Below are 45,596 nucleotides of genomic sequence, written 5' to 3' on the forward strand. Positions count from 1 at the left end.
GACCTGAGCGGCGCGCGGATGCGCAACGTCTACCTGACGGGAGCGCGGCTCCGGGGCGTCGCCATGACCGATCTCGAGCTGGACGGCCTGGTGCGCAATGTGACCGTGAACGGCGTCGACGTCACGCCGTTCGTCGAGGCGGAGCTGGATCGGCGCTATCCGGAGCGCGCGAAGCTGCGGCCGACGGACGCCGACGGTTTCCGGGAGGCGTGGGGGGTGATCGAGGCGTCCTGGGCATCGACCGTCGCGCTCGCGCGGAGTCTCCCGCCGGAGCAACTGCACGAGCGGGTCGACGACGAGTGGTCCTTCATCGAGACGTTGCGGCATCTGGTCTTCGTCGTCGACGGGTGGGCAAAACACGCTGTCCTGCATGACCCGTCGCCCTTCGACCCCCTCGGCCTGCCCCACGACGAACACGACCCGAACGACCGCGGGGTGCCGAACGACCGCGCGGCGCGCCCGACGTTGGAGCAGCTGCTCGCTCTGCGTGCGGACCGGATGGCCGAGATGCGGGCGTTGTTCGCCGGGCTCACCGACGAGCATCTCGCGAGCGGCACCGATGTGACCGGCCCGGGCTACCCGGCGCCAGGTCGGTACGAGGTCCGGCGGTGCCTGCGGGCGGTGATCCACGAGGAGTGGGAGCACCGCCTGATCGCCGAGCGTGACCTGCGTGTCCTGCAGAGCCGGCTCTGACCGGCTCACGCTGAAGTACCGGCGAGTACACAGGAAACAGTCAGGAAAAGGTCAACTTTTTGTCAGTTTCCGCCTCGGGGCCGTCGCAGCCCTTCTAGATGACGGGTGCGTCAGCCGACACTGACGGCGCCCGCCGCTACATCCCGCGGCCGGCGACATCCAGGAGGAAACGTGAAGCGAACCGTGCTCATGACGGGAGCCTTGGCCGCGACGGCCCTGGCGCTGGCCCCGGGAGTGACCTACGCGGCATCGGCGGGAGGGGCCCCGACGTCGGGCGGCACATCGCCCAGCACCGTGGTCCGTCCGGACAACAAGCCGGATCCCCTGCAGAGCAAGCAGGCCGAGCTGCGGCGTACCGCGGTCGACCAGCTGATCAAGGGCGAGGCCAAGACCACCACCGTGAACGGCAAGCGGGTGATCGTCGTCGACGACGGCAAGCCAACGGCCGCTCAGCAGAAGGCGCGCGGCAGGAACGCGAAGGCAGCGAAGCCCAAGTACGTCGAGTACGACCCGCAGCAGACCGCCAACATCTTCACGGTGCTGACCGACTTCGGCACCAAGACCGACCCCACCGCCGGCGGCGTAGCGGGACCCCAGCACAACCAGATCCCCGAGCCGGACCGCACCATCGACGGCACAGCGTCGGACGACAACTCCACGTACTGGGAGAAGGACTTCAACCAGGCGCACTACAAGAACATGATGTTCGGGACCACGGGCGAGAGCTTCTCGAACTTCTACAAGTCCCAGTCCCAGGGCCGCTACAAGGCCCAGGGCGACGTGTCCGACTGGGTGACCGTGCCCTACAACGAGGCGCGCTACGGCTCCAACACCGGCTCGGAGGCCGACCGCTACTGGTCCTACATCGGCGACACGGCCACGAGTTGGTACACCGCTCAGAAGTCGGCCGGCAAGACCGACGCGCAGATCAAGACCGAGCTGAAGAAGTACGACGTCTGGGACCGCTACGACTACGACCACGACGGCGACTTCAACGAGCCCGACGGCTACATCGACCACTTCCAGGCGATCCACGCCGGCGAGGGCGAGGAGGCCGGCGGCGGCGCGCAGGGCGCGGACGCCATCTGGTCCCACCGCTGGGCCGTGCAGACCGGCGCCGGCAAGGCCGGCCCGACCGGCAACCTCAACGGCGGCACTCAGATCGGCAACACCGGCATCTGGATCCGCGACTACACCACCGAGCCGGAGAACGGCGGCCTCGGCGTCTTCGCGCACGAGTACGGCCACGACCTGGGCCTGCCCGACCTCTACGACACCACCAACACCAGCACCAACAGCGTGTCGTTCTGGAGCCTGATGAACAGCGGTTCGTGGCTCAATCACGGCGGCAACGCGATCGGGACCACCCCGGGTTACATGGGCGCGTGGGAGAAGACCCAGCTCGGCTGGTCCGACACCCAGACCGTGCGCTACGGCAACTCCGGCAAGGTCTCGCTCGGCCCGGCCGACCAGGACAGCGCCACCAAGCCCCAGACGCTGGCGATCTCGTTGCCGGACAAGACGATCGCCACGAAGTACAACACCCCGAAGACGGGCTCGTACGAGTGGTGGTCGGGGCGTGACGACGACCTCAACAACAGCCTCACGCGGTCGGTCGACCTGACCGGGGCGACGTCCGGGAAGATCTCGGCCTCGGCCTGGTACGACATCGAGGCCGACTACGACTACCTCTACGGGCAGGTGTCCACCGACGGCGGCGCCACCTGGACCAACGTGGGCGCGCCGGTGACCGGCACCAGCACGGGGTGGAGCACGGTCTCCTACGACCTCACGCCGTACGCCGGCAAGAAGCTCACCTTCCGCTTCCTCTACCAGACCGACGGCGGCACGAACGGCGCCGGCGCGTTCCTCGACGACATCGCGACCACGGTCGGCACCACCACGACCACGGACGGCGCGGAGTCGGCGAGCTCGGTCTGGACACCGGCGGGCTTCACCCGGATGAACGGCACCGACACCCGCGTGGCGACCAACTACTACCTGGCCGAGTCTCGTCGCTACAGCGGATACGACACCACGCTCAAGCAGGGCCCGTACAACTTCGGTTTCGGACCCCGCCGCCCCGACGTGGTCGAGCACTTCCCTTACCAGGACGGCGTGCTCATCTGGTACGTCAACAACGAGTTCAAGGACAACAACACCTCCGCCCACCCCGGTGGGGGACTGGTGCTGCCCGTCGACGCGCACGCCGCCCCGATGGTGTGGCCGGACGGGGTCGCGGTGAACAACAGGATCCAGCCGTACGACGCGACGTTCGGCCTGGACCGCACCGACGCCTTCACCCTGCACAAGCAGGGTCTGGCGGCGAAGGTGCCCTCGCGGCCGGCCGTGTCGATGTTCGACGACACCAACCCCAACGCCTACTACTACGCGGCCAACCCGGCCGGGTCGGTGAAGGTCGCTGGATCGGGCACCCGGATCAAGGTGTCCTCGAAGCAGGGTGACGGCTACTCCCTGGCGGTGTCGTTCCCGACCGGATCGATGCGCAGGCAGTAACCCGCCCGACGTCGAGTGTCCGCAGTTCCGTGTGCACGTACGCACGGAACTGCGGACACTCGCGCGTGGTGGGTCAGGCCTTCTCGCAGGCGATGCCGTCGTGGTCGCGATCGGACTTGGTGTTCTTGTTGTAGACCGCCGTGTTCACGGTGAAGTTGGTCACGCGTTTGCCCGCGGTCTTGTCCACTGCGCCCTTACGGCCGACGCCGTGCTTGTAGACCTTGTTGAGCGCCGTGCAGTTGGCGTACGTCTTCGGTGCCGCAGCGGCGTGAGCAGGCGAAACGACGGCGAATCCGGCTCCGCTCAGCAATGTGGCAGCAGTGAGGAGCGCAGGGATCTTCGCGAGAGGCATGAGCGAAGTGTGCCTGACGGCGGGGGTTCGGAGTGCCCGAACGGCCGTCTGGATCGCGCTCACTCGATTCTCACGAGAATGGGACCCGCGGGTAACGTCGAGGGTTGCCTATGTGAGGGGGTCAGATGATTCAGCTGGGCGACGAACAGCAGTGGACCGCCGACGAGGTGACGGTGACCGACAACTCGACCGTCCGCCGGGCCATCGGCGCGGCCGCGATCGGCAACATCACCGAGTGGTACGACTTCGGCGTCTACGCCTACTTCGAGCCCACGATCCAGAAGGTCTTCTTCGACGACCTCCCGAAGACCACAGGGACGATCCTGACCTTCGGATTGTTCGCGGTGGCCTTCCTGGTTCGCCCCTTCGGTGGCCTGTTCTTCGGCCCGCTCGCCGACCGGATCGGTCGCAACAAGGTCCTCGCCACGACCATGATCATGATGGCCGCCGGCACCTTCGTCATCGGAGTCATCCCCAGCGAGAGCTCGATCGGGCTGTGGGCGCCGTTCATGCTGCTGGTCGCCCGGCTCATCCAGGGCTTCTCCACCGGTGGTGAGTACGGCAACGCGATGACCTTCATCGCCGAGTACGCGCCGGACCGCAAACGCGGATTCCTCGGCAGCTGGCTGGAGTTCGGCACCTTCACCGGCTACCTGCTCGGCGCAACGCTCGTCACGGTCGCGGGTGGCGTGCTGTCGGAGCACCAGCTGCTGACCTGGGGCTGGCGCATCCCGTTCTTCGTGGCCCTTCCCCTCGGCCTGATCGGGGTCTACCTGCGGTCCCGCCTCGCCGACACCCCGGCGTTCGCCGCGATGGAGGCCAGGGCCGATGAGGACGAAAAGGAGCGCAGCACGGGCGGCGAGCTCGGCGCGATCTTCAAGCTGTGGCCCTCGCTGCTGGTGTGCGTGGCGCTGGTGCTCGCGTGGAACATCCCCAACTACATGCTGACGTCGTACATGCCGACGTACCTGACGACCACCGTGCCGGACAAGACCGGCGGCGGTCTCTCCGACCTGACCTCGCAGATCCTGCAGATCGTCGTGATCGCGGTGCTGCTGGTCTTCATCCCGATGTTCGGGCGTCTCTCGGACCGGATCGGCCGTAAGCCCATCGCGCTGACCGGCGCGATCGGGCTGATCGTGCTCTCGCTGCCGGCGGTGGTGCTGGCTCGCGCCGGGTCCTCGGTGTCGTCGTTCTTCGGGCTTCTGATCATGGGCCTATTGCTCATCTGCTTCAGTTCCACCATGCCGTCCACGCTGCCGTCGCTCTTCCCAACCCCGTTACGCGCGGGCGGGCTGTCGATCGGGTTCAACGTCGCCATCTCCCTCTTCGGCGGCACCACGGCGCTGGTCGTCGGAGCGCTGGTCAGCGCGACCGGCGACCTCGACTGGCCGGCGTACTACCTGATCGCCACCGGCGTGATCGGCGCCGTCGCGGTCTACCTGCTGCCCGAGTCGAACGCGCGCCACCTGTGGGGTTCGGCACCGGCGGTCGAGGCACGCTCGGAGATCAAGGGTCTGGTCGAGGACGACGAGGTGCCGGTGCTGGCCGCCGCCGGCAGTCCTGGCGCGGGTGGTTCCGCGGTATGAGCAGACCCGCCGACGCCGCCCGGGCGGCTCTGCGGAACCCCTGGCTGCCCGAGGACCCCGATGTCGACCTCAACGACGACGGGCGTCCCGTACACCTGCGCGCGAGATACGCGGCGTACGTCGCGCTCGGGGGTTTCGTCGGGACCGGCGTCCGCGAGGCGCTGAGCCTGTGGTTCCCCACGCCCGCTGACCGGGTCAATTGGACGATCCTGGCGATCAACGTGTCCGGGGCGTTCCTGCTCGGCGCGTTGACGCAGTTGCTCGCGGGCCGCGGCCCTGATCACGGACGCCGGCGGACCGTCCGGCTGCTCCTCGGGACCGGCGTGCTCGGCGGTTTCACGACCTACAGCACCTTCGCCGACGGGGCCGCCCAGCTGATCCGGGAGAACGAGCCGGGCATGGCGATCGGGTACTGCGGGCTGACCGTCGGTGTGGGCCTGCTCGCGTCTTTCGCGGGAATTGCCGCGGCCCAGCGGGCACATCGGGTGCGCCGATGAGCGTCGGCACCTATCTGTTGCTGTGCGCGGGCGGTGGCGTCGGAGCGGTGCTGCGGTTCGTGATCGACGGACTGGTCAAGGCGCGAGTCCGCACCCACACGCCGGTCGGCACCATGCTCATCAACCTCACCGGCTGCCTCGCGCTCGGGGTGCTCGCCGGCCTGGCGCAGCGCGGCGCACTCGGGTCCGACGCGCTCGCCGTGCTCGGCACCGGTGTGCTCGGCGGTTACACCACCTTCAGCACGGCCAGCTTCGAAACAGCGCGACTCCTACAGGACGGCCGGCGCGGTCCCGCCGTGTGGAGCGGACTGGGGACGTTGCTCGGCGGGGTCGCGTTGGCGTCACTGGGTCTGTGGCTGGGCCTTCGCTGACCGCTCGATCACCGTCGTCACGATCGTGGTCACCGCCGGCCGGGCCGGCGCGGAACCGAACCCGAACGACACCGCCGGGCTGACCGGCGCCAACTCGCCCAGGTCACGGCCGGCGTACTCACCCGACACGCGCACGAGCTCGTGCATGTCGCGGGCTCCGTAGAACTCCCGCCGCCCGGCGCGCGCCGTGCCTGCGGTGCGGACCCCGCGCATGACGACGCGGGCCACCGGGTCGATCAGCCGACTCCACGCGGGAGCCGTCGCGAGGCGCGCGGGCACAGCACGCAGCAGCCTGCCGATCGCCGTACGTCGCCCGACGGCCCACGCGATCGACAGGTCATCGGCGGTGAGCCGGACGGTCTCGCCGTCCGTCACCACCGTCACGGGGGTGATGCTCACTTCGTCGAACTCGTAGGTCTGCTCGATGAATTCGGCGACCTGCGCCGTCGGTGCCAGCAGCCGGCGGTGCCCCTCGCTCGTCTGCAGCATGACGTCGTCGAAGCTGCCGTACGGCGTGTCGCGCCACTGGCCGACGACCACGCGGACGCCGCTGGTCGTACCGATGCCGGTGATGGTGCCGTGAAAACGCGCTCTGGTCATGGTGACTCCACTATGACCGTGCACGGGTCTCCGGCCGGATGGTGGGGGCGGGTCGGGGACAATCGCGGGCATGCAGCGCACGATGATGAAGTCGAAGATCCACCGGGCCACGGTGACGCACGCCGACCTGCACTACGTCGGGTCGTTGACGGTGTCGGCCGACCTGATGCGCGCGGCCGACCTGCTCGAGGGGGAGAAGGTCGACATCGTCGACATCGACAACGGCAACCGGCTCTCGACGTACGTCATCGAAGGCCCGGCCGGCGAGGGCCGGATCGGCATCAACGGGGCGGCCGCCCGACTGGTCAGTCCCGGCGACCTGGTCATCGTGATCGGTTACGGCCAGTACGACGACGCCGAGGCTGCCCTCATGACCCCGAGTGTGGTCTTCGTCGACGAGACCAACCGGATCGTCGACCTCGGCTCGGACCCGGCGTGGGCGCCGCAGGACGCCGGCCTGCTCGACCCGCGGGGCTGACCCGCCCCCCGTGCGGCGAAGATCAGATCACTCCGCCGACCAGGTGGCCCACCGCGTAGGTGATGACCATCGCGATCGCACCACCACCCACGTTGCGCAGGACGGCGGCCCGCCGCGGCGCCCCACCGAGGTCGGCGCTGACCCTGCCGGTGACCGCCAGCGCGATCAGCACGGCGACGAAGGTCACCGGTACCCGCCACGAGTGACCCGGCACCAGGATCGCGATGACCGGCAGCAGGGCGCCGACGAAGAACGCCAGCAGCGATGCGAACGCCGCGTGCCAGGGATTGGTGAGCTCGTCCGGGTCGATCCCGAGCTCGATCTCGGCGTGCGCGCCGAGCGCGTCGTGCTCGGTGAGGTGGTGGGCGACCTGCTCGGCCAGCGGCCGGGGCAGCCCCCTGCTCTCGTACATCCCGGTGAGCTCCTCCAGCTCCTCCTCCGGCATCTCGCGCAGCTCCGTGCGCTCCTTCTCCAGCAGCGCCTGCTCGGTGTCGCGCTGGGTACTGACCGACACGTATTCGCCGGTCGCCATGCTGAGCGCACCCGCGACCAGTCCGGCGACGCCCGCAACGACGATGGGTTGTCGGCCGGTGGTCGCGCCCGCGACGCCCACGACGATGCCCGCGACACTGACGATGCCGTCGTTCGCACCGAGCACGCCCGCGCGCAGCCAGTTCAGCCGGCCGGCCATGCTCGCGTCGTGCGGTTCGGCGGCGTGCGGCTGGTAGGCCGGGACGTCGTTCATGGCGATCTCGCCCGGCGGGTGCGTGCCGTCGGGGGAGGCCAGGCGCTCGGCGTCGGTCATGGTCGGTTCCTCCTGCAGGGAAGTGCTCTTCTGCCTTTACGGTGCCTGCGCCCCGCGGTGCTGTCCACGCAGGTGAGGCTGCTCTTGCCTCGCGGCCGGAGACCGCCCTGCGCGCGGCGATCGAATATTCTGGAACGGCACGAGCGCCGTACGGCGGTGGCCCTCGCCCGTCACGGCGTACCGCAGGGGTAGCACGGGAGGAGCGGCACGTGGCAGACACGCCGGACCAGATCACGCTCACCAAGAGCCAGACACGCCGTCAGGCCAACGCCGAGGGGTTCAGCCCCTGGCCCGCCCTGATCGCGCTGTGCGTCGGCTTCTTCATGATCCTGGTCGACTCCACGATCGTGTCGGTGGCGACGCCCGACATCATCAGCAGCCTGCACAGCGACATCAACGACGTGGTGTGGGTGACCAGTGCCTATCTGCTCGCGTACGCCGTGCCGCTGCTCATCACCGGCCGGCTGGGTGACCGCTACGGACCGAAGAACGTCTACCTGGTGGGCCTGGCGATCTTCACGCTGGCGTCGCTGTGGTGCGGCCTGACCGGCAGCATCGGCACGTTGATCGTGGCGCGGGTCTTCCAGGGCCTCGGGGCCGCGCTGCTCGCGCCGCAGACCATGTCGGTCATCACCCGGATCTTCCCCGCCGAACGTCGCGGTCAGGCGATGGGCTTCTGGGGCGCGGTCGCCGGTGTCGCGACGCTCGCGGGCCCGATCCTCGGCGGGGTGCTGGTCGACCAGCTCAGCTGGGAGTGGATCTTCTTCATCAACGTCCCGGTGGGGGTCATCGGGTTCGGGCTGGCCATGTGGCTGGTGCCGAGCCTGCCGGTGCACAGCCACCGCTTCGACTGGCTCGGGGTGGGGCTGTCGGGGGTCGGCATGTTCCTGCTGGTCTTCGGGATCCAGGAGGGCCACGAATACCACTGGGGCACCATCACCGGGATCATCTCGGTGCCCCTGCTGATCGTCCTCGGCGTGCTCGTCCTCGCCGGATTCGTGATGTGGCAGCGCTTCAACAAGGCCGAGCCGCTCGTGCCGCTGGTGCTCTTCACCGACCGCAACTTCAGCCTCGCCAACGTCGGGATCTCCGTGGTCGGCTTCGTGATCACCGCCATGGTCTTCCCGTTCATGCTCTACGCGCAGGCCGTCCGCGGCCTGACGCCGACGAGGGCCGCGCTGCTGCTCGTCCCGATGGCCCTGGTGACGTTGCTGCTGTCGCCGGTCGTGGGCAAGTTGGTCGACAGGTACCACCCGAGCCTGATCGCGGGCTTCGGCCTCACCTGCCTCTGCGTGGCGGTGGCGTGGCTGGGGTACATCCTGCGACCCGGCACGCACATCTGGACCCTGCTCCTTCCGATGGTGGTCCTCGGCCTCGCCAACGCCTTCATGTGGGCACCGCTGTCGGTGACGGCCACCCGGATGCTCCCGCCGCAGAACGCCGGTGCCGGTGCGGGTGTCTACAACACGACCCGTCAGGTGGGTGCGGTCCTCGGCAGTGCGGCGATCGCCTCGCTGATGGAGTCCCGGCTGACGTCGCACTTCGGTGCCCGCGGCGCCGCGCTCTCGGGCGGCGCGCAGACTCCCGGCAAATCGCTGCCCGCGGCCGTGCAGTCCGGGTTCGCCCGGGCGATGGGCGAGTCGCTCTATCTGCCAGCGCTGTTGGCAGTGGTGGCGATCGTCGCGGTCGCGTTCTTCACCAACCCGCACGCCCGCCGGGGAGCGCACGCCGCGCGTGGGTCGAGCGCTGCGAGTTCGCGCGCCGGCGCCGGTTCCGCGGATCGCACTCCCGCGCACATCGCGACGTGACCGACGCGGCCGCACAGCCGATCACCCGGTTGGTGGTCGGCGCGGCGATCGTCGACGACCTGACCCACCCCACGGTCCTCTTGGCGGCCCGGCGTACGGCGCCCAGCGCGCTCGCGGGCGGGTGGGAGTTCCCCGGCGGCAAGGTGGAGCAGGACGAGTCGCTCGAGGCGGCCCTGCATCGAGAGCTCGCCGAGGAGTTGGACGTCACCGTCGAGCTCGGCGAGCAGGTGACCGGCCCGGTCGCCCTGGGCGACGCCACCGGCTGGCCCCTGAAGCCGGGGTTCGTGATGCAGGTGCGCTTCGCGCGGATCACCACCGGCACCATGCGGCTGGTCGATCACGACCAGGTCCGCTGGCTGACGCCGGCCCAGTTGTACGACGTCCCGTGGCTGCCCGCCGATCTGCCCATCGTGGACGCGATCAGGGCTCTGCTGCACTGACCCGTTTTGCGTCGGTGGTGGGGTTTTGCGTTTGTGGCCAGGGCTGCAGCCCTGGCCACAAACGCAAATCGCGCACCTCGTCGTGCGCTCGGCGCCGACGGGGTGCCGCGCGGGGTCAGCCGCGCAGGTAGGTGAGCACCGCCAGGACCCGCCGGTTGTCGTCGGCGTCGATGGGCAGATCGAGCTTCGTGAAGATGGAGTTGGTGTGTTTACTGACCGATCGTTCGGTCACGAAGAGTGCACCGGCGATCGCCGCGTTCGAGCGGCCTTGGGCCATCAGTTCCAGGACCTCGCGCTCGCGGGCGGTGAGCCGGTCGACCGGGGTCCCTGCCCGTTGCCGGGTCAGTAGCTGGCGCACCACGTCGGGATCCAGCACGGTCCCACCGGCGGCCACCCTCCGTACGGTGTCGATGAACCCCGCGACGTCGGAGACACGGTCCTTCAGCAGATAGCCGACCCCGCCCGAGCCGGAGTCGAGCAGCTCCTGTGCGTAGAGCTGCTCGACGTACTGCGAGAGCACCAGCACCGGCAGGTCGGGCAGCTGAGCGCGCGCCTCGATGGCGACTCTCAGTCCGTCATCGGTGAAGGTCGGCGGCATCCGGACGTCGACGATCGCGATGTCGGGTCGCTCGGTGAGCAGTGCCCGGGACAGAGCCGGCGCGTTGTCCACGGCCTGCACGACGTCGATGTCGTACGCAGTGAGGATGCGGGTCAGTCCGTCGCGAAGGAGCGCGTTGTCCTCCCCGACGACGGCTCGCACGGCACCTCCATCTCGATCCTCGTGCCCGCGCCGGGCGGGCTGGTCACGCTCATCATGCCGTCGAACGCCGCGAGCCGCCGTGCGACACCGCGCAGACCCGCCCCGTCGGCCGCCGCGCCACCGACCCCGTCGTCGCCGACCTCGACGCGGATCGCTCGGGGGGTGCGCCGCAGGCAGACCCACGCCTGGCCGGCGTGCGCGTGCTTCAGGATGTTGGCCAGGCATTCGCTGGTGGCGAAGTAGAGCGCCGACTCCAGAGGCGGCGAAAGGCGTTCGCCTGGTTCGAGATCGAGGGAGACCGCGAGTGGGAGGTCTGCGACCAACGCGCTGATCGCACTCGGGTAGCCGCGATCGGCGAGCACCGGTGGATAGATGCCACGCACGACCGATCGGATGTCGGCGAGCGCCGTGTGCGCGTTCGCGCGAGCTTCGGCGATCAGGCCGGCCGCCGCCTGCGGATCCCGCAGCGCGAGTTGCTCGGCCAGACCCAGCTCCATGCCCAGAGCGGCCAGCCGGGCCTGCGGGCCGTCATGCAGGTCACGCTCGATGCGGCGCAGCTCGGCGGCCGCCGCGTCGACGGTGCTGGTGCGCGAAGCGGTCACCCTTTCGACCCGTTCCTCGAGGGCCGCGGTGCGCGAGTCGGCGATGATCGATGCGTCCATCAGGAGACGCCACCGGGTGAGGGCCGGTGTGAGCCAACGCATCCCGGCGATCCCTGCCAGCACGCTCACGACGGTGAAGACGGCTCCGCGCACCGGGTCCGCGACGTGCAGGAAGTGATACGGCTGCGGAAGATCCGCCGGGAGCGATCGCCACAGGAAGTACCACGTGATGCTCCAGACCGGGTAGAGGACGACGGCCAGCGCGACGACCGAGACGATCGCGCCGACGGTGCAGGTGAAGAGCGCCCACGCGGCGTCGGCCCACCGCGCTCGGTCGGTGAACCAGCGGCGGACCCGGGCGACCGGTGCCAGGCCCCGCGTGTCGGCGTACGCGCGGGCGACCGGTTCGCCGAGGCCCGCGGTGACCAGGCGACGCTGCACCCCGGCGAGCTGTCGCAGGAGCACGAGGGTCACGGCCAGGATGAACAGACCGACGATCGCCACGGACGATGCGATCCCCGCCACGGTCAGCCCCACGAGTGCAAGAGCCGGCAGCGTCATCACCAGGCTCGCGAGGTTGAGCCCGATCGACGCGAGGAGGCCGGGTCGTCGGTTCATCCGACCATCGTCGCCGAATCCGGGCCGCACGGCGGTGCACTCAGGTCCCCGACCTGCGGACCTCGGGGGTGCACCCAGCTACACCCCCGTGCGGGTGCTGGCTCTCCTGACGCCGCGCCCGTCCGGCGAAACCCTGTGACGACAACCCATTCCAATCACAGGAGGAGTCATGGCACGGATCGGTGCGGCCCAACGACTGGGCCGCTGGAGTGCGGGGCATCCGTGGCGCGCCGTCGGCGTCTGGGCGCTCATGGTGGTGGTGGCCGTGGGCCTCGGATCGGCCATCAGCACCCATCAGACCAAGGACGCCGACTACCGGGTGGGGCAGTCCGGCCGGGCAGCGGCGATGATCGCGGCGGCTGGTCTGGACGCGCCCGACCAGGAGTACGTGCTGATCGGGTCCGCGCGCGGCGCGCTTGACCGGCCGGTGGCGGAGCGGGCCGCGTCCGACGTACGCGCCCGGCTCGCGACCCAGCCCGTCGTCGCGTCCGTGGCGCCGCCGGTCCTGTCCAAGGACGGCACGGCGTTGCTCGTGGCGGCGACCGTCCGGGGCGGCCACGACGCCGACGTGGCCGGTATCGCGCAGGTCGCGAAGTCCGCCCGCACGGCCTACCCGGGCCTGCACATCGACGAGGCGGGGGACGTCTCGGTGAACAAGGCCGTGAACGACCGGGTCGGCAAGGATCTCGGCTCAGCAGAGCTCATCAGCCTGCCGATCACGCTGGTGATCATGGTGATCGTGTTCGCCGCACTGATCGCCGCGGGGCTTCCGGTCGTCCTGGCGATCACCAGCGTCTTCGCCACGATGGGTCTGATGGCCCCGATCTCGCTCTTCATCCCGATGGAGCCGACGGTCTCGAGCATGATCCTGCTCATCGGGATGGCGGTCGGCGTCGACTACTCGCTCTTCTACCTGAAGCGCGAACGCGCCGAACGCGACAAGGGCGCGACCCGTGCCGACGCGATCCGCATCGCGGGCGAGACGTCGGGTCACTCGATCGTGGTCTCGGGGCTGGCGGTCGCGATCAGCATGGGCGGTCTCTACGCGGCGCGCGACACGACGTTCGACAGCCTCGGGACCGGCGCCCTGCTGGTCGTGGTGATCGCGGTGCTGGGCTCGCTCACGGTGCTGCCCGCCATGTTGACGCTCCTCGGCAAGTGGGTGGACCGTCCACGGATCCCGTTGTGGTGGAGGGTTTCCCGCCGTATCCCGACCGGAGCCGCGAGCGGTCGGCTGTTGCGCCCGGTGCTACGCCGACCGGCAGCCGCGATGATCTGTGGGGGTGCCGTCATGGTCGCGCTCGCCGCGCCGGCCCTCGGGATGCACCTGCAGACCGACTCGCTGGACGCGTTGCCGCACAGCATCACGCAGGTGCGCACGATGCAGCAGATCCAGGCGAAGTATCCGAGCCACGGCAACCTGGCACGGGTCGTCGTGAGCGGCGCGGACGCAGGCAGCGCGGCGCAGGCCGTGGAACGCCGTGCCGCGGCCACCGGTGACTGGTCACCCGCCGGGGTCGTCGTCTCGGCCGACCGCCGTACGGCGGTGGCGACGGTCGCGACATCGGCCGCCCAGGGAAGCTCCCGGGCGGGCGAGCATGTCCTTCGGTTGCGGGAGACGGTGGTGCCGCAGGCGGTCCGTCCGACCGGTGCCACCTGGGCGGTCGGCGGTGATGTGGCGCAGTCCTACGACACGATCCGGCACGCGGACATCGCGTTGTGGCGGGTGCTGATCGTGGTGCTCGGGCTGGTGCTGGTGATGATGGGCGTCGTCTTCCGCAACGCGGTGCTGGCGGTGCTCACCACAGCGCTCAACTTGGTGTCGGTCGGCGCGGCGTTCGGTGTTGTGACGCTGGTCTTCCAGCACGGCTGGGGCGCAAGCCCGTTGGACTTCCACTCCACCGGCGGGATCATCACGTGGATCCCGACGTTCCTGCTCGCGGTGCTGACCGGCCTGTCGATGGACTACCACGTCTTCGTGCTGAGTCGGGTCCGCGAACACGTGCGGGCGGGGATGCCGGTCCGGATCGCCGTGCGCCTCGGCCTGGAACAGACAGCGGGCGTGGTCACCAGCGCCGCGGTGGTGATGGTGTCGGTCTTCTCGGTGTTCGCCTTCTCGGGGCTGGTGGAGATGAAGGAGATAGGCGTCGGGCTCTCGGTCGCGATCCTGGTGGACGCGACCATCGTGCGACTGGTGCTGCTGCCTGCCGCGCTGTGCCTGCTCGGCGAACGCGCCTGGAGCCGGGGCGACCGTCGCACTGGGCAGCGCGACCCGGCAGCCGCGACCCCGGTCCTCGTCCGCTGAGACCGCACGGAGACACGGGTGGGGGTTGTCCGTTCGTGGCCAGGGCTGCAGCCCTGGCCACGAACGCAAACCGTCAGCGTCGTCGGTCTCTTCAGACCTGCGGACCCTTGGCCCGCAGGTCGTCGACCGCCGTCATGGCCTCGCGCAGCTCAGCCAGCCACTCCTGGCTGTGCTCACCGACGAGTTTCACTGCCCAGGACAGGGCGTCCGCGCGGGAGCGGGCCACCCCGGCGTCCACCAGCGTGTCGAGCACGCGGCGTTCGTCCTGCCGCAGGCGCGTCATCACCGGAACGGCGATGTTGGTGAAGACGACCTCGGTGTCGCCGATCCGGGCTCCCCACGCGACCTTGCGCCGGTAGCGGGCCTGCGCCTCGTCCGCCAGGGCCATCCGCGCGCCCCGCGTCTCCTCCCGGAAGCGCGTGATCCGACCGGAGACGGCTGCTTCGGTGGCTGCAGCATCGGTGCCTTCGGGCAGGTCGGGGGCATCGATGTCACCGAGGACGACGATCTCGTCGCGGTCGACGGTGACGGTGGGGGCCCCGGTGTAGAGGTCGTTCGGCAGGCGGCCGGCGAACCAGCCGGCCGCGTCATCGGCGGACGGCAGGTCCGCCTGCTGCCAGCCGCCGGAGCGGCCGCGTCCACCGGTACGGGAGTGATTCATGGTGTCCTCCTCGGGTAGTGATTACTTGATTACATCATTACACCTTTGCAGACGCAGGGGAACCGTCCGCCCGGCGCAGGGCTACCGGCAGGAACGCCGCGCCGGGCGCGCGGGCGTCGGACGCGGCGGTGTCCTGCGGGTTGGACATCCGGCACGTCCCGAGGGACAGGCAGCCGCACCCGATGCAGGAGTCCAAGCCGTCGCGCAGCTTCTGCAGCGCTTCGATGCGCTCGTCGAGCCGGGTACGCCAGTGCCGTGAGATTCGTTGCCAATCGGCCTTGGTGGGGGTGCGGCCGCTCGGCAGCCGATCGAGCTCCTCGCGGATCTCCTCCAGGGAGCATCCGACGTTGCTCGCCGCCCGGATGAACGCGAGGCGGCGCAGCACCGAACGCCGGAAGCACCGTCGTCCGCCGGCATCGCGGGTGGATTGCAGCAGCCCCTCGGACTCGTAGTAGCGAACCGCCGAAGCGGCGAATCCGCTGCGCTCGGCGACCTGTCCGATGCTCAGTTCGTCGCGCGTGTCCATCGTGTCCCTCCGGTTCAGGCCACCCCTTGACTTCAAGTCGACTTTAACTAAGAACATGTGGTCTGTGACATCCGAGACGATCGACGAAGCGCCCGACGCCGCTCTCGCCACCGGCCTCTGGTCACGCGGCAGGCTGCCGGTCACCGCAGGCGGTCTGGCGATGGTGACGCTCGGCGCGTACGCCGACCGCGCCACCGGCACGGTGCTGCCCGCGGCCTCGACCCAGCTGCACGGCCTGGCACTCTTCGGCGCGGCCGGCGCGGCCCCGATGGTGGCCTACATCGCGGCGGTCGCGCTCTTCGGGGTGATCGTGGACCGCCGCGGCCCGTCCTGGCTGCTGCGCCGGTCCGCGGCGCTCTTCGCCGTCGGGCAGCTGGGCTCAGCGCTGGCCCCCACGATGCTGGTGCTGGTGGCCACGCGGTGGGTGTCCGGGGTGTCCGAGGCCGGGCTGGACATCGGCGTCACGGTGCTACTGGCGCAAGCCCTCCCGGAGGTGCTCCGTCCCAGGATGTTCGGTGCGATGGCCGTGGCGTGGGTGCTGCCCTCGGTCGTCGGACCTCCGGTGTCGGGTCTGATCGCGCAGTCCCTCGGCTGGCGCTGGGCCTTCACGGTCACCGCGCTGCTCCTGCTGCCCGCGTACGCGCTCGTCGCTCCCGCTCTGCGCGGCCCGGCACGGGGCTTGTCGGACTCGTCGGGCGCCTGGCCGGCCGACCGGAAACGTCTGGTGCGTGCGGGGGCGGGCTGCTCCCTGGTGGCCGCGGTCCTGGTCCTGGCTGGAGCCCTGCTCGGCGGCCCTGCGGAGTGGGTCGGTGCCGCGCTGATGCTCGCGTCTCTGCCCGCCCTGCTCGTCCTCACCCGGCGAGCCCTGCCGGCGGGCACGTTGCGCGCCGCACGCGGTATGCCGACGGTCGTGGCGTTGCGCGCGCTCACGAGCGCGGGGTTCGGGATGTCGGGGGGCTTCCTACCGCTCACGCTGACCCGCGTGCGCGGCTTCGGGCCGGCGACGACCGGCATCACGCTGACCATCACCGGCGTCTTCTGGGCCGCGGGGTCGTGGGTGCACGGCCGCGACAAGATCCAGGCCCGGACGTCACCGACCCTGCGGGTGCGCGCCGGTTTCGCCGCCATGACCGCCGGTCTCGCCGGCACGGTCGCGCTCGCGGCCCCCACGGTGCCGGTGGCGCTGCCCCTGATCGCCTGGGCCGTGGCCGGCCTGGGGATCGGCACCGTCGTGCCCGCTCTGTCCGTGGCCTCGCTGGCCCTCGCCCCGGTGCAGGAGCAGGGCCGCTACCAGTCCGCGATCTACCTGGCGTCCTCGCTCGCGGGCAGCGTCGTGACGGCGATCGGAGGCGCCTGGATTGCGGCGTACCGCGCGCAGTTGCGGCCTGCGACCTTCGTCACGCTGCTCAGCGTGCCCGTGCTGATGGCCCTTCTCGGGCTGCTGCTCGCCGGCAGGATCGGCGGTGGTCGTGGGCGGCCACCGACGATGTGTGGTCAGAAACGCCCCGTTTCCCTGAGATAATCGACATCATGCCCATGAAAACTCGGGACGACGTACGCAACGTCGCCATCGTCGCTCACGTCGACCACGGCAAGACCACGCTCGTGGACAAGATGCTCTGGCAGACGGGTGCGTTCAGCGATCGCCAGACCGTCGAGACCACCGGTGAGCGGGTGATGGACTCCGGCGACCTCGAGCGCGAGAAGGGCATCACGATCCTCGCGAAGAACACCGCGATCTCGTACGACGGTCCGGCCGCGGATGGCCACCCGGTCACGATCAACATCATCGACACCCCCGGTCACGCCGACTTCGGCGGCGAGGTCGAGCGCGGCCTGTCCATGGTCGACGGCGTCGTGCTGCTCGTCGACGCGTCCGAGGGGCCCCTGCCGCAGACCCGCTTCGTGCTGCGCAAGGCGCTGGCCGCGAAGATGCCGGTCATCCTGTGCATCAACAAGGTCGACCGCCCTGACAGCCGCATCGAGGAGGTCGAGGAGGAGACCTACGAGCTCTTCATGGACCTGCTCGACGACGCTGACGGCCACGCCGACCAGCTGGACTTCCCGGTGGTCTTCGCCTCCGCACGCGCCGGCATCGCCTCGCTGACCCGACCGGCCAACGGCGAGATGCCCGAGGGCAGCGACCTCGAGCCGCTCTTCGCCACGATCCTGAAGACCATCCCGGCACCGTCGTACGACGACGAGGCGCCCCTGCAGGCGCACGTCACCAACCTCGACTCCAGCAACTTCCTCGGCCGCCTCGCACTGCTGCGGGTGCGCAACGGCGTGATCCGCAAGGGCCAGCAGGCCATGTGGTGCCGTCACGACGGCACCCAGCAGCGCGTGAAGATCACCGAGCTGCTGATGACTGACGGTCTGGAGCGCAAGAGCGCCGATGAGGCCGGGCCGGGCGACATCATCGCCGTCGCGGGCATCCCCGAGATCACCATCGGCGAGACGCTGGCCGACCCCGAGAACCCGATCCCGCTGCCGCTCATCACCGTCGACGAGCCGGCCATCTCGATGACCATCGGCACCAACACCTCGCCGTTGGTCGGCAAGGTGCGTGGCAGCAAGGTCACCGCCCGGATGGTCAAGGACCGCCTCGACCGGGAGCTGATCGGCAACGTCTCGCTGCGTGTGCTCGCAACCGAGCGGCCCGACGCCTGGGAGGTGCAGGGCCGTGGTGAGCTGGCGCTGGCCATCCTGGTCGAGCAGATGCGCCGCGAGGGCTATGAGCTGACCGTCGGCAAGCCGCAGGTCGTCACCCGCGAGGTCGACGGCAAACTGCAGGAGCCGGTCGAGCGCCTGACGATCGACACCCCCGAGGAGTATCTCGGCCCGATCACGCAGATCCTGGCCTCTCGCAAGGGCCGCATGGAGCAGATGACCAACCACGGCACCGGCTGGATCCGGATGGAGTTCAAGGTGCCGTCGCGCGGGCTGATCGGCTTCCGCACCGAGTTCCTCACCGAGACCCGCGGCACCGGCATCGCCAACCACGTCTTCGACGGGTACGAGCCGTGGTTCGGCCAGATCATCACCCGTACGTCGGGCTCCCTGGTCTCGGACCGCTCGGGCTCCGTGACGTCGTTCGCGATGGTCAACCTGCAGGAGCGCGGCACTCTCTTCGTCGACCCCACCACCGAGGTCTACGAGGGCATGATCATCGGCGAGAACTCCCGGACCGACGACATGGACGTCAACATCACGAAAGAGAAGAAGCTCAGCAACGTACGAGCTTCGAGCGCCGACAACTTCGAGAAGATCTTCCCGCCGCGCAAGCTGTCGCTCGAGCAGAGCCTGGAGTTCTGCCGCGAGGACGAGTGCGTTGAGGTGACGCCGGAGTCGGTGCGCATCCGCAAGTTGATCCTCGACCAGAGCGAGCGCGGTCGCGCGCTGTCCCGGGCACGCCGCTAGGCCGCGATGGCACGCCTGCTCTTCGTGCACGCGCATCCCGACGACGAGACGCTCGCCAACGGGATCGCGATCGCGCACCACGTGCGCGAGGGACACGAGGTGCACGTGCTGACCGCGACCCTGGGCGAGGAGGGCGAGGTCATCCCGGCCGACCTCGCCCACCTGGAGTTGCCGGCGGGTCAGCCCCGTCCGGACGACGTCGCGGACCCGCTGGCCGACGTACGCCGGGGCGAGCTCGCGTGTGCGATGAAGACGCTCGGCGTCACATCGTCATGGTTCCTGCCCGGCGACTGGCGGGACTCGGGGATGGCGGGATCTCCGGCGTCCCGGCACCCGCGAGCGTTCGCTGCCGCGCCGGTCGAGATCGTGGGCGCAGCCGTGGCAGGCGTCGTACGCGAACTGGCACCGGACGTGGTCGTGACCTACGACGAGCACGGCGGGTACGCCCACCCCGATCACATCCAGGTGCACCGGGCGGTCGTCTCCGGGGTCGCTTCGTTGGCTGCCGGGGAACGCCCGCGTCTGTTCGCCACCCTCACCCCGCGATCGTGGGCGCAGGAAGACCGCCAGATGTGCCTCGAGTCCTACATCGAGGGCTGCACCACCCTCGGCCTGGGTGATCCGTTCCCGCCGTCGGTGGTCCCGGATGCGCAGGTGACCCATGAGGTGGTCGATCAGTCGTGCATCGAGACGCAGGCCGAGGCGCTGCGGTGCCATCGCACCCAGGTCACGGTCCACGACGGTCACTACTACGCCCTCTCCAACGACATCGTCGCCGTCCTCTCCGGCCGTGAGGGGTTCGCCGAGATCGATGCTGCGACAAGCGGACTCATCGCCGCGCAGGCGACGTCGCGACAGGGGTTGCCGGTATGACCGCCGAGCAGCCGGGCACCGGAGCGGTGCAGGGCGTCGACCCCGACTACTACCGCCGGGTGATCGGGCGACTGGTCACGGGCGTCACCGTCCTCACGACGTACGCCGGCGGCCTCGATCACGCGATGACCGCCAGCGCGGTCATGTCGGTGTCCCTCGACCCGGTGCTCGTGGTGGCCAGCGTCGAGCAGGAGGCGCGCTTCCACGACGCGATCATCGAGGCGGGTGTGTGGGGGATCAGCATCCTGCCGGCCAGCGCGCGCAGCACCGCGGCGTGGCTGGCGACCCGCGGGCGTCCGTTACACGATCAGCTCGACCGGGTGCCGCATACTCGTGGCGGGGCGACGGGGGTCGCCCTGGTGGACGACGCCCTGGCTCAGCTGGAGTGCCGCACGGTCGACGCGCACGCCGCCGGGGATCACACCCTGGTCGTCGGAGCGGTGGTCGCCATGCGGGACGCCGAGCGGCCGCAGGATGCCCTCACCTACTACCGAGGACGGTTTGGAGCACATCCGTGAGCGAGGGTTCGGGGCGATCCCGTAAGGGCTGGGGACTGGTCGGCGGGATCGGAGTGCTCGTCGTCGCGCTCGCGGCGTACGCCGGGGTCGCGGTCGTCCACACCGATTGGGTCCCGAGCGGTACCACCGTGGACGGAGTCGTCGTAGGGGGGCAGAGCAAGGCCGCCGCCGAGCAGCGCCTGGCCGCTCACGTCGCGGCCGCCGAGCGCAAGCCGGTCACGTTCACCGCCGCCGGCCGCACTCTGCAGATCACCCCGGCGAGCGCGGGCCTGAGCTACGGCCCCACCGGAGCCCTGAACGGCCTGACCGGTTTCACGCTGTCCCCCAGCGCACTGTGGAAGCGCTACACCGGCGGTCCCACCCGCCAGCTCAAGACCACCGTCGACAGGGCGAAGCTGCAAGCGGCGATCGCCGCCGCAAGCGCCTCCATCAAGGGTGCGCCGGCGCCGGGGACGGTGAAACTCCTGGGCGGCAAGGTCAAGGTCACCCACGCCCAGCCCGGTCGCGGGGTCGACGCCGCCTCGCTCGCCACCAGCATCGCGGCGGAGTGGCCTGGTCGGACGTCCTACACCGCCACGCTGACCCCGCAGTCGCCGGTGCTGACCGACAAGACCGTCGACGCGTTCGCCGCCGGACCCGCCACTGCGGCGCTCTCCGGTCCGGTGACCCTCGTCAACGGCTCGCAGCAGGTGAGCATCACCCCGGCCCAGCTGTCCGAGGTGCTGAAGACGGTGCCGAGCGGCAACTCGCTGAAACTGGCGATCATCCCGTCCGCGATGGCCACCCTGATGAGCACGCTCGGCGCTCAGCTGGCGACACCCGCGCGCAACGCCAAGGTCGAGATGAACGACATCGTGCCGACCAAGAAGGTCATCGCGGGCGAGAACGGCACCGCCGTCGATCCGGTCAAGACCGGTGCCGCGCTGATCGCGGCGCTGCAGGCCGGCCGACGTACCGTCACCGCCTCGGTCGTCCCGCAGAAGGGCGTCACGGTCGACCCGTCGCAGATCAGCACCACCGTGATCAGCGAGTTCCGGTCGCGCTACCCGCTCGGCGCGCAGAACGCCGCCCGCACGATCAATATCAAGAACGGTCTCTCCAAGCTCAACGGCACCTACGTCGCGCCCGGCGAGCAGTTCAGCCTGCTGGCCGCCCTGTCGCCAATCACGAAGGCCAACGGCTACGTCGACGCGCCGGTGCTGCAGGACGGTCGCGACGTGCTCGGCACCGGCGGCGGGCTGTCACAGGTGTCGACCACGATGTACAACGCGACCTTCTTCGCGGGAGTGCAGGAGGACACCCACCAGGCGCACTCCTACTGGATCTCGCGCTACCCGATGGGCCGCGAGGCCACGTTGTCGGTGCCGACCATCGACAACAAGTGGACCAACGACACCGGTCACGGCATCGTCATCGAGGCGCGCACCGAGTCCAACTACTCGGTGATGCGCCTCTACGGCACGGCAGTCTTCTCCGTCACGAGCACCACCGGGCCGCAGTTCGCGATCAAGAAGGCCGGAGTGCAGCACATCACGACGCCCGGTTGCCTCCCGCAGCCGGCGGTGCCCGGTTTCAAGGTCACCGTGACCCGGGTGGTCAAGCGAGGCGGCAAGGTCGTCAAGAACGAGTCGCTCACCACGACCTACCAGCCGGCGGACCTGGTCGTCTGCGGCTGAGAGCGCCCGTCCACCTCGCACCTGCGGAACACATCGGCAGTCGAAGTGGTTGCGCAAGGCGATGACCCACCCCGATCGCCAGGAGCAGCGCCGTGCCCACAGCCGTACCCGCTGAGAAGACCGCCTCGAGCGGCTCGCAGCTGTCCCGGCCGCTGGTGCTGTTGATGGCGGTGGCTGCGGGGGTCTCCGCGGCCAACCTCTACTACAGCCAGCCGCTGCTCGATCTGATCGGGAGCGACCTGCACATCTCCTCCTCCGCCACGGGGGTCCTCGTCACCGTCACCCAGCTCGGGTACGCCGTCGGCCTGCTGTTCGTGCTGCCCCTCGGGGATCTGCTGGAGCGGCGCCGTCTCATCGTCGGGATGACGCTGGCGACCGCGGTGGCGCTGGTGCTCACCGCGTTCGCCCAGAACGAGATCTGGCTGCTGTCGATGCTGCTCGTGGTGGGGCTGTTGTCGGTCGTGGCCCAGGTGGTGGTGCCGCTGGCGGCCGCGCTGGCGTCCGACGACGACCGCGGATCGGTGGTCGGCACGGTCATGAGCGGGCTGCTGATCGGGATCCTCCTGGCACGGACCCTCGCGGGACTGCTGGCCGAGGTCGGCGGATGGCGCTCCGTCTACCTCGTCGCCGCCGGCCTGGTGCTGGTCCTCGCCCTCGGACTCTGGCGCGGGCTCCCGCACAGCCCGCCAACCGTGCGCACGTCGTACGCCGGTCTGCTCGGGTCGGTCCTACGGCTGGTGCGGACCGAGCCGGTCCTGCGACGCAGGATGCTCTACGGGGCGCTCGCGTTCGCGCAGTTCAGCATGTTGTGGACCGCGATCACCGGGCTGCTGTCCGGCGGTCCCTACCACTACACGGAGGCGGTCATCGGCCTCTTCGGTCTGGCGGGGGTCGCCGGGGCGCTCGCCGCGCCCCTCGTCGGCAAGCTGGCCGACGGAGGGCGCCAGATCTACGCGGCGGTGGGATCGGGTTTGATCCTCGTCCTGTCCTGGGGCCTGCTGGCCACCGGGAAGGCGTCACTCCTCGCGCTGCTCGCCGGTGTGGTCCTGCTGGACCTGGCCAGCCAGTCGCTGCAGGTGACGAACCAGAGCGCCATCTACACCCTCGACAGCGACGCCCGGGCGCGGGTGAACGCGGCATACATGACCGCGTACTTCCTGGGCGGCGCGGTGGGCTCGTGGGTGGCGACGAGGGTTGCAGCCACCTACCACTGGTCGGGCGTGTGCGTGCTCGGCGCGGCTCTCGGCGTGGTGCTGCTGGTGGCGGTCGTCGTGGGGGAGTTCTCCCTGCGCCGCCTCACCCCCCGCACCACCTGACACCCGCCGCGCCCTCCCGCGAGACGACCCTGACGCAGGTAGAGCCGACAGCCACAGGACGACCTGTTGCTCTCGGGCCTACCTGTGCCAGGGTCAGCTGTCCCGAAGGTCGTACCGGTGCCACGTGTCGGGCCCGTTCGTCGAGCGGATACCCGCGTCTGCCAGTACGCGGGCCATCGGGCGCGTCCGGAGTGCGTCGTCCCACGTCCAACGGACCACTCGGGTGTGCCGACGGATGCGGTCCTCGCGTCGCTTCTCTCGCCACACCGTGTCCTCGGCGGCCTGACCGTCCATCTGGTCCGCGCGGTACTTGACCCTGCCGTCGAACTCGCCGACGACGCCGTCCCAGCCGAAGTCCGCCCGCCCGTATGCGCCGCGTTCGTCGTGCAGCGGCACCTGCAAGTCGGGTTGCGGCAGTCCCAGCTCCCACATGCGAGCGCGGCTGAGGGATTCCCCGGGTGACTCCGAGCGAGCGTCCGCGAGCCGTACGACCGTGGACGCGGCGCCCGTCCCGCGGGCGCGCAGCGGGATAGCGGCCACCTCCCGATCGAGGTCGGCGGTGGTACACAACCCGGCGCGCAGGGCAGCGTCCGCAGCGGTCAGCGCAGAGACGAACTCGCTGCTGCGGGCGATGTCGACGACGGTCCGGGCGGGCGACGTGACCTCGATGCCGTCGACCGTCTGCGATTCGGGTAGGCGTACCACTCGACGACGCACGATGCGACCGGTCGACCCGGAGCCGCGGGACGTGACGAGCTCCTCCACGGTCTCGGGCCAGGCACCGATGATGGGCAGCCCCCACACGACGGCGGCCGAGAGCCCGCACAGGATCGGCGCGGTGCGCTGCAGCGCCAGGGTCGCGAGCACGAGCATGCGGTACCGCTCGGCATCCTGCAGGTCGTTCCACCGCTCGGCGGACGCATAGACACCGCGTCGTACTCGCGCGATCCGGGGCTCGGACTTGGTGACCTCGACGGCGGGGCGGATGCCGCGTCGGCGCAGGTACGGGGCATGGAGCAGGTACTCGGCGTCGTCCATCTGCTCACGGTGCCACCATCGCTGCGGCCGGCTGGAGTTATCCACAGAAGCGACCTCGCGCCGACGGACCCTGACACACCTAGGGCCGAGGGCCACAGGACGACCTGTGGCTGGCGGCTCCAACTGTGTCAGGGTCGCGGGGCGCGGAGGTAGTAGTACTCGTGGTGGATCGCGAAGCCGAGCGACTCGTAGAGCCGCACCGCTGCTGTGTTGTCCTGCGAGACCTGCAGGTACATCGAGCGGATGCCGCGCGCCCGTGCCTCGCGCGCAGCCAGCGTCATCACCTGGCGGCCCAGGCCGCGGCGCCGGTACGCCGGCGGCACGTGCACCGAGAGCACCCCGGCCCACGCGTGCGCGAAGGCCGCGCGCCCGACCGCGACCACCTCGCCGGCCGTGACCTCGGGACGGCCGGCATCCGCACCGTCCGAGACCTCGGGACGGGTGGCATCCGCGCGGAGCGTGAGGTACGCGGCGTCCGGGATCTGGTCGAAGATCGCCGTCGCCGTGGCGCGGTGCTCCTGCTCGCGCGGTGCCGCGCCGGACCACCAGGCGTCGTCCGGCCGGTCCGCGACCGTCTCCGTCGGGAACCCGCCGCCGGAGGCCAGCGCGTCCACCGACGCCGTCATCACCAGAGTGCGCTGGAACGCCGTCCACCCGGCGTCGATCGCCGCGCCGCCGACCGCGTCGTCGGCGACAGAAAAGCCCGACGGGCCGTAGACCTGCAGCAGCGGCACTGCGCCGCAGTCGGCGTACCAGGAGGCGACGAAGGCAAGGGCATCGGACAACGGCACACCCGGATCACCCAGCGGCAGAACGGAGTTGGCGCGACCGGTGTAGCCCGACGCCTCCCGCAGCAACCACCGGCCGAGCCACTCCGAGCGCAGCGGTGGCATCCCCGCCACCATCAGCTCCTGCAGATCCGCCATCGACGGCGCCAGATGCGGCGCGCCCCGGCGTACGGCGGCAGGGGGCACCTCCTTGGCCGCGACCACGTCGACGCGCGCGACCGTGACGCGCCCGCGCCGGGTCTGTACGACGAGCGTCGTGTCGTCCGCGGACACCAGCGGACCCAGCGCATCGGTCAGCCCGCCGTCGAGCCGGTGCCGCAACACCACCCGCATCCCCACCGTCAGGGTGCGGGTGAGGTCAGGCTGGTTGGGAGGCTCAGGCATCGGGCCGTCATACTAAGTCGAGCCGAAGGACGCGCTCGATGGCGTCCGCGCCCCACCACATGCAGGAAGGGTCTGCCCGCAATGACCTACGTGATCGCTCAGCCGTGTGTCGACCTGAAGGACAAGGCGTGCATCGAAGAGTGTCCCGTCGACTGCATCTACGAGGGTGAACGCTCGCTCTACATCCACCCGGACGAGTGCGTCGACTGCGGTGCGTGCGAGCCGGTCTGCCCCGTCGAGGCCATCTACTACGAGGACGACGTCCCCGAGCAGTGGGCCGACTACTACAAGGCCAACGTCGAGTTCTTCGACGACCTCGGCAGCCCCGGCGGCGCGGCCAAGATGGGCATGATCAACAAGGACCACCCGGTCATCGCCGATCTGCCGATCCAAGAGCACGACGAGTAAGAAACCCGTGAGCATCGCCTCGCTGCCCGATTTCCCCTGGGACTCGCTCGCGCAGGCCAAGGCCACGGCGTCCGCCCACCCCGGCGGCGTGGTGGACCTGTCGGTCGGTACCCCGGTCGACCCCACCCCGGAGCCGGTGCAGCAGGCGCTGCGCGACGCGGCGGACGCACCCGGCTACCCGCAGGTCTGGGGCACCCCCGACCTGCGGGAGGCCGTGGCGGCGTGGTTCGCCGCCCGCCGGCACGCCACCGGCGTCGATCCGGACGGGGTGCTGCCGACCATCGGCAGCAAGGAGTTCGTCGCCTGGCTCCCGACCCTGCTGGGCCTGGGCGCGGGTGACGTGGTCGGCATCCCGCGGATCGCCTACCCGACGTACGACGTGGGCGCGCGCCTCGCCGGCGCCACCCCGGTCGCCTCGGACAGCACCCTGACGTTCGGCCCGAAGCCTCCGAAACTGCTGTGGCTCAACACCCCTGGCAACCCCGACGGTCGGGTGCTGCCCATCGAGCACCTGGCGAAGGTGGTCGCCTGGGCGCGCGAGCACGACGTGGTGGTGGCCAGCGACGAGTGCTACGCCGAGCTGGACTGGCGCGAGGACGCCGAGGGGCCGACGACCCCGAGCATCCTCGACGACCGGGTGTGTGGCGGAGATCACTCCGGGCTGCTGGCGGTGTATTCGCTGTCCAAACAGAGCAATCTGGCGGGCTACCGGGCCGCGTTCGCGGCCGGCGACCCCCGCCTCGTCGACCGTCTGGTGCAGGTGCGCAAGCACGCCGGGATGATCGTGCCGTGGCCGATCCAGCGGGGCCTGATCGCGGGTCTGACTGCCCACGACGCGGTCGCCGCGCAGAAGCGGGTGTACGCCGCGCGGCGGACCTCGCTGCGTACCGCGCTGGAGGGCGCAGGGTGGCGAATCGACAACTCTGAAGCGGGTCTTTACCTCTGGGCCACGCAGGACCGGCCGTGCCGCGAAAGCATCGACAGCCTCGCGGAACGGGGGGTCCTCGCGGCTCCCGGCGACTTCTACGGCGCTGCGGGGGAGCGGCACGTGCGGATCGCGCTCACCGCCACGGATGAGCGGATCGCCGCCGCGGTGCAGCGCTTGACCACCGGTTGACAGGGCCACAAACAACGCGCTTTTTGCGGCTGGGGGTCGGTCCGGGGGTGTTCCCGACCTGGGGTACCGTCCAAGATGCCTCAATTTCGGGTGCGTTCGACGCGCCCAGACGCGCGCAGCACGCGCCCAGGAACAACAAGGACGGATGGCACATGACGGATCAGGGCACGGCCACTTTCTCGGCCGGCGACACCAAGCTGGACTTCAAGCTCGTCCCGGCCAAAGAAGGCAGCTCCGGATACGACATCGCCGCTCTGTTGAAGGAGACCGGCAACGTCACGCTCGACGTCGGCTTCGTCAACACCGCGTCCTGCCAGTCCGAGATCACCTACATCGACGGTGACGCGGGCATCCTGCGCTACCGCGGCTACCCCATCGACGAGCTCGCGGAGAAGTCGACCTTCATCGAGGTCTCCTACCTGCTCATCTACGGCGAGCTGCCGACCGCCGAGCAGCTGGACGCGTTCCGCTCCCGCATCTCCCGGCACACGATGCTGCACGAGGACCTCAAGGACCTCCTCGCGGCGTTCCCGCGCGACGCGCACCCGATGTCGGTGCTGTCGGCCGCGGTCTCCGCGCTCGGCACCTTCTACCAGGACAGCCTCTCCATCAAGGACCCCGACCAGATCGAGCTGTCGACGATCCGCCTGATGGCCAAGTTGCCGACGATCGCGGCGTACGCGCACAAGAAGAGCCAGGGCCAGCCGCTGCTCTACCCGGACAACAGCCTCAACCTGGTCGAGAACTTCCTGCGCATGACGTTCGGCTTCCCCGCCGAGCCGTACGACGTGGACCCCACCATCGCCAAGGCGCTGGACATGCTCTTCATCCTGCACGCCGACCACGAGCAGAACTGCTCCACCTCCACGGTGCGACTGGTCGGTTCGGCGCAGGCGCACTTGTTCGCCTCCATCTCGGCCGGCATCCACGCGCTGTCCGGTCCGCTGCACGGCGGCGCGAACTCGGCCGTCCTGGAGATGCTGGGCGAGATCCACGAGAGCGGCGACGACGTCGAGACCTTCATGAACAAGGTCAAGAACAAGGAAGACGGCGTGAAGCTCATGGGCTTCGGGCACCGCGTCTACAAGAACTACGACCCGCGCGCCGCGATCGCCAAGAAGTTCGCGCACGAGGTCATGGAGAAGATGGGCGTCGACGACCCGCTGCTCGACATCGCCATCCGCCTCGAGGAGATCGCCCTCAAGGACGACTACTTCGTGTCGCGCAAGCTCTACCCGAACGTCGACTTCTACACCGGCCTGATCTACAAGGCCATGGGCTTCCCGACCGAGATGTTCACGGTGCTCTTCGCCATCGGTCGCCTGCCGGGCTGGATCGCCCAGTGGCGCGAGATGATCGAGGACCCGGCCACCAAGATCGGCCGCCCGCGCCAGATCTACGTCGGCGAGACCGAGCGTCACTTCACCGAGATGGACGCCCGCTAACCACAACGATTTTCAGACGGAACGAGCGACGCAGGGTCACCTGCGTCGCTCGTTCCATGTCCGGGCTCCTCCGCGTCCCTGGGGACCGTCGGCGCGCCGCACCCATCCGACGCCCGCGAGCGGCGAGCATAGGGCCACCATGAGTGTGCTCCAACGCGATCGCAACGTCACCGTCCTGCGCCCGGCAGGCCGTTTCAACCGCCGCCTCGGCGGTCTGGCCCTGGTGTACGGCGCGGTCGGGGCCGTCGCGCTCGCGCTCGTGCTCCTCGTCCCCTCGCTCGTCGCCTGGACCGCCGACTCGCGCAGCAGCGTGAGCTGGCTGGACGCGATGTCCTTCGCCGGCGACGGGTGGGTCCTGGCCCATCACGGGTCGCTGCGCGCACCGGCCGGCAGCGTCACGCACGTGGTCACGTTCGCCCCCCTGATCTTCACCGCGCTCGCGCTCTGGTGCGCCCGCGCCGGTGCCAAGGCCCTTCTGCGCGAGGTCGAGCACGAGGGGCGCGACGCCGGTCGCTGGTGGCACCCCGTGGCCCTCTTCATCGGCGGATATTTGATCGCCGGTCTGCTACTGGCCGTGCTCGGCGCGACCGGCACTGCGACACCCCGTTTCCTCACCGTCATCCCAGGCGCCATCGTGGTGGCTGCGGCCGGCTTCGGCTGGGCCCTGCGAGCCGAGCCCGACGCCCCGGCGTACGCCGTGTGCGCGGACTGGTGGGAGCGGGTGCCGGACGGCGTACGCCGTGGTGTGCGCCCCGCGTGCGAGGCCGCACTCGCCCTCTTCGCGGTCGCCACCCTGGTGCTCGTGCTCCTCGTCGCGACCCACACGTCGCGGATCGGCCAGGTCAACGGGCTGCTCGGCCCGGGCGCGGTCGGCACCGTGATCCTGGCGCTGGCGCAGCTGGCCAGCGTGCCGAACATGGTCGTGCTCATCACCGGGTGGACCAGTGGCGCGAGCGTCCACGTCGGCACCGCCACCGTCTCAGCCGGTGCCGTGCACACCGGTCTGCTGCCCAGCATCCCGGTGCTGGGTGCGATCCCCGACCCCGGCGCGTTCCCGGTGTACCTGCGGGTGGTGCCGCTCGTCGTCGTCCTGGCCGGTGGTTACGCGGGGGCCCGCGCCGCCGGGGCGCTCAGCACCCTGTCGGGTCTGCGCACCAAGCTGACAGCCGCGGCGAGCGCCGCCGGCCTGCTGACGGTGGGGATGTCGCTGCTCGCCTGGATCGCCGGGGCGCACGTCAGCGGTGCGCCGCTGGCCCGCGCGCAGGTGGGCCTGGTCGTCCTGCCCCTCTTCGCGCTCGAGTTCGTGGTCGGAGCGCTCGTCGCGGCCGCCGCACTGCACTACATCAGGGTGCGCCGCTCGCACGTCTGAGGTCGCCGTAGGCCCCATCACTCCCGCGTCGCGACCGGTCGGACGGGCCCACCGGATCGGTAGGATCTCTTCGTGCGACACCTCGGCTCCCGCAAACCCACGGCTGCGCAGGTCGTCCAGTTCGCGCTCGTCGCGATCCTCTTCCTCATCGCACTGGGGGTGCGCTGGAGTCTGCGGGGGTTCGTCTCGCACGATCTGCGCCACGACAAGCTGTCGCTGCTCGCGTGGGCCGACTATCTGCGAGTGCACGGGTTCTCAGGGCTCGGTGACAACTTCGCGGTCTACAACCCGCCCTTCCTCTACGTGCTGTGGGCGGTCAGTCACACCGGCCAACACATGGTGCTGGCGGTCAAGGCCGTCTCGTTCTTCTTCGACGTCGTCCTCGCCGTGGGAGTCGCGGCGCTGACCCGACGGCTGCGCCCCGACCGCGGGTGGTGGATCCCGGCGGTCATCGGCGTCGCCTCGCTCTATCTGCCCGTCGTCTTCCTCAACTCGGGCATGTGGGGGCAGAGCGACTCGATCTACGGCGCCGCGATCGTGTGGGCCCTCTGGGCGATGGTGGCCGACCGGCACCTGCTCACGTGGTCGATCTTCGCGTTCGGGTTCGCCTTCAAGGCGCAGATCGCCTTCGCCGCACCCGCCCTGGTCGCATGGTGGGTGTGCGCGCTGGTCACCTCGATCGACGTACGCCGCGTCGTCCCGTGGCGCGCGCTGCTCGCCCCGCTGGTGCTGCCGGTGATCTTCTTCATCGGACTGGTCCCGGCATGGATCGCCGGCCGTCCGATGGGGGACCTGCTACGGATCTACATCGACCAGGCCAACCTGGAGCCCTACCTCAACATGGGCGCGCCGAACATGTGGAACTTCTTCACCAACGACCGCTTCGAGATGATGAAGCACGTCGGGATCCTGCTGGGCCTGGGTGCCGCCGTCGCGGTGATCGCGATCGGCCTACGCGTGCAGACGACGCCCGGGCGCACACCCGGGCAGACAGCGCGGTTCTGGGCGCAGCTGACGATGTTGTCGACCCTGTGGGTGCCGTTCGTGCTGCCGATGATGCACGATCGGTACTTCTACATGGCGAGCGTGCTGATGCTCGTGGTGGCCTCGGTGAGCCGGCCGGTCGTCGCCGCAGCCGTGGTGCTGAGCCAGCTCGTGCAGATGGTCACCTATCTGTCCTACCTGGAGAAGTCGCACCCCTTCCCGCCGCCGGTCCTCAGTCTCGGGATGCTGCTGGCCGTCGTCGCCGTCAGCTGGGAGGCCTACCGGCAGTTCACGGCGGACACGGCGGACACGGTGGACACGGTCGATGCGGCAGACGGCGGTGCCGTCGCGGACGTCCACCGGGGCGCGCGCACGATCGACCCGATGCGCGCCGAGCCGCAGGAGCATCACATCTCCTCGCCGGCCACCAGCGGATCCCCCCGCTGACGCGCGGGTCGGGAGGCCCGCACGCCACCCGGTAGCCTGCTCATCGTGTCCGAAGCCGCTGCACCGGTGTCCATCGTGGTGCTCGTCTCCGGGTCTGGCACCCTCCTGCAGGCCCTGATCGACGCGACCGCCGACCCCGCGTACGGCGTGCGGATCGCGGCCGTCGGTGCCGACCGCTCCGACATCGAGGGCCTCGCCCGCGCCGAACGTGCCGGGATCGCGACCTTCGTCTGCCGGGTGCGCGACTTCCCCGACCGGCATGCCTGGGACGCCGAACTGGCCGACATGGTCGCGGCGTACGACCCGGCCCTGGTGGTGTCCGCGGGCTTCCTGAAGTTGGTGGGCGAGCGGTTCCTGGCGCGGTACGGCGGTCGCTACCTCAACAGCCACAACGCACTGCTGCCCAGCTTCCCCGGCATCCACGGCCCCGCCGATGCGCTGGAGTACGGCGTGAAGGTCTCGGGCGCCACCCTCTTCGTGGTCGACGAGGGCGTCGACACCGGCGCGATCGTGGCCCAGACCACCGTGCCGGTGCACGGCGACGACACGGTCGACGCGCTCACCGAGCGCATCAAGTCCGTCGAGCGCCCCCAGCTCGTGGACTACGTGGGCCGGATGGCCCGCGAAGGTTTCACCGTCAACGGACGAAAGGTCCAGATCCCGTGACACAGCACGCGAACGAACGCCGACGCCCCATCCGCCGGGCGTTGGTGTCGGTCTACGACAAGACCGGTCTCGAGGCGCTGGTGCGCGGCCTGCACGAGGCGGGCGTCGCGCTCGTCTCGACCGGCGGTTCCGCGCGCTTGATCGCCGACCTCGGCGTGCCGGTGACGGCGGTCGAGGACCTGACCGGCTTTCCCGAGTGCCTGGACGGGCGGGTCAAGACATTGCACCCGAAGGTCCACGCAGGGCTGCTGGCCGACACCGAGAACCCCTCGCATGTGGCGCAACTGGCCGATCTGGAGATCGAGCCGTTCGACCTGCTGATCTCCAATCTCTATCCATTCACGGACACGGTCGGCTCCGGCGCGAGCGAGGCCGAGTGCGTCGAGCAGATCGACATCGGCGGCCCGTCCATGGTGCGCGGTGCGGCCAAGAACCACCGCTCGGTCGCCGTGGTGACCGACCCCACGACGTACGACGAGGTGCTGGCGGCCGTCCGCGCGGGCGGGTTCACGCTGGGCGAGCGTCAGAGGCTCGCGGCGGAGGCGTTCGTGCACACCGCGACGTACGACGTGGCCGTGGCGTCGTGGATGGGCAACGTGCTCACCGACACCAGCGACGGTGAGGGCTTCCCGGCGTGGGTCGGCGCGACGTACGACAAGGCGCGCGCGCTGCGGTACGGCGAGAACCCGCACCAGGCGGCGGCGCTCTACTATGACGGTTTCCTGCCCTCGCCGGGTCTGGCCCAGGGGGAGTTGCTGCACGGCAAGGAGATGTCCTTCAACAACTACGTCGACGCGGACGCTGCCCACCGGGCGGCGTACGACCACGGCGGGGCGCCGACGGTGGCGATCATCAAGCACGCCAACCCGTGCGGGATCGCGGTGGGCAGCGACATCGCCGATGCGCACCGGCGCGCACACGACTGCGACCCGACGTCGGCGTTCGGCGGGGTCATCGCCACCAACCGCGACGTCACGGCCGAGATGGCGGACACGGTGAAGGACATCTTCACCGAGGTCGTCGTCGCGCCCGGTTTCGATCCCGAGGCGCTGGAGATCCTGAAGGGCAAGAAGAACATCCGGCTGCTGCTGGCCGACCCGCGTGAGCAGGTGGGCGAGATCCGGCACATCTCCGGCGGCATGCTCATGCAGCACTCCGACAACGTCGACGCGATCGTGCACGACGACGCCGGCAAGGTCATCGGAGGCGACCAGTTCGCCTCATGGCGGCTGGTGTCCGGCGATCCGGTCGAGGAGGACATCGCGCGCGACCTGCAGTTCGCGTGGCGCGCGATCAGGGCGGTCAAGTCCAACGCGATCATGTTGGCGCGCAACGGCGCATCCGTCGGCATCGGCATGGGCCAGGTCAACCGGGTCGACTCCTGTCACCTCGCGGTGAACCGTGCGGGCGCCGAGCGGGCGCGCGGCGCGGTCGCCGCATCCGACGCGTTCTTCCCGTTCCCGGACGGGTTGCAGGTGCTCATCGATGCCGGCGTCATCGCGGTCGTGGCACCGGGCGGGTCGATGCGCGACCAGTCGGTCATCGACGCGGCGCAGGCCGCGGGCATCGCGATGTACTTCACGGGCACCCGCCACTTCGCGCACTGAGCGGGAGGATGGGGTCATGCAGACCGAGACGATCGAGATTCGCACCGGCGATGGCGAGGTCGTCCTGGACATCACCCGGCAGTGCGAGGGAGTCCTGCGCGGGGTGGACTCGGGACTGCTGCACGTCTTCGTCCCGCACGCCACGGCCGGCGTCGCGATCCTGGAGACCGGCGCGGGTAGCGACGAGGACCTGCTGCACGCGCTGCGGGACCTGTTGCCCGCCGACGACCGGTGGATCCACCAGCACGGCAGCAAGGGCCACGGGCGCTCGCATGTGATGCCGGCGCTGATCCCGCCGTACGCGACGGTGCCGATCGTCGACGGTCAGCTGGCGCTCGGCACCTGGCAGAGCATCTGCCTGGTCGACCTCAACGTCGACAACCCCGTCCGCCAGGTGCGTCTGTCGGTCCTGCCCGGCTGAAGCCGGCCGCTCAGGTGAGGCGCTTGGCGTAGCAGCGGGAGAGCGGCTCGTCCTTGTAGTAGCCGAAGCCGGGGATCGTGTCGTAGCCGAGGCGTTCGTAGAGCGCCATCGCCTCCGGCTGCGCCGTCCCGGTCTCGAGGATCAGCCGGGTGAACCCCAGGGCCCGCGACCGTTCCTCCAGTACGCCGAGCAGGCGCGCCGCGTGCCCCTCGCGACGCCGCGAGGCACGCACGTACATCCGCTTCAGCTCCACGTCGCCGGCGCTCGCCGAACGCAACCCGGCGCACCCGATCAGGCCGCGTTCGTCGGCAGCGACCACGAACGTGCCGACGGGCGGCGCGAACTGGTCGGGCGCCACCGGCGTCGCATCGACGCCGCCGTACCGCGCGGTCATGTCGTCGTCGAGCTCGCGGATGAGGGTCTGCGCGTCGGGATCGGTGTAGGCCACGGTGCGGACGGTCCAGCTCACGATCGGTGACGTTACCGGGCGCCCGCGACCAGGCCCCGCTCGCCTAGGCGCCCGTGCGAGGATGTCCGCCGTGACGGCGATCGTGATGGACGGCAAGGCCACCCTGGCGACGATCATGGACGAGTTGCGGGTGCGCGTCGAGGCCCTGAAGGCGCTCGGCGTCACTCCGGGGCTCGGCACCGTCCTCGTCGGCGATGACCCGGGCAGCCACTGGTACGTCGGCGCCAAGCACCGCGACTGCGCCAAGATCGGCATCAACTCCATCCGTCGCGACCTCCCCGCCGGCGCCACGCAGGCCGAGGTCGAAGCCGTCATCGACGAGCTCAACGCCGACCCCGACTGCACCGGGTTCCTGGTGCAACAGCCCACGGGTCTGGACGAATTCGCGCTGTTGTCTCGAGTCGACCCCGACAAGGACATCGACGGGCTGCACCCGTTCAACCTCGGTAAGCTCGTCCTCGGCGAGAGCGGCCCGCTGCCGTGCACGCCGATCGGCGTCATCGAGCTGCTGCGCCGCTACGAGGTGCCGCTCGCCGGCGCGCACGTGGTGGTCATCGGGCGTGGGCTGACCGTGGGCCGGCCGCTCGGGCTGCTGCTGACCCGCCGTACCGAGAACTCCACGGCCACGCTGTGCCACACCGGCACGCGTGACCTGGCCTCAATCGTGCGCACCGCGGACGTCGTCGTGGCCGCCGCGGGGGTGCCCGACCTGGTCACCGCCGACATGGTCAAGCCGGGCGCGGCCGTCCTGGACGTCGGCGTCTCGCGGGTCGACGGCAAGATCGCCGGCGACGTCGCGGCCGATGTCGCCGAGGTCGCCGGTCACGTGTCGCCGAACCCCGGGGGTGTCGGGCCGATGACGCGCGCGATGCTGCTGGTCAACGTCGTCGAGGCGGCCGAGCGCCGGCTTCGATGAGGCCCGCGCGCCTCGGTCCCGCCTGGTGGACCATCGCGCTGGCCAGCGTCGTGGCGTTGCTGATCGCCTACTTCGGATCGTTGCGCGCCGGCGGGTACGCGCTCGCGGTCGTGCTCCTGCTCGCCGCGTTCCTGCGTCTCCTGCCCGCGTCGGTCACCGACGGCCTCGCCGTGCGCTCGCGGATGGTCGATGTCCTGACGCTGTGCGGTTTCGCGCTGGCGATCGTCGTGATCTTCGCCGTCGTCAAGATCTGAGACCGCACCTACGAAGGCCCGGCGCGATCGCTCGCGCCGGGCCTTCGTCGTGGAGCGGTGGGTCAGATCAGGCCGAGACCCTTGACCGCGTCGCGCTCCTCGCCGAGCTCCTTGACGGTGGCGTCGATCCTGCCGCGGGAGAAGTCGTCGATCTCCAGGCCCTGGACGATCGACCACGTGCCGTCGGCGACGGTGACCGGGAAGGAGGAGATGAGGCCCTCGGGCACGCCGTACGAACCGTCGGAGCAGACCGACATCGACACCCAGTCGTCGGCGGGGGTGCCGGCGGCCCAGTCGTGCACGTGGTCGACGGTCGCCGACGCGGCGGACGCAGCCGAGGACGAGCCGCGCGCGTCGATGATCGCTGCGCCGCGCTTGGCGACGGTCGGGATGTAGGTCGACTCCAGCCACTGCTGGTCGTTCACGACCTCGGCGGCGACGCGGCCACCGACGAGCGTGTGGAAGAGGTCGGGGTACTGGGTGGCGGAGTGGTTGCCCCAGATCGTCATCTTCTTGATGTCGGTCACCGATGCGCCGGTCTTGGCGGCCAGCTGCGAGATGGCGCGGTTGTGGTCCAGACGGGTCAGCGCGGAGAAGCGCTCCTGGGGGATGTCGGGGGCGTTCGACATCGCGATGAGCGCATTGGTGTTGGCCGGGTTGCCGGTCACGGTGACCCGGATGTCATCTGCCGCAACGGAGTTCAGTGCCTTGCCCTGCGGGGCGAAGATGCCGCCGTTCGCCTCGAGCAGGTCGCCGCGCTCCATCCCGGGTCCGCGCGGACGGGCGCCCACCAGCAGCGCGTGGTTCACGCCGTCGAAGATCGTGTTGGGGTCGTCGCCGATCTGCACGCCGGCGAGCGTCGGGAACGCACAGTCGTCCAGCTCCATGACCACGCCCTCCAGCGCCTTCAGCGCAGGGGTGATCTCCAGCAGCCGCAGCTCGACCGGGGTGTCGGCCCCGAAGAGCGCGCCGCTCGCGATGCGGAAAAGCAGGCTGTAGCCGATCTGGCCGGCGGCGCCGGTGACGGCGACCTTGACGGGCGTGGTGCTCACGGGTGGGAACCCCTTCGTGTGGACGGCGGGCACGCGCAGAAGGGCGCGCCCAGTGAATGACTTCGACGGTAGCAGCGCGGGTTTGCGGGCCGAAACGGCCCGCGAGCGATGGCCGAGAGGGGATGTCGGACGACGGACGCGCCCGTCCCTAGGCTGACCCTAGGACGACACCCCGCCGAGGAGCCGACATGGACCTGCCCGCTGAACTGCTCGCTCTGCTGCGTGCGCCCAGCCCGTGTTTCGTCACCACGCTCATGCCGGACGGCGGCCCGCAGATCACCCAGACGTGGGTCGACACCGACGGCGAACACGTCCTGATCAACACGGTCGTCGGTTTCCAGAAGGTCCGCAACGTGCAGCGCGATCCCCGGGTGGCGGTGGCGGTCTCCGACCCTCAGCAGCCGTGGCGCTACTTCGAGGTGCGCGGACGGGTTGTGTCCATGAGCACCGATGGCGCGGTCGAGCACATCGAGGCGCTGTCGCAGCGCTACACCGGTCGGCCCTATCCCTGGTACGGCGGTCGTGACCAGCAACGGATCGTCCTCACCATCGTCGCCGACTCGGTCCATACCGTGGGCTGACCCCACCGATTCCGGCCAACGGGCCGCCCCGCGATACTCTCGCAGGGCGGCCCAGTTCCCATCCGCGACGGGCCGCCCGACGACACACCGTCCCTCGAGGAGCTACCGCCCGCATGGAGAAGATCAAGGTCAAGAACCCCATCGTCGAACTCGACGGTGATGAGATGACGCGCATCATCTGGCAGTTCATCAAGGACCGGTTGATCCATCCCTATCTGGACGTGGACCTGAAGTACTACGACCTGGGCATCGAGAACCGGGACGCGACCAACGACCAGGTGACCGTCGACTCCGCGAACGCCGTCAAGCAGTACGGCGTCGGCGTGAAGTGCGCGACGATCACCCCGGACGAGGCGCGCGTCGAGGAGTTCGGTCTCAAGGAGATGTGGCGCAGCCCCAACGGGACGATTCGCAACATCCTCGGCGGCGTGATCTTCCGCGAGCCGATCATCATCAGCAACATCCCGCGGCTGGTGCCTGGTTGGACCAAGCCGATCATCATCGGCCGTCACGCACACGGCGACCAGTACAAGGCGCAGAACTTCAAGGTGCCCGGCGCCGGCACCGTGACCATCACCTTCACGCCCGAGGGCGGCGGCAAGGAGACGACGTACGAGGTCGCCAAGTACGGCGACGACGGCGGCGTCGCAATGGGGATGTTCAACTACAACAAGTCGATCGAGGACTTCGCGCGCGCCTCGCTCACCTACGGCCTGGACCGCAAGGTGCCGGTCTACCTGTCGACCAAGAACACGATCCTCAAGGCCTACGACGGTCAGTTCAAGGACATCTTCCAGCGCATCTTCGACAACGAGTTCAAGGCGAAGTTCGACGCGCTGGGCATCACCTACGAGCACCGGCTGATCGACGACATGGTCGCAGCGTCCCTGAAGTGGGAGGGCGGCTACCTGTGGGCCTGCAAGAACTACGACGGTGATGTCCAGTCCGACACGGTGGCGCAGGGATTCGGCTCCCTCGGCCTGATGACCTCGGTGCTGATGACCCCCGACGGCAAGACCGTCGAGGCGGAGGCCGCGCACGGCACGGTCACCCGGCACTACCGGCAGCACCAGCAGGGCAAGCCGACCTCGACCAACCCGATCGCTTCGATCTTCGCCTGGACCCGCGGCATCTCCTACCGGGGCAAGATAGACAAGACCCCGCAGGTCACCGCCTTCGCCGACACCCTCGAGCGCGTCTGCATCGAGACCGTCGAAGAGGGCAAGATGACCAAGGACCTGGCCCTGCTGATCGGCAAGGACCAGCCCTACCTGACGACGCAGGAGTTCCTCGGCGCGATCGACGAGAACCTGCAGAAGGCCATGGCCGGCTGAGCCGTTGGCAACGATCCTGGTCACCGGGGGAGCGGGCTTCATCGGCTCCAACTTCACCCGGGCGGCGCTCGCGGCGGGGCACACCGTGCGGGTGCTCGACGACCTCTCGACGGGGTTGCGCGACAATCTGGGTGACATCCATGCCGAGGTGGTCATCGGGTCGTTGACCGACCCCGAGGTGCTGGCCGGTGCGGTCGCGGGCGTCGAGCACATCGTGCACCTCGGGGCGATCGGAAGCGTGCCCTCCAGCGTGCGGGATCCGGTGCGCTGCAACGAGGTCAACGTCACGGGCACCGTCGGCCTGATCGAGGCGGCACGCGCCGCCGGCGTACGGCACGTGGTGTTCTTCTCTTCCTCCGCGGTGTACGGCGCGAACCCGGCCACCCCGATCGGCGAGCGCGACTGGGTGCGGCCGATGTCGCCGTACGGCGTGAGCAAGCTGAGCGGGGAGCAGTACCTGCTGGCCGCGCAGCAGTCCTACGGCCTGCAGACGCTGGTCTTCCGCCCGTTCAACGTCTACGGGCCGGGCCAGCGGGCCGATCACACGTACGCCGCCGTGATCCCGGCCTTCCTCGATGCGACCCTGGCCGGGCGCCCGCTGCGCATCGAGGGCGACGGGGAGCAGACCCGCGACTTCCTCTTCGTCGCGACGGTGTGCCGGGTGCTGCTGGCCGCGGTCGAACGCGGCGTCTGGCACCCCGAGCCGGTCAACCTCGCCTACAGCACGCAGACCTCGATCAACGACCTGGTGTCGGCCGTCGGGCGTGCTGCCGGCGCATATCCGCAGGTGGAGCACGTACCTGGTCGGATCGGCGACGTGAAGCACTCGCGAGCTGCCAACGACACTCTGCGGCAACTCTTTCCGGACATCGAGCCCGAGTCCCTCGACGAGGGCCTAGCGGCCACCGTCGCGTGGTGGACCAGCTGAACGCGCCGACGCGCAGCGTAGGAGCAGGCCGAGTGGGTCTGCGGCTCCTCCGTCTTCCCCTCGCTCCCTGAATCGCGAGCCGCACCCTGTGTGGCCCGAAGTGGGCGCATACCACACCGAGCGGCGCCTGGGCGCTCCATGCGCGATATTTTGCAAGCGGCAGCGGATCATAGCAGAGCTGCGCTCTCATCGGGCCGTAGGTGGAATGCTCTTCCGAACTTGACCAGCCGTAAAGAGCTAGTCATCACCCATGTTCGGACCACCTGATGGGAGGGTCGTGACCGATTTCGCAGATTCGGGCGTCGTGCACCCTTCCGTGAGCGACCTCGAAGAGGTCTCCCCGATCCCGATGCCCGCGCCGGCGCCCATCACAGTGGACGGGCCGGCGGTCGCCGGAGCGTGGGGCGCAGGCACCGCGCTCGCCGTTCCCATCGAGCGTGCGCGCGCCCAGGACTGGTCGAGGCCGTATCTCGCGGCGACGCTCGTGGTCGATGTGCTCTGCGCGATCGTGTGCGGCGTCGCCGCCGTGGCGGTCTCCGGAGCGGTCCCACTGCGCGATCCCATCCCGCTGCCGTACGTGGTGCTCCTCGTTCTCAGCCCGTTCGCCTGGGTGGGCACGGTCACGGTGTGCCACGGCTACGAGCGTCGCTATCTCGGGATCGGAGCCGAGGAGTACCGGGCGCTGATCTCCGCTGCGATCCGCCTGCTGGCGTTGTCGGCGTTCGTGTCCTACGCGATCTACGTCGACCGTCCCTACCTGTCGCGCTTCTTCGTCCTCGTCTACTTCCCGACACTCCTGGGCACGTCGCTCGTGGCGCGGTTCGCGCTGCGCAGGCAGCTCTACCGGGCCAGGTGGCAGGGACTCGCGTGTCAGCGTGCCGTGGTGGCAGGGCAGGACCATGCCGTGCGCAACCTGGTGGCCGATCTGCACCGGGAGACCCAGCACGGCATCCGTCCCGTCGCGATCTGCACCGGGGACACCGTCGACACGGTCGGCGGCGTCCATCGGGAGGGGTCGGTGCACGAGACGGTCCAGGTCGCGCGCAAGTACGCCGCGAACGTCGTCGTGGTGGCCAGCCCCTCCGACCTCGACGGGATCGAGCTGCGACGCCTGTCCTGGGAGCTGGACGACCTCGGTATCGAGCTGGTCGTGTCTCCCGGGGTAGTCGAGGTGACCGGACCGCGCATGTCGATCCGGCCGGCGGCGAATCTGTCGTTGCTGCATATCGAGCGACCGGCCCTGCACGGTCTCAACGCGGCGAGCAAGGCGCTCTTCGACCGGGTGGTCGGGGGGTTGCTGGTCGTTCTCCTGTCACCCCTGCTCCTGCTCGTCGCCGTGTTCATCAAGGTCCGCGACGGCGGCCAGGTGTTCTACCGGCAGACGCGGGTGGGGATCGATGGAAAGGACTTCACCATGTTGAAGTTCCGCTCGATGGTGCCCGACGCCGAGCACCAACTGGCGATGGTGCGCATCGATGGCGACGACGGCAACGGGGTGCTCTTCAAGCGTCGGCATGACCCTCGGGTCACCCCGATCGGCAAGGTGCTGCGGCGGTTCTCACTCGATGAGCTGCCACAGCTGGTCAACGTCATGCACGGCGACATGTCGATCGTGGGCCCGCGGCCACCCCTGCGGTCCGAGGTCGACGGCTATGGCGCGGACGCGGTCCGACGGCTCCGGGTCAAGCCGGGGCTGACGGGACTCTGGCAGGTGAGCGGGCGCAGCGACCTGTCCTGGGACGAGTCGCTTCGACTCGACCTCCGGTACGTCGACAACTGGTCGATGTTCCTCGACGTGCAGATCCTCTGGCGCACGGTGCGTGCCGTCATACGTGGAACGGGAGCCTACTGATGGCATCAGAAACGCTGAGTCACTCCGGACGAGGACGTCGAGGATCCTTGATCGCCGTCGCCTGTGTGGCACTCGGTGTCGCCGTGACGGGATGCGCGAGCTCCGCGCACGACGGCGCGGCCGACCGGCCGGGGTCGACCGCGTCCGGTGTGCCGAACGCCGTCGCGGGGCTGACGTCGACCCCGACAGCCGGCCCGCAGGATGACACGTCGCAGGTCTCGACCCAGCAGAAGCTGCCCAAGGGCGCGAGCACCGCGATCCCGAGCGACCCGCTCGCATCATCGGCGGTCGTACCGGTCGAGCGCGGCGGCCGGAAGGTGCGGCCGAGTATCTCCGCGATCGGTGGAGCCAGGCCCTTCACCCAGCCCGTCGAGTACGCGGACGGGCTGCGGCTCAGGATCACCCGGATGACCCAGAGCAAGGTGACCGGACAGGGGCCGGGCGTGTTTCCCGGCCGGCCGGTCACCGACTTCTACGTGACGTTGACCAACGGCACCAAGAAGCCGTTGTCGTTCGACGCCGTGGTCGTGACCGTCAGTTACGGCTCACCGGCCCGCCTCGCCCACCTCGTCTACGACCAGAACTCGGTCGATTTCGCCAGCACCGTTCAACCGGGCAAGTCCGGGAACGCCGTGTACGGGTTCTCGGTGCCGGCAGCGGATCTGAGCCAGGTCACCATGACCGTCGATCTCGACGGGCTCCACCAGCTTGCGACGTTCAGAGGAAAAGTGACGTGACTGAGCAGACCCCCCGTCCGGCCGTCACACCCACCCACTCGGCCCACCCGGTGACGACCCCTCACCCCGCATCACAGTGTTCAGGAGCGACGATGACCGCACTACGAACCACCCTGTCGCAGCGGTTGACTCGCCTGATCGCGATGGCGACCGCGATGGTGCTGCTCACCTTCGGGATGGTGATCGTCTCGAGCGCGACCTCGGCGCGAGCCGACACGGACCCGCCGGCGGGCACCCCCGCGACCGTGAGCGACGACGCCCTGCCGACCTGGCAGATCAACGGTGTCGTGTGGAGTCAGGTCACCATTGGCAACACCGTGTACGTCGCGGGCGAGTTCTCCCAGGCGCGTCCGCCGGGCGTCGCGGTGGGGGGACCCGGATCGGTCAATGTGGGCAACCTGATCGCATACGACATCACCACCGGAAACCTCATCACGTCGTTCAACCACACCCTCAACGCGCAGGCACTGGTCATCACCAAGTCCCCCGACAACTCACGCATCTACGTGGGCGGCGACTTCACGACGGTCGACGGCCAACCCCGGGGTCACATCGCTGCGTTCGACGTCGCGAGCGGTGCGCTCGTCCCCAGCTTCAGCCCCAATCTGAGCGGTGAGGTCAAGGCCATTACCGTCTCATCCAGCGCGGTGTACGCCGGTGGCGCGTTCGATTATGACGACGGCGTCTACCGCCATCACCTGGCCGCCATGAGCATCACGAACGGCGCCCGACTGCCTTGGGCGCCGGTGACGGACAACTACGTTCCGTGGACGATGATCATGACCCCGGATCAGTCCAAGGTCGTCATCGGCGGCCAGTTCGTGACGCTGAACGGTCAGGAGGTCGACGGCTTGGCGGCTGTCGATCCGGTCACCGGGAGCTTGGTTCCATGGGCTGCGTCGACGAAGATCCCTGACGCGGTGCACGGCGCGATCATGGGTCTCAGCACGGATGGCACCAACATCTACGGTTCGGGCTACGCGTTCGGGTCCGGCGCATCCTTCGAGGGCGAGTTCTCGCTGAACCCTGCAGACGGATCGATCAACTGGCTGAACGACTGCCAGGGCGACACCTACAACACCTTTCCCATGAACGGGGCGCTCTACACCGTCAGTCACGTGCACAACTGCGAGATGATCGGTGGGCTGACCCAGCTCAGCGACTGGAGCATCAACCAGAAGCACGCCCTGGCGTTCTCGACGACGTCGTCGGGCAACTACGACCGGGGACCCGATCAGTACGGGTGGAACTACAGCGCCTACCAGTACGCCAAGATCCTCACGTGGTACCCGAACTTCCTCTTCGGTTCCTACACGGCGCAGAAGCAGTCCGGTTGGTCGATCACCGGTAACGGCAACTATCTGTCCATCGGCGGTGAGTTCCCCTCCGTCAACGGCAAGGCCCAGTACGGGCTCGTGCGATTCGCGGTGCGGAGCAAGGCTCCCAACAAGATGGGACCGGCTGCGTGCTACCAGGCCCCGACCCCTTCTGCGCTCGCGATGGCCGGCGGATCCGCACGGGTCTCCTGGCAGGCGGCGACCGACCCGGACAACGCGAATCTGACCTACAACGTGTACCGGTCGGGCACGGCGGCGCCGATCTACACGACGACCCAGAGCAACCAGTACTGGAACTGCCCGCAGATGGGATATCGCGATACCGGTCTCGTCGGCGGGAAGGCGTACACCTACAAGATCACCGCCTCGGATTCGCTCGGGAACACCTACACCCTGCCGACGACCAATTCGGTCACGGCCAGTAGTGGTTCTCCCAGCCCGTACGCACAGGACGTCGCGAAGGACGGGGCGAGCGACTTCTGGACGCTGGGGGAGCCGAGCGGCAGCACGATCTACGACAGTGCGGGGTTCAACGACGCAACCGCTCAGTCGGATGTCACTCGCGGGGCGACAGGTCCCATCACTGGTGACCCCACGACGGCCTCGACCTTCGGCGGAAGCTCCAACGGGTTCGCAGCGACGAACTCCACGGTCGCGACGACTCCGGCGCTGAGTGTGGAGGCGTGGATTAAGACCACCACGACCAGCGGCGGCAAGATCGTCGGGTACGGCGACTCGAACACCGGGACCAGCGGCAGCTATGACCGGCACGTCTACATGGACAACGCCGGACACATCATCTGGGGCGTCTACCCCGGATCCGTCCAGACGATCCAGAGCAAGAACACCTACAACGACGGAGCCTGGCACTACATCGTCGCCTCCATGGACCCGACCGCGGGCATCGCCCTCTACGTCGACGGCAAGAAGGTAGCCGCCAACGCCGGCGTCACCTCCGCGCAGAGCTACTCCGGCTACTGGAAGATCGGTGGCGACAACCTCAGCGGGTGGACCAACCAGCCGAGCAGCAACTACTTCGCGGGCACCATCGGCGACGTGGCGATCTACCCTGCCGCGCTCAGCCTGGCGCAGGTCCAGACGCACTACACCGACGGTGGCGGAAGTCTGCCGACCCCGACGATCCCAACCGATGCGTACGGCAAGGCCGTCTACAACTCCAACCCCGCTCTCTACTGGCGGCTGGACGACACGGCGGGATCGACCGCCGCCGACGCGAGCGCCAATGGGGAGACCGGTGTCTACTCTGGCGGCGTCACGCTGGGTCAGCCGGGCGCGCTCGGCTCCCAGGGCACCGCTGTGACCTTCAACGGCACGGACGGCACGATCGGCTCCAGCGACCCGGTCAGCAACCCGACGGTCTACTCCGAGGAACTGTGGTTCAACACCACGACCACGGCCGGCGGCAAGCTCATCGGATTCGGCGACCAGCAGAGCGGGAACAGCGGGAACTACGACCGCCACGTCTACATGACCCCCGATGGCCGGTTGAACTTCGGCGTGTACCCCGGGTCGGCCAGCATCATCACCTCGCCGAACTCCTACAACGACGGCGCATGGCACCACATGGTCGCCACCCAGGGGCCGGACGGCATGAACCTGTACGTCGACGGCCAGGACGTGGCCAGTGGCCCGCAGACCCAGGCGCAGCCCTACACGGGGTACTGGCGCGTGGGTGGTGACAGCTCGTGGGCGGGCAACAACTACTTCGCCGGCACCATCGACGAAGTGGCGGTCTACTCCAGTGAGCTGAGCGCCAGCACCGTGCAGGCGCACTACGTCGCAGGCGGCGGCGTCCTCCCGAATCAGCCTCCGGTGGCTGCGTTCACGTCCTCGGTGAACAACCTGAACGCGTCGTTCGACGGGTCCGGTTCCAGTGATCCGGATGGGACGGTGGCCTCGTACTCGTGGAACTTCGGTGACAACAGCACCGCCGGTACGGGCGTGAACCCCACGCACGCGTACCTGTCCGCGGGTACGTACACCGTGACGCTGACGGTGACGGACAACCAGGGTGCG

Annotated in this window: 42 protein-coding genes (1 of these 42 only partly in view); 31 read left to right on the forward strand and 11 right to left on the reverse strand. The window is 69.4% G+C overall.

Features of this window, described 5'->3' with window-relative positions; translation table 11 throughout:
• Positions 1-693, forward strand: the 3' portion of a protein-coding gene (locus tag JOB34_RS14010) for a DinB family protein (RefSeq protein ID WP_208053257.1). Its footprint begins 81 nt before the window's first position; the window shows 693 of its 774 coding nt (coding positions 82-774); its start codon lies off the left edge, out of view; the stop codon is at positions 691-693.
• Between the two features lie 171 nt (positions 694-864).
• Positions 865-3,210: an immune inhibitor A domain-containing protein gene (locus JOB34_RS14015; RefSeq protein ID WP_347813869.1), complete on the forward strand. Its 2,346-nt coding sequence runs from the start codon at positions 865-867 to the stop codon at positions 3,208-3,210.
• A gap of 73 nt (positions 3,211-3,283) precedes the next feature.
• Here the strand turns inward: JOB34_RS14015 and JOB34_RS14020 are convergent, their stop codons facing one another.
• Entirely contained in the window at positions 3,284-3,562 is a 279-nt protein-coding gene (locus JOB34_RS14020; RefSeq protein WP_208053258.1) for an excalibur calcium-binding domain-containing protein, read from the reverse strand.
• A gap of 125 nt (positions 3,563-3,687) precedes the next feature.
• Between JOB34_RS14020 and JOB34_RS14025 the strand changes: the two genes are divergently transcribed.
• Genes JOB34_RS14025 through crcB form a run of 3 tightly spaced genes read left to right on the forward strand, consistent with a single transcriptional unit; the run spans position 3,688 to position 6,019 of the window.
• Positions 3,688-5,151, forward strand: coding sequence for an MFS transporter (locus JOB34_RS14025; RefSeq protein ID WP_208053259.1), 1,464 nt, complete (start codon positions 3,688-3,690; stop codon positions 5,149-5,151).
• Positions 5,148-5,648 (forward strand): CrcB family protein, encoded by a 501-nt coding sequence (locus tag JOB34_RS14030; protein ID WP_208053260.1) that lies wholly within the window; start codon positions 5,148-5,150, stop codon positions 5,646-5,648. Before JOB34_RS14025 ends, JOB34_RS14030 begins: the two co-directional genes overlap by 4 nt.
• Positions 5,645-6,019, forward strand: coding sequence for a fluoride efflux transporter CrcB (crcB, locus tag JOB34_RS14035; protein WP_208053261.1), 375 nt, complete (start codon positions 5,645-5,647; stop codon positions 6,017-6,019). Before JOB34_RS14030 ends, crcB begins: the two co-directional genes overlap by 4 nt.
• Here crcB and JOB34_RS14040 read toward each other — a convergent pair.
• On the reverse strand, positions 5,990-6,619 hold the full coding sequence (locus JOB34_RS14040; protein WP_208053262.1) for a hypothetical protein: 630 nt from the start codon (positions 6,617-6,619) through the stop codon (positions 5,990-5,992). The genes crcB and JOB34_RS14040 overlap by 30 nt on opposite strands.
• Positions 6,620-6,689: 70 nt before the next feature.
• Here JOB34_RS14040 and panD point away from each other — a divergent pair, with 70 nt between their 5' ends.
• Entirely contained in the window at positions 6,690-7,097 is a 408-nt protein-coding gene (gene panD / locus JOB34_RS14045; RefSeq protein WP_179482368.1) for an aspartate 1-decarboxylase, read from the forward strand.
• A 22-nt stretch (positions 7,098-7,119) separates the two neighbouring features.
• On the opposite strand, the gene JOB34_RS14050 is transcribed toward panD, so the two are convergent.
• Positions 7,120-7,788: a VIT family protein gene (locus JOB34_RS14050; RefSeq protein WP_243758147.1), complete on the reverse strand. Its 669-nt coding sequence runs from the start codon at positions 7,786-7,788 to the stop codon at positions 7,120-7,122.
• Positions 7,789-8,132: 344 nt separating this feature from the next.
• Here JOB34_RS14050 and JOB34_RS14055 point away from each other — a divergent pair, with 344 nt between their 5' ends.
• Together JOB34_RS14055 and JOB34_RS14060 are read left to right on the forward strand one after the other, a co-directional pair.
• Positions 8,133-9,710, forward strand: coding sequence for an MFS transporter (locus tag JOB34_RS14055; protein ID WP_347813874.1), 1,578 nt, complete (start codon positions 8,133-8,135; stop codon positions 9,708-9,710).
• Positions 9,707-10,150: a (deoxy)nucleoside triphosphate pyrophosphohydrolase gene (locus JOB34_RS14060; RefSeq protein WP_347813870.1), complete on the forward strand. Its 444-nt coding sequence runs from the start codon at positions 9,707-9,709 to the stop codon at positions 10,148-10,150. Before JOB34_RS14055 ends, JOB34_RS14060 begins: the two co-directional genes overlap by 4 nt.
• Before the next feature lie 115 nt (positions 10,151-10,265).
• On the opposite strand, the gene JOB34_RS14065 is transcribed toward JOB34_RS14060, so the two are convergent.
• Positions 10,266-10,910 carry a response regulator transcription factor gene (locus tag JOB34_RS14065; RefSeq protein ID WP_208053263.1) on the reverse strand — a complete coding sequence of 215 codons (645 nt, stop codon included), beginning with the start codon at positions 10,908-10,910 and terminating at the stop codon, positions 10,266-10,268.
• The gene (locus JOB34_RS14070) at positions 10,862-12,130 is read right to left on the reverse strand and encodes a sensor domain-containing protein (RefSeq protein ID WP_208053264.1); all 1,269 of its coding nucleotides are present in this window, start codon (positions 12,128-12,130) and stop codon (positions 10,862-10,864) included. The genes JOB34_RS14065 and JOB34_RS14070 overlap by 49 nt, the downstream gene beginning before the upstream one ends.
• Positions 12,131-12,299: 169 nt before the next feature.
• On the opposite strand from JOB34_RS14070, the gene JOB34_RS14075 reads away from it, so the two are divergent.
• The gene (locus JOB34_RS14075) at positions 12,300-14,435 is read left to right on the forward strand and encodes an MMPL family transporter (RefSeq protein ID WP_208053265.1); all 2,136 of its coding nucleotides are present in this window, start codon (positions 12,300-12,302) and stop codon (positions 14,433-14,435) included.
• A 91-nt stretch (positions 14,436-14,526) separates the two neighbouring features.
• Here JOB34_RS14075 and JOB34_RS14080 read toward each other — a convergent pair whose 3' ends face one another.
• Complete coding sequence (locus JOB34_RS14080) at positions 14,527-15,096, reverse strand: hypothetical protein (RefSeq protein ID WP_208053266.1); 570 nt, start codon at positions 15,094-15,096, stop codon at positions 14,527-14,529.
• Positions 15,097-15,133: 37 nt separating this feature from the next.
• Entirely contained in the window at positions 15,134-15,622 is a 489-nt protein-coding gene (soxR, locus tag JOB34_RS14085) for a redox-sensitive transcriptional activator SoxR (protein ID WP_208053267.1), read from the reverse strand.
• Positions 15,623-15,686: 64 nt separating this feature from the next.
• On the opposite strand from soxR, the gene JOB34_RS14090 reads away from it, so the two are divergent.
• From JOB34_RS14090 to JOB34_RS14115, 6 genes are all read left to right on the forward strand, one after another.
• Positions 15,687-17,144, forward strand: a complete 1,458-nt coding sequence (locus tag JOB34_RS14090) for an MFS transporter (protein WP_208053268.1) — start codon at positions 15,687-15,689, stop codon at positions 17,142-17,144.
• Positions 17,145-17,152: 8 nt separating this feature from the next.
• Complete coding sequence (typA, locus tag JOB34_RS14095) at positions 17,153-19,042, forward strand: translational GTPase TypA (protein ID WP_208053269.1); 1,890 nt, start codon at positions 17,153-17,155, stop codon at positions 19,040-19,042.
• 6 nt (positions 19,043-19,048) lie between these two features.
• Positions 19,049-19,915 carry a PIG-L family deacetylase gene (locus JOB34_RS14100; RefSeq protein ID WP_208053270.1) on the forward strand — a complete coding sequence of 289 codons (867 nt, stop codon included), beginning with the start codon at positions 19,049-19,051 and terminating at the stop codon, positions 19,913-19,915.
• On the forward strand, positions 19,912-20,433 hold the full coding sequence (locus JOB34_RS14105; RefSeq protein ID WP_179482348.1) for a flavin reductase family protein: 522 nt from the start codon (positions 19,912-19,914) through the stop codon (positions 20,431-20,433). The genes JOB34_RS14100 and JOB34_RS14105 overlap by 4 nt, the downstream gene beginning before the upstream one ends.
• Positions 20,430-22,109 carry a VanW family protein gene (locus tag JOB34_RS14110; protein WP_208053271.1) on the forward strand — a complete coding sequence of 560 codons (1,680 nt, stop codon included), beginning with the start codon at positions 20,430-20,432 and terminating at the stop codon, positions 22,107-22,109. Before JOB34_RS14105 ends, JOB34_RS14110 begins: the two co-directional genes overlap by 4 nt.
• 92 nt (positions 22,110-22,201) lie before the next feature.
• Positions 22,202-23,425: an MFS transporter gene (locus JOB34_RS14115; protein WP_208053272.1), complete on the forward strand. Its 1,224-nt coding sequence runs from the start codon at positions 22,202-22,204 to the stop codon at positions 23,423-23,425.
• A 93-nt stretch (positions 23,426-23,518) separates the two neighbouring features.
• On the opposite strand, the gene JOB34_RS14120 is transcribed toward JOB34_RS14115, so the two are convergent.
• Positions 23,519-24,463: a hypothetical protein gene (locus tag JOB34_RS14120; protein WP_208053273.1), complete on the reverse strand. Its 945-nt coding sequence runs from the start codon at positions 24,461-24,463 to the stop codon at positions 23,519-23,521.
• 128 nt (positions 24,464-24,591) lie between these two features.
• Positions 24,592-25,635 carry a GNAT family N-acetyltransferase gene (locus JOB34_RS14125; RefSeq protein WP_208053274.1) on the reverse strand — a complete coding sequence of 348 codons (1,044 nt, stop codon included), beginning with the start codon at positions 25,633-25,635 and terminating at the stop codon, positions 24,592-24,594.
• An 81-nt stretch (positions 25,636-25,716) separates the two neighbouring features.
• Here JOB34_RS14125 and fdxA point away from each other — a divergent pair, with 81 nt between their 5' ends.
• The 8 genes from fdxA (at position 25,717) to JOB34_RS14165 (ending at position 34,099) form a co-directional block, all read left to right on the forward strand.
• Positions 25,717-26,043 carry a ferredoxin gene (gene fdxA / locus JOB34_RS14130; RefSeq protein ID WP_179482340.1) on the forward strand — a complete coding sequence of 109 codons (327 nt, stop codon included), beginning with the start codon at positions 25,717-25,719 and terminating at the stop codon, positions 26,041-26,043.
• 7 nt (positions 26,044-26,050) lie between these two features.
• Entirely contained in the window at positions 26,051-27,160 is a 1,110-nt protein-coding gene (gene dapC / locus JOB34_RS14135) for a succinyldiaminopimelate transaminase (RefSeq protein ID WP_347813871.1), read from the forward strand.
• Positions 27,161-27,312: 152 nt separating this feature from the next.
• Positions 27,313-28,605 carry a citrate synthase gene (locus JOB34_RS14140; RefSeq protein WP_179482337.1) on the forward strand — a complete coding sequence of 431 codons (1,293 nt, stop codon included), beginning with the start codon at positions 27,313-27,315 and terminating at the stop codon, positions 28,603-28,605.
• A gap of 139 nt (positions 28,606-28,744) precedes the next feature.
• Entirely contained in the window at positions 28,745-29,974 is a 1,230-nt protein-coding gene (locus tag JOB34_RS14145) for a DUF6350 family protein (RefSeq protein ID WP_208053275.1), read from the forward strand.
• 72 nt (positions 29,975-30,046) lie between these two features.
• On the forward strand, positions 30,047-31,405 hold the full coding sequence (locus tag JOB34_RS14150; RefSeq protein WP_208053276.1) for a hypothetical protein: 1,359 nt from the start codon (positions 30,047-30,049) through the stop codon (positions 31,403-31,405).
• Positions 31,406-31,447: 42 nt separating this feature from the next.
• Complete coding sequence (gene purN / locus JOB34_RS14155; RefSeq protein ID WP_347813875.1) at positions 31,448-32,071, forward strand: phosphoribosylglycinamide formyltransferase; 624 nt, start codon at positions 31,448-31,450, stop codon at positions 32,069-32,071.
• On the forward strand, positions 32,068-33,678 hold the full coding sequence (gene purH / locus JOB34_RS14160; RefSeq protein WP_208053277.1) for a bifunctional phosphoribosylaminoimidazolecarboxamide formyltransferase/IMP cyclohydrolase: 1,611 nt from the start codon (positions 32,068-32,070) through the stop codon (positions 33,676-33,678). The genes purN and purH overlap by 4 nt, the downstream gene beginning before the upstream one ends.
• Before the next feature lie 16 nt (positions 33,679-33,694).
• Complete coding sequence (locus JOB34_RS14165) at positions 33,695-34,099, forward strand: secondary thiamine-phosphate synthase enzyme YjbQ (protein WP_208053278.1); 405 nt, start codon at positions 33,695-33,697, stop codon at positions 34,097-34,099.
• A 10-nt stretch (positions 34,100-34,109) separates the two neighbouring features.
• Here the strand turns inward: JOB34_RS14165 and JOB34_RS14170 are convergent, their stop codons facing one another.
• Positions 34,110-34,568: a GNAT family N-acetyltransferase gene (locus JOB34_RS14170; RefSeq protein WP_208053279.1), complete on the reverse strand. Its 459-nt coding sequence runs from the start codon at positions 34,566-34,568 to the stop codon at positions 34,110-34,112.
• Positions 34,569-34,638: 70 nt separating this feature from the next.
• Here JOB34_RS14170 and JOB34_RS14175 point away from each other — a divergent pair, with 70 nt between their 5' ends.
• Together JOB34_RS14175 and JOB34_RS14180 are read left to right on the forward strand one after the other, a co-directional pair.
• Entirely contained in the window at positions 34,639-35,484 is an 846-nt protein-coding gene (locus JOB34_RS14175) for a bifunctional methylenetetrahydrofolate dehydrogenase/methenyltetrahydrofolate cyclohydrolase (protein ID WP_208053280.1), read from the forward strand.
• Positions 35,481-35,738, forward strand: a complete 258-nt coding sequence (locus JOB34_RS14180) for a DUF3017 domain-containing protein (RefSeq protein ID WP_208053281.1) — start codon at positions 35,481-35,483, stop codon at positions 35,736-35,738. The genes JOB34_RS14175 and JOB34_RS14180 overlap by 4 nt, the downstream gene beginning before the upstream one ends.
• Positions 35,739-35,800: 62 nt before the next feature.
• Here the strand turns inward: JOB34_RS14180 and JOB34_RS14185 are convergent, their stop codons facing one another.
• Positions 35,801-36,790 (reverse strand): malate dehydrogenase, encoded by a 990-nt coding sequence (locus JOB34_RS14185; RefSeq protein ID WP_208053282.1) that lies wholly within the window; start codon positions 36,788-36,790, stop codon positions 35,801-35,803.
• A gap of 188 nt (positions 36,791-36,978) precedes the next feature.
• Here JOB34_RS14185 and JOB34_RS14190 point away from each other — a divergent pair, with 188 nt between their 5' ends.
• The 6 genes from JOB34_RS14190 to JOB34_RS14215 all read left to right on the forward strand — a co-directional run.
• Positions 36,979-37,371 (forward strand): PPOX class F420-dependent oxidoreductase, encoded by a 393-nt coding sequence (locus tag JOB34_RS14190; protein ID WP_208053283.1) that lies wholly within the window; start codon positions 36,979-36,981, stop codon positions 37,369-37,371.
• 113 nt (positions 37,372-37,484) lie between these two features.
• A complete protein-coding gene (locus JOB34_RS14195) occupies positions 37,485-38,705 on the forward strand; it encodes an NADP-dependent isocitrate dehydrogenase (protein WP_208053284.1) in 1,221 nt (406 codons plus the stop codon).
• A 4-nt stretch (positions 38,706-38,709) separates the two neighbouring features.
• Positions 38,710-39,633, forward strand: a complete 924-nt coding sequence (locus JOB34_RS14200; protein WP_243758105.1) for an NAD-dependent epimerase/dehydratase family protein — start codon at positions 38,710-38,712, stop codon at positions 39,631-39,633.
• Between the two features lie 316 nt (positions 39,634-39,949).
• Positions 39,950-41,485 (forward strand): sugar transferase, encoded by a 1,536-nt coding sequence (locus JOB34_RS14205; protein ID WP_347813872.1) that lies wholly within the window; start codon positions 39,950-39,952, stop codon positions 41,483-41,485.
• Positions 41,485-42,222 (forward strand): hypothetical protein, encoded by a 738-nt coding sequence (locus JOB34_RS14210; RefSeq protein WP_208053285.1) that lies wholly within the window; start codon positions 41,485-41,487, stop codon positions 42,220-42,222. Before JOB34_RS14205 ends, JOB34_RS14210 begins: the two co-directional genes overlap by 1 nt.
• Before the next feature lie 92 nt (positions 42,223-42,314).
• A partial coding sequence (locus JOB34_RS14215; protein ID WP_208053286.1) for a LamG-like jellyroll fold domain-containing protein occupies positions 42,315-45,596 on the forward strand: 3,282 nt, incomplete at its 3' end.

It is taken from the genome of Allobranchiibius sp. GilTou38 (assembly GCF_017565325.1).
Lineage (GTDB): Bacteria > Actinomycetota > Actinomycetes > Actinomycetales > Dermatophilaceae > Allobranchiibius > Allobranchiibius huperziae.

Bases quoted from the DNA above. Each gene is read 5' to 3' on its own strand.
- JOB34_RS14020 (WP_208053258.1), bottom strand. From the start codon at position 3,562: ATGCCTCTCGCGAAGATCCCTGCGCTCCTCACTGCTGCCACATTGCTG.
- JOB34_RS14025 (WP_208053259.1), top strand. From the start codon at position 3,688: ATGATTCAGCTGGGCGACGAACAGCAGTGGACCGCCGACGAGGTGACG.
- JOB34_RS14030 (WP_208053260.1), top strand. From the start codon at position 5,148: ATGAGCAGACCCGCCGACGCCGCCCGGGCGGCTCTGCGGAACCCCTGG.
- crcB (WP_208053261.1), top strand. From the start codon at position 5,645: ATGAGCGTCGGCACCTATCTGTTGCTGTGCGCGGGCGGTGGCGTCGGA.
- JOB34_RS14040 (WP_208053262.1), bottom strand. From the start codon at position 6,619: ATGACCAGAGCGCGTTTTCACGGCACCATCACCGGCATCGGTACGACC.
- panD (WP_179482368.1), top strand. From the start codon at position 6,690: ATGCAGCGCACGATGATGAAGTCGAAGATCCACCGGGCCACGGTGACG.
- JOB34_RS14050 (WP_243758147.1), bottom strand. From the start codon at position 7,788: ATGGCCGGCCGGCTGAACTGGCTGCGCGCGGGCGTGCTCGGTGCGAAC.
- JOB34_RS14070 (WP_208053264.1), bottom strand. From the start codon at position 12,130: ATGAACCGACGACCCGGCCTCCTCGCGTCGATCGGGCTCAACCTCGCG.
- JOB34_RS14075 (WP_208053265.1), top strand. From the start codon at position 12,300: ATGGCACGGATCGGTGCGGCCCAACGACTGGGCCGCTGGAGTGCGGGG.
- JOB34_RS14080 (WP_208053266.1), bottom strand. From the start codon at position 15,096: ATGAATCACTCCCGTACCGGTGGACGCGGCCGCTCCGGCGGCTGGCAG.
- soxR (WP_208053267.1), bottom strand. From the start codon at position 15,622: ATGGACACGCGCGACGAACTGAGCATCGGACAGGTCGCCGAGCGCAGC.
- typA (WP_208053269.1), top strand. From the start codon at position 17,153: ATGCCCATGAAAACTCGGGACGACGTACGCAACGTCGCCATCGTCGCT.
- JOB34_RS14100 (WP_208053270.1), top strand. From the start codon at position 19,049: ATGGCACGCCTGCTCTTCGTGCACGCGCATCCCGACGACGAGACGCTC.
- JOB34_RS14105 (WP_179482348.1), top strand. From the start codon at position 19,912: ATGACCGCCGAGCAGCCGGGCACCGGAGCGGTGCAGGGCGTCGACCCC.
- JOB34_RS14120 (WP_208053273.1), bottom strand. From the start codon at position 24,463: ATGGACGACGCCGAGTACCTGCTCCATGCCCCGTACCTGCGCCGACGC.
- JOB34_RS14125 (WP_208053274.1), bottom strand. From the start codon at position 25,635: ATGCCTGAGCCTCCCAACCAGCCTGACCTCACCCGCACCCTGACGGTG.
- fdxA (WP_179482340.1), top strand. From the start codon at position 25,717: ATGACCTACGTGATCGCTCAGCCGTGTGTCGACCTGAAGGACAAGGCG.
- JOB34_RS14140 (WP_179482337.1), top strand. From the start codon at position 27,313: ATGACGGATCAGGGCACGGCCACTTTCTCGGCCGGCGACACCAAGCTG.
- JOB34_RS14145 (WP_208053275.1), top strand. From the start codon at position 28,745: ATGAGTGTGCTCCAACGCGATCGCAACGTCACCGTCCTGCGCCCGGCA.
- JOB34_RS14165 (WP_208053278.1), top strand. From the start codon at position 33,695: ATGCAGACCGAGACGATCGAGATTCGCACCGGCGATGGCGAGGTCGTC.
- JOB34_RS14180 (WP_208053281.1), top strand. From the start codon at position 35,481: ATGAGGCCCGCGCGCCTCGGTCCCGCCTGGTGGACCATCGCGCTGGCC.
- JOB34_RS14190 (WP_208053283.1), top strand. From the start codon at position 36,979: ATGGACCTGCCCGCTGAACTGCTCGCTCTGCTGCGTGCGCCCAGCCCG.
- JOB34_RS14195 (WP_208053284.1), top strand. From the start codon at position 37,485: ATGGAGAAGATCAAGGTCAAGAACCCCATCGTCGAACTCGACGGTGAT.
- JOB34_RS14210 (WP_208053285.1), top strand. From the start codon at position 41,485: ATGGCATCAGAAACGCTGAGTCACTCCGGACGAGGACGTCGAGGATCC.